The 54,131-nt window shown below is 69.5% G+C and carries 58 protein-coding genes and 1 tRNA gene (1 of these 59 running past the window's edge); 28 read left to right on the forward strand and 31 right to left on the reverse strand.

Annotation, left to right across the window (positions count from 1 at the left end; genetic code table 11):
• Window positions 1–44 precede the first annotated feature (44 nt).
• Entirely contained in the window at window positions 45–1,994 is a 1,950-nt protein-coding gene (locus E2493_RS15535; RefSeq protein ID WP_135088428.1) for a peptidyl-prolyl cis-trans isomerase, read from the reverse strand.
• 133 nt (window positions 1,995–2,127) lie between these two features.
• On the opposite strand from E2493_RS15535, the gene tpiA reads away from it, so the two are divergent.
• The 6 genes from tpiA (at window position 2,128) to E2493_RS15565 (ending at window position 8,662) form a co-directional block, all read left to right on the forward strand.
• Complete coding sequence (gene tpiA / locus E2493_RS15540; RefSeq protein ID WP_135088430.1) at window positions 2,128–2,877, forward strand: triose-phosphate isomerase; 750 nt, start codon at window positions 2,128–2,130, stop codon at window positions 2,875–2,877.
• 120 nt (window positions 2,878–2,997) lie between these two features.
• Complete coding sequence (secG, locus tag E2493_RS15545) at window positions 2,998–3,408, forward strand: preprotein translocase subunit SecG (RefSeq protein ID WP_135088432.1); 411 nt, start codon at window positions 2,998–3,000, stop codon at window positions 3,406–3,408.
• Window positions 3,409–3,514: 106 nt separating this feature from the next.
• A complete protein-coding gene (locus E2493_RS15550; protein WP_135088434.1) occupies window positions 3,515–5,146 on the forward strand; it encodes a CTP synthase in 1,632 nt (543 codons plus the stop codon).
• Window positions 5,147–5,243: 97 nt separating this feature from the next.
• Window positions 5,244–5,549 (forward strand): hypothetical protein, encoded by a 306-nt coding sequence (locus E2493_RS15555; RefSeq protein ID WP_135088436.1) that lies wholly within the window; start codon window positions 5,244–5,246, stop codon window positions 5,547–5,549.
• 213 nt (window positions 5,550–5,762) lie between these two features.
• A complete protein-coding gene (locus E2493_RS15560; RefSeq protein ID WP_135088438.1) occupies window positions 5,763–7,643 on the forward strand; it encodes a 2-oxoacid:acceptor oxidoreductase subunit alpha in 1,881 nt (626 codons plus the stop codon).
• Window positions 7,640–8,662, forward strand: a complete 1,023-nt coding sequence (locus E2493_RS15565) for a 2-oxoacid:ferredoxin oxidoreductase subunit beta (RefSeq protein ID WP_135088440.1) — start codon at window positions 7,640–7,642, stop codon at window positions 8,660–8,662. Before E2493_RS15560 ends, E2493_RS15565 begins: the two co-directional genes overlap by 4 nt.
• 53 nt (window positions 8,663–8,715) lie before the next feature.
• On the opposite strand, the gene E2493_RS15570 is transcribed toward E2493_RS15565, so the two are convergent.
• On the reverse strand, window positions 8,716–9,426 hold the full coding sequence (locus E2493_RS15570) for an SDR family NAD(P)-dependent oxidoreductase (protein ID WP_135088442.1): 711 nt from the start codon (window positions 9,424–9,426) through the stop codon (window positions 8,716–8,718).
• Window positions 9,427–9,633: 207 nt separating this feature from the next.
• Entirely contained in the window at window positions 9,634–11,091 is a 1,458-nt protein-coding gene (purF, locus tag E2493_RS15575; protein WP_135088444.1) for an amidophosphoribosyltransferase, read from the reverse strand.
• 241 nt (window positions 11,092–11,332) lie between these two features.
• Between purF and E2493_RS15580 the strand changes: the two genes are divergently transcribed.
• From E2493_RS15580 to E2493_RS15590, 3 genes are all read left to right on the forward strand, one after another.
• A complete protein-coding gene (locus tag E2493_RS15580; protein ID WP_135088446.1) occupies window positions 11,333–11,875 on the forward strand; it encodes a hypothetical protein in 543 nt (180 codons plus the stop codon).
• Between the two features lie 64 nt (window positions 11,876–11,939).
• On the forward strand, window positions 11,940–12,356 hold the full coding sequence (locus E2493_RS15585) for a MerR family transcriptional regulator (RefSeq protein WP_135088448.1): 417 nt from the start codon (window positions 11,940–11,942) through the stop codon (window positions 12,354–12,356).
• 19 nt (window positions 12,357–12,375) lie between these two features.
• Window positions 12,376–14,175 (forward strand): acyl-CoA dehydrogenase C-terminal domain-containing protein, encoded by a 1,800-nt coding sequence (locus E2493_RS15590; RefSeq protein ID WP_135088450.1) that lies wholly within the window; start codon window positions 12,376–12,378, stop codon window positions 14,173–14,175.
• A gap of 21 nt (window positions 14,176–14,196) precedes the next feature.
• On the opposite strand, the gene E2493_RS15595 is transcribed toward E2493_RS15590, so the two are convergent.
• From E2493_RS15595 to E2493_RS15610, 4 genes are all read right to left on the reverse strand, one after another.
• Window positions 14,197–15,480 carry a hypothetical protein gene (locus E2493_RS15595; protein ID WP_135088452.1) on the reverse strand — a complete coding sequence of 428 codons (1,284 nt, stop codon included), beginning with the start codon at window positions 15,478–15,480 and terminating at the stop codon, window positions 14,197–14,199.
• Window positions 15,481–15,592: 112 nt separating this feature from the next.
• A complete protein-coding gene (gene trxC, locus E2493_RS15600) occupies window positions 15,593–16,033 on the reverse strand; it encodes a thioredoxin TrxC (RefSeq protein WP_318531709.1) in 441 nt (146 codons plus the stop codon).
• 53 nt (window positions 16,034–16,086) lie between these two features.
• Window positions 16,087–16,875, reverse strand: a complete 789-nt coding sequence (locus E2493_RS15605; RefSeq protein WP_450097534.1) for an EAL domain-containing protein — start codon at window positions 16,873–16,875, stop codon at window positions 16,087–16,089.
• A gap of 58 nt (window positions 16,876–16,933) precedes the next feature.
• A complete protein-coding gene (locus E2493_RS15610) occupies window positions 16,934–18,538 on the reverse strand; it encodes a phytoene desaturase family protein (RefSeq protein WP_135088565.1) in 1,605 nt (534 codons plus the stop codon).
• Between the two features lie 107 nt (window positions 18,539–18,645).
• Here E2493_RS15610 and E2493_RS15615 point away from each other — a divergent pair, with 107 nt between their 5' ends.
• Window positions 18,646–18,984 (forward strand): hypothetical protein, encoded by a 339-nt coding sequence (locus E2493_RS15615; RefSeq protein WP_135088454.1) that lies wholly within the window; start codon window positions 18,646–18,648, stop codon window positions 18,982–18,984.
• A gap of 85 nt (window positions 18,985–19,069) precedes the next feature.
• Here the strand turns inward: E2493_RS15615 and hmgA are convergent, their stop codons facing one another.
• Window positions 19,070–20,356: a homogentisate 1,2-dioxygenase gene (gene hmgA / locus E2493_RS15620; RefSeq protein WP_135088456.1), complete on the reverse strand. Its 1,287-nt coding sequence runs from the start codon at window positions 20,354–20,356 to the stop codon at window positions 19,070–19,072.
• 152 nt (window positions 20,357–20,508) lie between these two features.
• Here hmgA and E2493_RS15625 point away from each other — a divergent pair, with 152 nt between their 5' ends.
• Window positions 20,509–21,765 (forward strand): hypothetical protein, encoded by a 1,257-nt coding sequence (locus E2493_RS15625; RefSeq protein WP_135088458.1) that lies wholly within the window; start codon window positions 20,509–20,511, stop codon window positions 21,763–21,765.
• A gap of 13 nt (window positions 21,766–21,778) precedes the next feature.
• Here the strand turns inward: E2493_RS15625 and gorA are convergent, their stop codons facing one another.
• A complete protein-coding gene (gene gorA / locus E2493_RS15630) occupies window positions 21,779–23,122 on the reverse strand; it encodes a glutathione-disulfide reductase (protein ID WP_135088460.1) in 1,344 nt (447 codons plus the stop codon).
• Window positions 23,123–23,171: 49 nt separating this feature from the next.
• The gene (gene pgi, locus E2493_RS15635) at window positions 23,172–24,668 is read right to left on the reverse strand and encodes a glucose-6-phosphate isomerase (RefSeq protein ID WP_135088462.1); all 1,497 of its coding nucleotides are present in this window, start codon (window positions 24,666–24,668) and stop codon (window positions 23,172–23,174) included.
• A gap of 117 nt (window positions 24,669–24,785) precedes the next feature.
• Here pgi and lepB point away from each other — a divergent pair, with 117 nt between their 5' ends.
• Genes lepB through E2493_RS15655 form a run of 4 tightly spaced genes read left to right on the forward strand, consistent with a single transcriptional unit; the run spans window position 24,786 to window position 27,722 of the window.
• The gene (gene lepB, locus E2493_RS15640; protein WP_135088464.1) at window positions 24,786–25,604 is read left to right on the forward strand and encodes a signal peptidase I; all 819 of its coding nucleotides are present in this window, start codon (window positions 24,786–24,788) and stop codon (window positions 25,602–25,604) included.
• A complete protein-coding gene (gene rnc, locus E2493_RS21915; RefSeq protein ID WP_135088466.1) occupies window positions 25,604–26,266 on the forward strand; it encodes a ribonuclease III in 663 nt (220 codons plus the stop codon). The genes lepB and rnc overlap by 1 nt, the downstream gene beginning before the upstream one ends.
• Window positions 26,263–27,156 (forward strand): GTPase Era, encoded by an 894-nt coding sequence (era, locus tag E2493_RS15650; protein WP_225421524.1) that lies wholly within the window; start codon window positions 26,263–26,265, stop codon window positions 27,154–27,156. The genes rnc and era overlap by 4 nt, the downstream gene beginning before the upstream one ends.
• A 53-nt stretch (window positions 27,157–27,209) precedes the next feature.
• On the forward strand, window positions 27,210–27,722 hold the full coding sequence (locus E2493_RS15655; RefSeq protein ID WP_135088469.1) for a hypothetical protein: 513 nt from the start codon (window positions 27,210–27,212) through the stop codon (window positions 27,720–27,722).
• Here the strand turns inward: E2493_RS15655 and E2493_RS15660 are convergent.
• On the reverse strand, window positions 27,629–28,357 hold the full coding sequence (locus E2493_RS15660; protein ID WP_135088471.1) for an NAD-dependent deacylase: 729 nt from the start codon (window positions 28,355–28,357) through the stop codon (window positions 27,629–27,631). The genes E2493_RS15655 and E2493_RS15660 overlap by 94 nt on opposite strands.
• A gap of 114 nt (window positions 28,358–28,471) precedes the next feature.
• On the opposite strand from E2493_RS15660, the gene E2493_RS15665 reads away from it, so the two are divergent.
• Window positions 28,472–28,999: a TonB family protein gene (locus E2493_RS15665; RefSeq protein WP_135088473.1), complete on the forward strand. Its 528-nt coding sequence runs from the start codon at window positions 28,472–28,474 to the stop codon at window positions 28,997–28,999.
• A gap of 87 nt (window positions 29,000–29,086) precedes the next feature.
• Complete coding sequence (gene msrA / locus E2493_RS15670) at window positions 29,087–29,713, forward strand: peptide-methionine (S)-S-oxide reductase MsrA (RefSeq protein WP_225421525.1); 627 nt, start codon at window positions 29,087–29,089, stop codon at window positions 29,711–29,713.
• 15 nt (window positions 29,714–29,728) lie between these two features.
• Here msrA and E2493_RS15675 read toward each other — a convergent pair whose 3' ends face one another.
• Both E2493_RS15675 and E2493_RS15680 read right to left on the reverse strand, forming a co-directional pair.
• Window positions 29,729–30,385 (reverse strand): hypothetical protein, encoded by a 657-nt coding sequence (locus E2493_RS15675; RefSeq protein WP_225421526.1) that lies wholly within the window; start codon window positions 30,383–30,385, stop codon window positions 29,729–29,731.
• 75 nt (window positions 30,386–30,460) lie between these two features.
• Window positions 30,461–31,399: an iron-containing redox enzyme family protein gene (locus E2493_RS15680; protein ID WP_135088477.1), complete on the reverse strand. Its 939-nt coding sequence runs from the start codon at window positions 31,397–31,399 to the stop codon at window positions 30,461–30,463.
• 139 nt (window positions 31,400–31,538) lie between these two features.
• Here E2493_RS15680 and dapB point away from each other — a divergent pair, with 139 nt between their 5' ends.
• Entirely contained in the window at window positions 31,539–32,234 is a 696-nt protein-coding gene (gene dapB / locus E2493_RS15685) for a 4-hydroxy-tetrahydrodipicolinate reductase (RefSeq protein WP_135088479.1), read from the forward strand.
• 2 nt (window positions 32,235–32,236) lie between these two features.
• Window positions 32,237–32,986, forward strand: a complete 750-nt coding sequence (gene nth / locus E2493_RS15690) for an endonuclease III (protein ID WP_404828330.1) — start codon at window positions 32,237–32,239, stop codon at window positions 32,984–32,986.
• Window positions 32,987–33,000: 14 nt separating this feature from the next.
• On the opposite strand, the gene E2493_RS15695 is transcribed toward nth, so the two are convergent.
• Window positions 33,001–34,104, reverse strand: coding sequence for a hypothetical protein (locus E2493_RS15695; RefSeq protein ID WP_135088481.1), 1,104 nt, complete (start codon window positions 34,102–34,104; stop codon window positions 33,001–33,003).
• Window positions 34,105–34,254: 150 nt separating this feature from the next.
• Here E2493_RS15695 and E2493_RS15700 point away from each other — a divergent pair.
• Window positions 34,255–34,331 (forward strand) — tRNA-Arg (locus E2493_RS15700).
• A 116-nt stretch (window positions 34,332–34,447) separates the two neighbouring features.
• A complete protein-coding gene (locus tag E2493_RS15705; RefSeq protein WP_135088483.1) occupies window positions 34,448–34,807 on the forward strand; it encodes a hypothetical protein in 360 nt (119 codons plus the stop codon).
• A gap of 18 nt (window positions 34,808–34,825) precedes the next feature.
• Here the strand turns inward: E2493_RS15705 and E2493_RS15710 are convergent, their stop codons facing one another.
• The gene (locus E2493_RS15710; protein ID WP_135088485.1) at window positions 34,826–35,176 is read right to left on the reverse strand and encodes a cupin domain-containing protein; all 351 of its coding nucleotides are present in this window, start codon (window positions 35,174–35,176) and stop codon (window positions 34,826–34,828) included.
• A 137-nt stretch (window positions 35,177–35,313) separates the two neighbouring features.
• Here E2493_RS15710 and E2493_RS15715 point away from each other — a divergent pair, with 137 nt between their 5' ends.
• Window positions 35,314–36,561 (forward strand): SGNH/GDSL hydrolase family protein, encoded by a 1,248-nt coding sequence (locus tag E2493_RS15715; protein WP_135088574.1) that lies wholly within the window; start codon window positions 35,314–35,316, stop codon window positions 36,559–36,561.
• A gap of 19 nt (window positions 36,562–36,580) precedes the next feature.
• Here the strand turns inward: E2493_RS15715 and E2493_RS15720 are convergent, their stop codons facing one another.
• Window positions 36,581–37,036, reverse strand: coding sequence for a pyridoxamine 5'-phosphate oxidase family protein (locus tag E2493_RS15720; protein WP_135088487.1), 456 nt, complete (start codon window positions 37,034–37,036; stop codon window positions 36,581–36,583).
• A 101-nt stretch (window positions 37,037–37,137) separates the two neighbouring features.
• On the reverse strand, window positions 37,138–37,698 hold the full coding sequence (locus tag E2493_RS15725) for a hypothetical protein (protein ID WP_135088489.1): 561 nt from the start codon (window positions 37,696–37,698) through the stop codon (window positions 37,138–37,140).
• 171 nt (window positions 37,699–37,869) lie between these two features.
• On the opposite strand from E2493_RS15725, the gene E2493_RS15730 reads away from it, so the two are divergent.
• Together E2493_RS15730 and E2493_RS15735 are read left to right on the forward strand one after the other, a co-directional pair.
• Window positions 37,870–38,634: a sulfite exporter TauE/SafE family protein gene (locus E2493_RS15730; protein WP_135088491.1), complete on the forward strand. Its 765-nt coding sequence runs from the start codon at window positions 37,870–37,872 to the stop codon at window positions 38,632–38,634.
• Window positions 38,635–38,896: 262 nt separating this feature from the next.
• Window positions 38,897–39,589, forward strand: a complete 693-nt coding sequence (locus tag E2493_RS15735) for a hypothetical protein (protein ID WP_225421528.1) — start codon at window positions 38,897–38,899, stop codon at window positions 39,587–39,589.
• Window positions 39,590–39,912: 323 nt separating this feature from the next.
• On the opposite strand, the gene E2493_RS15740 is transcribed toward E2493_RS15735, so the two are convergent.
• The 4 genes from E2493_RS15740 to E2493_RS15755 all read right to left on the reverse strand — a co-directional run bounded on the left by E2493_RS15740 (window position 39,913) and on the right by E2493_RS15755 (window position 43,764).
• Window positions 39,913–40,686 (reverse strand): 3-keto-disaccharide hydrolase, encoded by a 774-nt coding sequence (locus E2493_RS15740; RefSeq protein ID WP_135088495.1) that lies wholly within the window; start codon window positions 40,684–40,686, stop codon window positions 39,913–39,915.
• Window positions 40,687–40,848: 162 nt separating this feature from the next.
• On the reverse strand, window positions 40,849–41,289 hold the full coding sequence (locus tag E2493_RS15745) for a pseudoazurin (RefSeq protein WP_318531710.1): 441 nt from the start codon (window positions 41,287–41,289) through the stop codon (window positions 40,849–40,851).
• Window positions 41,290–41,514: 225 nt separating this feature from the next.
• Window positions 41,515–43,200, reverse strand: a complete 1,686-nt coding sequence (locus E2493_RS15750) for a GMC oxidoreductase (protein ID WP_135088499.1) — start codon at window positions 43,198–43,200, stop codon at window positions 41,515–41,517.
• A 21-nt stretch (window positions 43,201–43,221) separates the two neighbouring features.
• Entirely contained in the window at window positions 43,222–43,764 is a 543-nt protein-coding gene (locus E2493_RS15755) for a gluconate 2-dehydrogenase subunit 3 family protein (protein WP_167737563.1), read from the reverse strand.
• A 146-nt stretch (window positions 43,765–43,910) separates the two neighbouring features.
• Between E2493_RS15755 and E2493_RS15760 the strand changes: the two genes are divergently transcribed.
• The 3 genes from E2493_RS15760 (at window position 43,911) to E2493_RS21335 (ending at window position 45,768) form a co-directional block, all read left to right on the forward strand.
• Window positions 43,911–44,675 (forward strand): ThuA domain-containing protein, encoded by a 765-nt coding sequence (locus tag E2493_RS15760; RefSeq protein ID WP_167737564.1) that lies wholly within the window; start codon window positions 43,911–43,913, stop codon window positions 44,673–44,675.
• 176 nt (window positions 44,676–44,851) lie between these two features.
• The gene (locus tag E2493_RS21330; RefSeq protein ID WP_167737565.1) at window positions 44,852–45,199 is read left to right on the forward strand and encodes a hypothetical protein; all 348 of its coding nucleotides are present in this window, start codon (window positions 44,852–44,854) and stop codon (window positions 45,197–45,199) included.
• A gap of 35 nt (window positions 45,200–45,234) precedes the next feature.
• The gene (locus tag E2493_RS21335) at window positions 45,235–45,768 is read left to right on the forward strand and encodes an OmpA family protein (RefSeq protein ID WP_167737566.1); all 534 of its coding nucleotides are present in this window, start codon (window positions 45,235–45,237) and stop codon (window positions 45,766–45,768) included.
• Here the strand turns inward: E2493_RS21335 and E2493_RS15770 are convergent.
• The 3 genes from E2493_RS15770 to E2493_RS15780 form a co-directional block, all read right to left on the reverse strand.
• The gene (locus E2493_RS15770; protein ID WP_135088507.1) at window positions 45,765–46,379 is read right to left on the reverse strand and encodes an HD domain-containing protein; all 615 of its coding nucleotides are present in this window, start codon (window positions 46,377–46,379) and stop codon (window positions 45,765–45,767) included. The genes E2493_RS21335 and E2493_RS15770 overlap by 4 nt on opposite strands.
• Before the next feature lie 81 nt (window positions 46,380–46,460).
• Window positions 46,461–47,006, reverse strand: a complete 546-nt coding sequence (locus tag E2493_RS15775; RefSeq protein WP_135088509.1) for a helix-turn-helix domain-containing protein — start codon at window positions 47,004–47,006, stop codon at window positions 46,461–46,463.
• 299 nt (window positions 47,007–47,305) lie between these two features.
• Window positions 47,306–47,851, reverse strand: coding sequence for a M23 family metallopeptidase (locus E2493_RS15780; RefSeq protein ID WP_135088511.1), 546 nt, complete (start codon window positions 47,849–47,851; stop codon window positions 47,306–47,308).
• A 454-nt stretch (window positions 47,852–48,305) separates the two neighbouring features.
• Here E2493_RS15780 and E2493_RS15785 point away from each other — a divergent pair, with 454 nt between their 5' ends.
• Window positions 48,306–49,019, forward strand: coding sequence for a hypothetical protein (locus E2493_RS15785; RefSeq protein WP_135088513.1), 714 nt, complete (start codon window positions 48,306–48,308; stop codon window positions 49,017–49,019).
• Window positions 49,020–49,375: 356 nt separating this feature from the next.
• Here the strand turns inward: E2493_RS15785 and E2493_RS22125 are convergent, their stop codons facing one another.
• The 7 genes from E2493_RS22125 to E2493_RS15815 form a co-directional block, all read right to left on the reverse strand.
• The gene (locus tag E2493_RS22125; RefSeq protein WP_263854096.1) at window positions 49,376–49,501 is read right to left on the reverse strand and encodes a hypothetical protein; all 126 of its coding nucleotides are present in this window, start codon (window positions 49,499–49,501) and stop codon (window positions 49,376–49,378) included.
• The gene (locus E2493_RS15790; protein ID WP_225421529.1) at window positions 49,501–49,869 is read right to left on the reverse strand and encodes a GNAT family N-acetyltransferase; all 369 of its coding nucleotides are present in this window, start codon (window positions 49,867–49,869) and stop codon (window positions 49,501–49,503) included. The genes E2493_RS22125 and E2493_RS15790 overlap by 1 nt, the downstream gene beginning before the upstream one ends.
• Before the next feature lie 12 nt (window positions 49,870–49,881).
• The gene (locus E2493_RS15795) at window positions 49,882–50,217 is read right to left on the reverse strand and encodes a type II toxin-antitoxin system TacA family antitoxin (protein ID WP_135088515.1); all 336 of its coding nucleotides are present in this window, start codon (window positions 50,215–50,217) and stop codon (window positions 49,882–49,884) included.
• A 59-nt stretch (window positions 50,218–50,276) separates the two neighbouring features.
• Entirely contained in the window at window positions 50,277–52,889 is a 2,613-nt protein-coding gene (locus tag E2493_RS15800; RefSeq protein ID WP_135088517.1) for a TonB-dependent receptor, read from the reverse strand.
• An 80-nt stretch (window positions 52,890–52,969) separates the two neighbouring features.
• On the reverse strand, window positions 52,970–53,524 hold the full coding sequence (locus tag E2493_RS15805; protein ID WP_135088519.1) for a hypothetical protein: 555 nt from the start codon (window positions 53,522–53,524) through the stop codon (window positions 52,970–52,972).
• A gap of 77 nt (window positions 53,525–53,601) precedes the next feature.
• Window positions 53,602–53,943, reverse strand: coding sequence for a hypothetical protein (locus tag E2493_RS15810; RefSeq protein WP_135088522.1), 342 nt, complete (start codon window positions 53,941–53,943; stop codon window positions 53,602–53,604).
• A gap of 147 nt (window positions 53,944–54,090) precedes the next feature.
• Window positions 54,091–54,131: the end of a Gfo/Idh/MocA family protein gene (locus tag E2493_RS15815; protein WP_135088525.1), read on the reverse strand. The gene runs 1,210 nt beyond the window's last position; only the last 41 of its 1,251 coding nucleotides appear in the window; the start codon falls outside the window, past its right edge; the stop codon is at window positions 54,091–54,093.

A 54,131-nucleotide genomic window follows, 5' to 3' on the forward strand; every position in this document is an offset into this window, starting at 1 on the left:
CCGGCCGCGCTCCTCCACGCCGGCGGCGCGGAGGAGCGGGCGCGTCACTGGGCGGCGCCGCCGCTCAGCAGCTGCTGCTTGAGGGCCGTGAACGCACCCTCGTTGCGGCGGATGTCCGAACGGGCGCGAATGGCGCGGGTGAGCTGCTCGACATATTCGTTGCCGATCACCTCGTTGAACTGGCCGCGCACGGCGTCGATCAGCGCCGGCTCCTTCGACGCGTCGCCGGGCACGATCTTGTCGAGATAGACGACGAACCAGCCGCCGCCGTTCGGCACCGGCAGGAGCCGGGCCTTGCCGCGCGGCAGGCTGAACAGCATGGCGAGCGGCGGCGGCACCTGGCCGCCCTGGCGGGCGATGTCGCGGCGGACGGCGGTGACCGGCTGGACCGGCGGCAGCTTGACCTGCGCCTCGGCGAAGGCCTGGGCAGGCGGCGTGCCGGCGTTGATCTTCGACTGGATCGACGCGGCGACGGCGCGGGCGCGCTCGGTGGCGCGGCGGATCACCAGATCCGTCTTCACCCGGTCGCGGATCTGCGCGAGCGGCGGCGCCGCGGCGGGCGTGACGTTGGTGACGATCATCACCGCGTAGCGCTCGTTCGGGGCGACCACCTCGACGACCGGCTCGGCATTCGGCTCGAGCTCGAAGGCGGTCTTGAGCAGCGGCGCCAGCTCGGCCGGCGGCTGCCAATTGGGCGTGCCCGGAGCGGCGCCGGCGGCGGTCACCGGAACGGTGTCACGGGCGGCGAGCTTCTCCTTCTGGACGACCTCCTGGAAGGTCGCGCCTTCGCCGATCGCATTCTCGATGCGGGCGGCGACGTCGGCGAGCGCGTCGGCGGCCTTCTGCTGCTCGATGCGCGTGGCGATCTCGCCCCGCACCTCGGCGAGGGTGCGGCCCGGCGTGGTCTTGATGTCGTCGACACGGACCACGTGCCAGCCGAGCGGCGAGCGCTCCGGCCCCACCGTGGCGCCCTTGGCGGCCGCGAAGACGGCGTTGGCGAGCGCCGGCGTCGCGAGGCGGGCATAGGCTTCCTTGCTCTGCTCGCCGATCGCCGTGTCGGACGGGGTGAAGCCGGCCTGCTGGGCCGCCGCCGCGAAGCTGGCGCCGCCGGCGATCTTCTGCGCGAGCGCGCGCGCCGCGGCTTCGTCCGGGAGAACGACCTGGGAAAGGACCCGCGTCTGCTTCGGCGCATAGGTCGCGGCGTTGCGCTGATATTCGGCCTGGATCTCGGCGTCGGTCGCCTTGGCGGCGTCGCCCAGCGTGTCGCGGCCGAACACAGCGTAGCGAATCGTCCGCCGCTCGGGGATGGTGTAGCGGCCCTGGTTCTTGCCGTAGAAATCCTGGATCTCGGCGTCGCTCGGCTCGCGGCCTGGGCCCATCGCCGCGGCCGGAACCGCGCCGACGACGCCCGAGCGGGTCTCGAGCAGCAGCGAGGCATATTGGCTGGCGAGCCCGCGCGGCACATAGGCGGAGCCCGCGGCGGGGAGCATCAGCTGGCGCTGGATCATCCGCTGCGCGATCTCCTGGCGGAGCTGCTGCTCGCTGATCTTCTCCTGCTCCAGCGCGCGGCGGAAGGTCGCCTCGTCGAACTGGCCGGCCAGATTCTGGAAGGCGGGGATGCGGGCGATCTCCCGGTCGACCATCTCGCGGGTGGCGCCGAGGCCCATCTTGCGGCCGAAGGCGGCGGTCGCCTCCATGTCGATCATCTGATCGGCGATCGCCTCGAGCGAGCCCTGGCGGAGGAAGGTCGCCATGTCGAGCTCCGGCTGCTGCTGGCGCAGGCGCGAGAGCTGGCGGTTGACCTCGTCGGTCAGCTCCTTGGTGGTGATCTTCTCGCCCTCGACCACGGCGATCGTGTCGCCGCCGCCGCCGCCGAGGCCGCCGAGACCGCTCCCGCCGGTGCCGAAGCCGGTGATGACGATCGCGAAGAGACCGATGCCGAGCACGATCAGCATGAGCTTGGAGACAATGCCACGACGGAACAGGGAGAGCATCTGGATACCTTGGAAGCTGGTTTGCGGCGGTCATAGAAGCGGCCGCCGGAAGGGGCAAGCTTGGCTGCGCCGCCTGCACTTGGCACCTCGCGCGGCGGTTGCTAGCAGCGGGGAGCAACCAAGGGAGAGGCCGATGCACGTCCGCCGCAAGCTCGTCGTCGGCAATTGGAAGATGAACGGCAGCCTGGCCCAGCTCGCCGAGCTGGCGCCGATCGCCGCCGCAACCCGCGCCGCCTCCGGGGTCGACGTCGCGATCTGCCCGCCGTTCACCCTGATCGCGCCGGCCGTCGCCCGCTCCGGCGGCATCCCGATCGGCGGCCAGGATTGCCATCACGAGAGCGCGGGCGCGCATACCGGCAACGTCTCGGCGGGCATGCTGAAGGAGGTCGGCGCCCGGCTCGTCGTCGTCGGCCACAGCGAGCGCCGCGCCGAGCAGGGCGAGAGCGACGAAATCGTCCGGCGCAAGGCGGAGGCGGCGCTGGCGCTGGGCCTCCAGACCATCGTCTGCATCGGCGAGAGCGAGACCGAGCGCGCCGAGGGGAGGGCGCTCGACTGCTGCTCCGCGCAACTGGGCGCCTCGATTCCCGAGCTGAGCGGCGAGGCCGAGCTGGTCATCGCCTACGAGCCGATCTGGGCGATCGGCACCGGACGGGTGGCGAGCTGCGACGACGTGCGCGAGGTCCACGCGCTGATCCGCAGGCTCCTGGTCGAACGCTTCGGCGACGCCGGGCGGCGGGTCCGCATCCTCTACGGCGGCTCGGTGCGCGGCGACAATGCGGCCGAGCTGTTCGCGGTCGACGACGTCGATGGCGCTCTGGTCGGCGGCGCGAGCCTCACCGCGGAGGGCCTGGTGCCGATCATCGAGGCGGCCGCGCACAGCTGAGCGCGCGGCGATCCGCAGAGCGCGGCCGGTTGAACCGGCGGCCCGGTTCGACTAGATCGCCAGCCAATTCCTCACACCAGAAGGTCCGGCGCACGCGGCGGGCCGCTTGAAAGCCTTGCGATGTTCACCTTCTTCCTGATCGTCCAGACCCTCGTCGCCGCCGCGCTCGTCGCGGTGATCCTGATGCAGCGCTCGGAAGGCGGCGGACTCGGCATGGGCGGCAGCCCCTCGGGCCTGATGTCGGCGCGCGGCGCGGCCGATTTCCTCACCCGGGCGACCTCGATCCTCGGCGGACTGTTCGTGATCCTCTCGATCGTCCTCGCCGGCCTTGCCGCCCTCGAGCGCGCGCCGATGCGCATCGATCCGGCCGCGGTCGCCCCCGCCCAGACTCCGGCGGGCCGGACGACGCCGCTCGGCACCCCGGGCCAGGCGCCGGCCACCGATCCGCTGACCGGCGCCGCCCGCCAGGCGCCGCCGGCCGCGGCGCCGGCGCCCGCCCCGTCGAACGGCGCGGTTCCGATCGCCCAATAACCGTCCAGCTGCGCCCCGTGGAAAATACGGGGCGCAGAAAATAATCGATCTTTGGTGATTCGCGGCCTTGCCCTGCCGCGGGCCGCCCTTCTATCCGGTGGCTCCCATGGCGCGGTTCATTTTCATCACCGGCGGCGTGGTCTCCAGCCTCGGCAAAGGTCTCATGGCAGCCTCGCTCGCTGCCCTTCTCCAGGCGCGTGGCTACAAGGTCCGCATCCGCAAGTTCGACCCCTATCTGAACGTCGATCCGGGCACGATGTCGCCGTATCAGCACGGCGAAGTCTATGTGACCGACGACGGGGCGGAGACCGATCTCGATCTCGGCCATTACGAGCGCTTCACCGGCGTCGCCGCCCGCCAGTCGGACAACATCACCACCGGCCGGATCTACCGCGACATCATCACCAAGGAGCGGCGCGGCGACTATCTCGGCGCCACCGTCCAGGTGATCCCGCACGTCACCAACGAGATCAAGGATTTCGCCCGCTCGGAGGTCGACGATCTCGATTTCCTGATCTGCGAGATCGGCGGCACGGTCGGCGACATCGAGTCGCTGCCGTTCATCGAGGCGATCCGCCAGCTCAGGAACGACATCGGCCGCAACAACACGGTCTCGATCCACACCACGCTGATCCCGTACATCGCCGCGGCCGGCGAGCTGAAGACCAAGCCGACCCAGCATTCGGTCCGCGACCTGACCTCGCTCGGCATCCAGCCCGATGTCCTGCTCTGCCGCGTCGACCGGCCGCTGCCCGAGGGCGAGCGCGCCAAGATCGCCCAATTCTGCAACGTCAGGAAGGAAGCGGTGATCCCGGCGCTCGATGCCAAGAGCATCTATTCGGTGCCGCTCCAATATCATCGCGAGGGCCTCGACGCCGAGGTGCTGCGCGCCTTCGGGATCGAGGACGCGCCGGCGCCCGATCTCTCCCGCTGGGACGACATCCTCGACCGCCTGTTCAATCCGGAAGGCGAGGTGACGATCGGCGTCGTCGGCAAGTACGTCGGCCTGCCCGACGCCTACAAGTCGCTGACCGAGGCCCTGGTCCATGGCGGCCTCGCCAATCGGGTCAAGGTCAACATCAAGTGGATCGACGCCGAATTGTTCGAGAAGGGCGACGACGTGCCCTCGCATCTCGAGCCGATGCACGCGATTCTCGTGCCCGGCGGCTTCGGCGAGCGCGGCTCGGAGGGCAAGATCGCCAGCGTCCAGTTCGCCCGCGAGCGCAAGGTGCCGTTCTTCGGCATCTGCCTCGGCATGCAGATGGCCTGCATCGAGGGCGCGCGGAACACCGCCGGCCTCGACAAGGCGAGCACCACCGAATTCGGCGAGACCGAGGAGCCGGTGGTCGGCCTGATCACCGAGTGGATGGGCAAGGAAGGCCTGGAGAAGCGCGCCGCCAACGGCGATCTCGGCGGCACGATGCGGCTCGGCGCCTATGAGGCGCGCCTCGACGGCAACAGCCACGTCGCCGCCATCTATGGCACCACCACGATCTCGGAGCGCCATCGCCACCGCTACGAGGTCAACGCCCATTACAAGGGCGCGCTCGAGGCCGGGGGCCTGATCTTCAGCGGCATGAGCCCCGACGGTGCGCTGCCCGAGATCGTCGAGCGGCCGGACCATCCCTGGTTCGTCGGCGTCCAGTTCCACCCGGAGCTGAAATCGAAGCCCTTCGATCCGCACCCGCTCTTCGCCAGCTTCATCGAGGCCGCGGTCAAGCAGAGCCGGCTGGTCTGACGCGCGTCCCGCGCCGACGGGCGGAAGCGGATTGCGCCGGGTGTGCAACGCTCTAGACTTGGCCGGGATTCGATCGGCGGGTTGAGGAGCGGGCGACATGGCGACGGGGCTGCTGACAGGATCGATGCGGGGCCTTTCCGCGCTCGCTGTGCCGTTGACGCTTGCCGCCTGCGGATCGCCTCAGGCCGCCGACAGCAACAACACCATCTCCGCGGCCGAGGCCAACGCCCTGCTCCAGGCGGCGGAGGAGAATGCGGCGGCGCTCGCCCAGGACGAGGATCTCGCCAACCGAGCCGCCGCGGACGAGGCGGCCGACATGGACGTGTTCGGCGGCAATGCCGCGGCCGGGGAGGGCGCCAACAGCGCGCCCGATCTCGCCGCCGACAACGACACCGGCACCTGAGGCCGCGCGTCTTCGCGCCGCTCTCGCCAAGACGCGACTTTGCCTCTATGGCACCGGCCGGGACGGCGGCTTCGCTTCCGTCGCTAAGCCTCGCGCGCGCCCCGGTTTTTGCCGCGGCTCACGTTGAGAAACGTGCCTCCAACGACTACCTTGGGCGAACCCGCCCCAGGGGATAGAAGGGGCCGCAACACAAGAGTTCAGGATTACTGCCCGATGGCGACGGCCACGCACCTCCTCACCCCTGAAGAAGCCAATGCCAACCCGGTGGCGGAGGCGGTCGTCGTCCGCTTCGCCGGCGACAGCGGCGACGGCATGCAGCTGACCGGCGGCCAGTTCACCCTCTCCACCGCGCTGGCCGGCAACGATCTCGCGACCTTCCCCGATTTCCCGGCCGAAATCCGCGCGCCGCAGGGCACCACCTTCGGCGTCTCGGCCTTCCAGATCAACTTCGGCTCGACCGCGATCGAGACCGCCGGCGACGCGCCCGACGTGCTGGTGGCGATGAACCCCGCGGCGCTGAAGGTGAACGTCGCCGATCTGAAGCCGGGCGGGCTGATCATCGCCGACGAAGGCGAGTTCGGCGTCCGCAACCTCGCCAAGGCCGGCTACGAGGCCAATCCGCTCGAGGACGGCAGCCTCGCCAAATGGCAGCTGATCAAGTTCAACATCTCGCAGCTCACCCTCGACGCCGTGAAGCCGTTCGGCCTCGGCAACAAGGAGGCGCTGCGCTGCAAGAACATGTGGACGCTCGGCCTCGCGCTCTGGATGTTCGACCGCGAGCGCGCGCCGATCGAGCAATGGCTCAGGACCAAGTTCGCCAAGGCGCCCGAGCTCGCCGAAGCGAACATCGCGGCGCTCAACGCCGGCCATGCCTATGGCGAGACCGCCGAGCTCGGCGCGCAGATCCCGCAGCAGCATATCGATCCGGCGCCGGCCGAGCCGGGCCTCTACCGCACGGTGAACGGCGCCGAGGCGATCTCGATGGGACTCGTCGCCGGCGCCCAGCTCGCCGGCCTGAAGATGTTCTTCGGCGGCTATCCGATCACGCCGGCCTCGGCGATCCTCCACCATCTCTCGCGCCTCAAGGAGTTCGGAGTCACCACCTTCCAGGCGGAGGACGAGATCGCGGCGATCGGCTCGGCGATCGGCGCCTCCTATGCCGGATCGCTCGGCGTCACTTCGTCCTCGGGCCCCGGCATCGCGCTCAAGGCCGAGGCGATGGGCCTGGCGATCATGACCGAGCTTCCGCTCGTCATCGTCAACTCGCAGCGCGGCGGGCCCTCGACCGGCCTCCCGACCAAGACCGAGCAGTCCGATCTCTACCAGGCGGTCTACGGCCGCAACGGCGACGCGCCGATGCCGGTGATCGCCGCGCGCTCGCCGGCCGACGCGTTCGACTGCGCGATCGAGGCGTGCCGCATCGCGGTGCAGTACATGACGCCGGTGATGCTGCTCACCGACGGCTATATCGCCAATGCCGCCGAGCCCTGGAAAGTGCCGGACATGGCCGGTTACGCGCCGTTCGAGGTCGCGTTCTTCGAGGACGCGCCGACCGAGGGCGAGGGCTTCAATCCCTATTCGCGCGACGACAGGCTGGCGCGGCCTTGGATCCGTCCCGGCACCTGGGGGCTCACCCACCGCATCGGCGGCATCGAGAAGAACAAGGACACCGGCCATATCGAATATGCGCCGGCGAACCACCAGGCGATGACCGACATCCGCCACCAGAAGGTGCTCGGCGTCGCCGACTCGATCCCGGAGCAGGACGTGACCCTCGGCGAGGCGGGCGGCAAACTCGTCGTCGTCGGCTGGGGCTCGACCTTCGGCCCGATCCACCAGGCGGTCCGCCGCGCCCGCGCCCGCGGCCTCGACGTCAGCCACGTCCACCTTCGCCACATCTGGCCACTGCCCAGGAATCTGGGCGCTCTTCTCAGGGGTTACGAGCGGATCATCGTACCCGAAATGAACAACGGCCAGCTCAAGACGGTGCTGCGCGACCAGTATCTCGTCGACGCCCGCCCGGTGAACAAGGTCTCCGGCCAGCCCTTCAAGATCGCGGAGATCGAGGCGGCCATTCAGGAAGCGCTGCAATGAACGAGATGACCAAGCTGACCGCGAAGGATTTCGCCACCGACCAGGAGGTGCGCTGGTGCCCCGGCTGCGGCGACTATGCCGTGCTGAAGGCGGTGCAGCGCACCCTGCCGGAAATCGGCGTCCGGCCGGAGAACACCGTGTTCGTCTCCGGCATCGGCTGCTCGAGCCGCTTTCCTTATTACATGGAGACCTACGGCTTCCACACGATCCACGGCCGCGCGCCGACCTTCGCGACCGGGATCAAGCTCGCCAATCCGGATCTCTCGGTGTGGATCATCACCGGCGACGGGGATGCGCTGTCGATCGGCGGCAACCACACGATGCACGTGCTGAGGCGCAACCTCGACACCCAGATCCTGCTGTTCAACAACGAGATCTACGGCCTCACCAAGGGCCAATATTCGCCGACCAGCCGGGTCGGGACCCGCTCGCCCTCGACTCCGTTCGGCTCGGTCGACCGGCCGGCGAGCCCCTGCGCCTTCGCGCTCGGCTCGGGCGCGCGCTTCATCGCGCGCGGCATCGACGTGCACAAGAATCTGCCGGACGTGCTGAAGGCGGCGCACGCCCACAAGGGCGCGGCGTTCGTCGAGATCTACCAGAATTGCATCGTCTACAATGACGACGTCTTCGCGCCGTTCACCGCCAAGGAAAATGCCGGCAACCAGCTCTGGCTGAAGGCCGGCGAGCCGATGCTGTTCCAGGGCGGCACCCGCGGCATCGCCCTCGATCGCGCCGCTCTGGCGCTGAAGGTGGTCGATGTGGTCGACGGCGACTGGCAGTCCGCCGGCGTGCTCGTCCACGATCCGCGCAACCGCTCGGTCGCCCACATGCTGGTCGAGATGCCGTTCGGCGCCTTCCCGACCGCACTCGGCGTGATATACGAGGATCCGGCGCCGACCTTCGAGAGCGCCGTCGTCGAGCAGAACGCGGCCGCCGCCAAGGGCAAGACGCCCGATCTCCAGGCCCTGGTCTCGAAGGGCCAGAGCTGGGAAGTGACGAAAGAGCCGCACGTCATCTAATCCTCCCCGGAAAGAGCCGCACGTCATCTAATCCTCCCCGCAAGCGGGGAGGATCAGCGCACCTCGAGCCGGTATCCGGTCTCGAAATCGTTCCTCAGCAGGTCGGCGATGCCGGCGGCGACCGCCTCGGGCTGCTTGATCGTGCCCGGATCCTCGCCGGGGAAGGCGCGGGCGCGCATGTCGGTAGCGGTGGCGCCCGGATCGACGATCGCGACGCGCACCGGCGAGACGTTGCGGACCTCCTCGCCATAGCTCAGCGCCAGCGTCTCGAGCGCCGCCTTGGAGGCGCCATAGGCGCCCCAATAAGCGCGCGGGGCGCGGCCGACGCTGGAGGTGACGGCGAGCAGGCGGCCGGCCGCGCCGGCGCGCAGCAGCGGATCGAAGCCGGCGATCATCGCCTGGTTGGCCAGCACGTTCAGGGTCAGGACCTTGTTGAACTCCTTGCCGTCGATCGCCGCGACCGGGGAGAGCGAGCCGAGCATCGCCGCGTTCAGCACCATCACGTCGAGGGCCTGCCAGCGCCCGGACACGGCGGCGGCGAGGCGGGCGATGCTGTCGCTCTCGGTGAGATCGAGCGGCGCGATCGTCGCGCTGCCGCCGGCGGCGTGGATCCTCTCCTCCACCTCCTCGAGCGCGCCGGCGGTGCGGGCGGTGAGGATGACATGGGCGCCGGCCGCGGCGAGCGTCTCCGCGGTCGCCGCGCCGATGCCGCGGCTCGCGCCGGTGACGAGGGCGAGACGCCCGTCGAGGAACCTGTCGGACAAGGGGAAAACTCCAGTTCGTAAGCTGCCGCAGCCCCTACGAACTGGAGCAGGATTTGGCTAGAGCGGGCTGCGGGAAGTCGCCCGCCACGCGCATGAGACCCCCCCCCACCGTTCGGCCCGAGCCTGTCGAAGGCCGCTCCTTCGGTTCTTCCAAGAAGGGGGCTTCGACGGCCTCAGCCCGAACGGAGCTTCATATCGGGCAGGAACTTACGCGTAGCGCTCCTGGAGCATGGCGAGCTGGTCGGCCGGCTCCGCTTCCTCGTGGTCGGTGAGGCGGGTCGGGTAGGCGCCGGTGAAGCAGGCGTCGCAATATTGCGGCTGCGTCTCCTCGCGCGACTCCTCGCCGACGGCGCGGTAGAGGCCCTCGATCGAGATGAAGGCGAGGCTGTCCGCCTTGATATAGTCGTTCATCTGCGCGACGTTCATCTGCGCGGCGAGCAATTTGGCGCGCTCGGGCGTATCGACGCCGTAGAAGCAGCTGTGCCGGGTCGGCGGCGAGGCGATCCGCATATGGACCTCGCGGGCGCCGGCCTCGCGGAGCATCTGGACGATCTTGAGCGAGGTGGTGCCGCGCACGATCGAATCGTCGATCAGCACGATGCTCTTGCCCTGGATCAACGCCGAATTCGCATTGTGCTTCAGCTTGACGCCGAGGTGACGGACCTGGTCGCTCGGCTGGATGAAGGTGCGGCCGACGTAATGCGAGCGGATGATGCCGAGCTCGAACGGAATGCCGCTTTCCTGGGCGTAGCCGATCGCCGCGGGAACGCCGGAATCGGGCACCGGCACGACGTAATCGGCCTGCACCGGATTCTCGCGGGCGAGCTCGGCGCCGATCTGCTTGCGCACGCTGTAGACCGAGGCGCCGTCGACGATGCTGTCGGGGCGCGAGAAGTAGACGTGCTCGAAGATGCAGGGACGGGGGCGGACGTCGCCGAACGGCCGGTGCGAGCGGATGCCGCGATCGGAGACGATGATCAGCTCGCCCGGCTCGACCGAGCGGATGTAGGTCGCGCCGACCACGTCGAGCGCCACCGTCTCGGAGGCGAAGATATAGGCGTCGCCGAGGCGGCCCATGACCAGCGGCCGGATGCCGAGCGGATCGCGGCAGGCGAGCATGCCCTCGCTGGTCAGGCAGACGAGCGAATAGGCGCCTTCGACCTGCTTCAGCGCGTCGATGAAGCGATCGAGCAGGGTGCGATAGGTCGAAGTCGCGACCAGGTGGATGATCGTCTCGGTGTCCGAGGTCGACTGGAAGATCGAGCCGCGACGGTTGAGCTCGCGGCGCAGTTTCATCGCGTTGGAGAGATTGCCGTTGTGGGCGATCGCGAAGCCGCCGGACGAGAGGTCGGCGAACAGCGGCTGGACGTTGCGGATCGCGGTCTCGCCGGTGGTCGAATAGCGGACGTGGCCGATGCCGGCCCTCCCGGCGAGCCGCCGGATGATGTCGTCGCGGTCGAAATTGCCGGCGACATGGCCCATCGCGCGGTGCGAGTGGAACTGGTGGCCGTCGAAGCTGGTGATGCCGGCCGCTTCCTGGCCGCGATGCTGCAGGGCGTGTAGGCCGAGCGCGACCAGAGCGGAGGCGCTGTCGGCGCCCCAGACGCCGAAAACGCCGCATTCCTCGCGCAATTTGTCGTCGTCGAATGGATTGGTGGTCAGCATGTCCAACTCGCCCCGCTCAGCTAAAGCTTTTGCCATCGGGACCCGCCCCCAACTCGGGTACCGCCGGGACGCCTCCCGACGGCCGCTCATATAGGGTTGCCGGCCCGCTTTGTCGCCCCATGGCGTAAACATTTGATCGAATTGAGGGGGAACGCCGCGGCGTCTGGCGATTCTTGCCTGAACCGTGGCTGGCTGGCAGGAACGGGCCGGCCCGGGCGGCCGAGGCTGGAGGAGCTGACCTATGAAGAAATCGCTGATCGCGCTCGTCCTCCTCGCCGGCTGCGGCGGCTCCGGGCCCGAGCGCGGCAACGACGCCGCACCGCTCGCCAACGGCGCCGCGCCGCACGGGCAGGCCGAGGGGCGGGCGCAGGCCACGGCCGGCGACGCCGCCGGGCCGGGCCGGCTCACCGGCCTCTACGAGAGCGGCGCCGGCGAGCAGAAGAACCAGCTCTGCATCGTCGACAAGGGAAGCGGCAGCGCCCAGTTCGGCCTGATCGTCCGCGGCGCGAACAACCACAATTGCGCCGGCGCGGGCACCGCCGTGCGCAGCGGCGCGCGGCTGACCCTGACCATGACCGGCGATTCGACGTGCAGCATCGAGGCGCGCATGGACGGCGGCACGATCAAGCTTCCTGCCGGCCTGCCGGCCGGCTGCTCTTATTATTGCGGTGCCCAGGCGCGGATGGCGAACGCCAGCTTCGAGCGATCGGGAAGCGGGACGGAGGCGGCGATGAAGGCGAAGGATCTCGCCGGTGACGCGCTCTGCGAGGGCGCCGGCGGCTGACCTTCGCGTCCGGCCAGGGGGCGGCTGCTTGACGTTGACGTAACCGTAAAGTACCCCGGCCGCCATGCCGGACACCGCTCTTCACTCCGATTTTCAGGCGCCGAGCGAGAAGACCTACACGATCACCGATCTGTGCGGGGAGTTCGACGTCACGCCGCGGGCGCTGCGCTTCTACGAGGACGAAGGCCTGATCGCGCCGAAGCGGCAGGGCCTGTCGCGCATCTACGGCTGGCGCGATCGCGCACGCCTCGCCTGGATCCTGCGCGGCAAGAGGGTGGGCTTCAGCCTGGCCGAGATCCGCGAGATGATCGATCTCTACGACCTCGGCGACAATCGCGCCGCCCAGCGCCGGGTGACGCTGGCCAAGTGCCGCGGCCGGGTCGAGGCGCTGAGGAAGCAGAGGCTCGACATCGATTCGACCATCGCCGAGCTCGAGAGCTTCATCGCGATGGTCGAGGCGGCCGACGCGCCGTCCGAATAGATTTGCCGGAGAGGATCCCATGCCGACCTACACCGCCCCCGTCCGCGACACGCGCTACGTCTTCGATCACGTGCTCGGGCTCGAGCGCTATTCGAACCTTCCCGGCTTCGAGAACGCCACGCCGGACATGATCGATGCGATCCTCAGCGAGGGCGGCCGGTTCGCCGCGGAGGTGCTGGCGCCGCTCAACCGCTCGGGCGACGAGGAAGGCTGCACGCGGCACGAGGACGGGTCGGTGACGACGCCGAAGGGCTTCAAAGAGGCCTATGACCAGTTCGTCGAGGGCGGCTGGACGACGCTCTCCGCCCCCGAGGAGTTCGGCGGGCAGGGGCTGCCTCAGGTCCTCGCCACCGCGATCAGCGAATATCTCCTCTCCGCCAACCAGGCGTTCGAGATGTACCACGGCCTCACCCAGGGCGCCATCGCCTCGATCCTGGTGAAAGGCTCCGACGAGCAGAAGGCGACCTACCTTCCCAACATGATCTCGGGCCGCTGGACCGGCACGATGAACCTCACCGAGCCGCATTGCGGCACCGATCTCGGCCTGCTGCGCACCAAGGCGGAGCCGCAGGCGGACGGCAGCTACAGGATCACCGGCACCAAGATCTTCATCTCCTCGGGCGAGCACGACCTTTCGGAGAACATCATCCATCTCGTCCTCGCCAAGATCGCCGGCGCCCCGGACAATGTGAAGGGCATCTCGCTTTTCATCGTGCCCAAGTTCCTGGTCGATGCGGACGGATCGGTCGGCGCGCGCAACGGCGTCGTCTGCGGCTCGATCGAGGAGAAGATGGGCATCCACGGCAATTCGACCTGCGTCATGAATTATGACGGGGCGACCGGCTATCTGGTCGGCGAGCCGGAGAAGGGGCTCGCCGCGATGTTCATCATGATGAACGCCGCGCGGCTCGGCGTCGGCCTCCAGGGGCTCGCCCAGGGCGAGGTCGCCTACCAGAATGCGGTGACCTATGCGAAGGAGCGGCGGCAGGGCCGCGCCCTCGTCCCCGATCTTCGCGAGGAAGGGGCCAAGGCCGATCCGATCATCGTTCATCCCGACGTCCGCCGCATGCTGATGGAGGCGCGCGCCTTCAACGAGGGCAGCCGCGCCCTCGTGCTCTGGGGCGCGCTGCAGGTGGACGTCAGCCGGAAGGCGCAGACCGAGGAGGAGCGCGAGGCCGCGTCCGACCTGCTCGGCCTGCTCACCCCGGTGATCAAGGGCTATCTGACCGACAAGGGGTTCGAGACCGCGGTCAATTCGCAGCAGATCTACGGCGGCCACGGCTACATCCGCGAATGGGGGATGGAGCAGTTCGTCCGCGATGCGCGGATCGCCCAGATTTACGAGGGCACCAACGGCATCCAGGCGCTCGACCTGGTCGGCCGCAAGCTCGGCGCCAACGGCGGCCGCGCGATCCAGGCCTTCCTCAAGCTGCTCGCCGAGGAGATCGGCGACGCAAAGGCGGCCGGCGGCGACGCGGCGACGCTGGGCGCGGCGCTCGAGAAAGCGGTCGGCGATCTCCAGACCGCGACGATGTGGCTGATGCAGAACGGCATGGCCAATCCGCTCAATGCCGGCGCCGCGGCCTATCCGTACATGACGCTGATGGGCCATGTCTGCCTCGGCCTGATGTGGCTGCGCATGGTCCGCGCCAGCGGCGCCCTGCTCGCCAATGGCGGCGAGGACGGCGATTTCCACCGCGCCAAGCTGGTCACCGCCCGCTTCTTCGCCGAGCGCATCCTGCCCGAGACGGGGTCGCTGCGCCGCAAGCTCGAAGCCGGCGCCGACACGCTGATGGCCCTGCCGGTCGAGGCTTTCTGAGGCGCCTCGCCGGCTGGCGGCTCAGTGCGACGTCGCGCCGTCGCGCGGCGGCAGCGGGTCGGTCGCCTGCGCCTGCAGCCTGGCCTTGAGCGGGGAATTCTGAGGTGCGGTGGCCAGCGCCTTCGCCTGCTTGAAGTTCTCGACTCCGATCGCGAGCTGCAGCGAGTAATCGAGCGACGTCGCGGGCGGCTGGAAGACGCCGCCGGCGGGAAGGTTGGTGAACTTGGCGGGGAACATCGGTGCGACCGGCGCCTGCGCCGTCATGTGGCATGACATGCAGGACGATGCCGGATTGTCGACCGGCCCGTTGAGCCGGCCCTGGTAACCGACGTGCGGCATGCGCACCGCCGGATTCAGCCAGGTCTCCTTCAGCGGCCCCGTGCCCGAATAGCCCGGATCGTTGCCCCACATCACGCCGACCGGCGCCACGTTGGTCCAGCCCTGGCCGGGCTTCCCGCCCGGCCCGCCGCCGTAGACGAAGGTGCCGAACACCCATCCGAGCGGCGCCCTCTTGTCCTTCACCGCGATGTCGATCTGGAGCAGGCGGACCGGGAGGATGGCGCGCGTGTTGGGCGGCTTGGCGGCGTTCACGTCCTTGTAGACGAAGGCGTTCCAGGTCGGAGCGCCGGCCAGATAGGGCACCTGGTCCGGCCCCGCCGTAGTGAAGAGCAGCTTCGCCGCCACGCTCCCTTCCGGGAGGATGCCCTGCGCCGGGTCCGGCGCGCCGTGATTGGCCCAGACGCGGCCGATCGCGGTGCCACCAGGCGCATTGTAGAAGCCGACCGCGTAATTGTTCCACATCTGGCTCTGCTGGGGCGCGAGCTCTCCAGGGTTCGATACGCGCTCGCGCGTGAGGCCGTGGACGGGCTCGCGGCCGTTGAAGCCATAATCCTGCCAGGGCGCGTTGTACCAGCGCCGGCGACTGTTCAGGGCAGGGTTGAAGCTGTCCTCGACATTGGGACGAATGTTGCCCTCGTAGAAATAGGCGAGAACCGAGGCGATATATTGCTGCGGCTGCGTCAGCGGATCGAAGGCGAGCCAGGGCTGTGCGTCCTGCGGCGCCTGCTGAGGATAGTCCTGGGCGAGCTTGAAGACATTCCCCGTCCATCCGGCGGGCAGCGCGACCGTGGAATCGCAGAAAGGCGTGGTCGGCGTGTCGCATTGGCCGCTTCCCGCGGCGAGAGACTGTGGCTTCGTCGTATCCGCTTTGGCCTCGGACTTGTTGCCGGTGTCCTCGGACTGTCTGCAGCCGCTCACCGTGACTATCGAGCCGAGCAGGCCGATCATCAGCATTTTCCGGATCATTGCTTGTCCCCCTCGCAGCAACTTGGGCGAGACTACGCGGCTTCACGGGACTCCGCAATTCGCCTCTCCCGCCGAAGTGGAGGGAAGCGTGTGCGCGGCCGGGGCGAGAGCGTCAGGCTGTCTTGCGGACCCAGTCGACCAGGGCCTGGAGGGGCATCGCGCCGGCGGTGCGGGCGGCCTCCGCGCCCTTGCGGAAGAGGATCAGGCTCGGGATCGAGCGCACGGCGTAGCGGGCGGCGATCGCGCTCTCGGCTTCGGTGTCGAGCTTGCCGAGCCGTACCTGCGGCTCGAGCACTCTCGCCGCCGCCTCGAACACCGGCGCGAACTGCCGACAGGGGCCGCACCAGGAGGCCCAGAAATCGACGAGGAGCGGCAGGTCGCTGGTCGCGGCGTGGCGGTCGAAGCTGGCGCCGGTGAGCGCGATCGGCCTGGCCTGGAACAGGGCGGCGCCGCATCTGCCGCATTTTCCCTGGCCGAGGCGCGCCTGCGGCACCCGGTTCGGCGCGGCGCAGGCGGGGCAGGTGACGATCAGAGGATCGGGCAGGCTGGGCATGTTCGCTCTCCGCCTGCGCCAAAGCGCCGGCGGCCCGGCGGTTCCGCGCGCGGTCAGGCGGTGGCGACGAGCCTGGCGGCGGGAACGGGGAAGACGATCGGCGCGAGCGTCTCGAAAGCCGGGCGGCCGATCAGGAAGCCTTGGATGTAGCGGATGCCGAGCGCGCGCAGCGCGTCGAACTCGGCCTCGGTCTCGATGCCTTCGGCAACGAGGGTGATGCCGAGGTCCCGGCACATCCGGACGATGCCCTGGACGATGATCCGGCGCGGCAGGCTGGCGTCGATGCCGCGGATCAGCTCCATGTCGAGCTTGATGATGTCGGGCTGGAAACGGGCGAGGAGGGCGAGGCCGGCATGGCCGGCGCCGAAATCGTCGAGCGCGGTGCCGAAGCCCATCGCCTGGTAGGTGCGGACGATGTTGGCGACGTGCTCCGGCTCCGCCATCCGCTCGTTCTCGGTAAACTCGAAGAGCAGGCGATCGGTCGGGAAGCTGGTCGCTGCGGCGGTCTTCAGGGTCAGCTGGATGCAGGCCTTGGGCGAATAGACCGCGTTCGGCAGGAAGTTGATCGACAGCTTCGCTCCCGTCTCCAATATGCCCGCGGCGGCGGCGACCTCGATCGCCTTGACCCGGCAGCGCTGGTCGAAGGCATAGCGAGTCTGCTCCGTCACCCTTCCCAAGATCTCACCGGCGCCTTGGCCCTCGAGGCCGCGGACCAGCGCTTCGTAGGCGAAGGGCAGGCCGGTCTCGGCGTCGACGATCGGCTGCAGCGCCATCGAGAAATCGAAATCGAGGGCGGCGCCGTCGCGGCAGCCGGCGCAGAGGGACGGGCGGGAGTCTGACATGCGGGTGTTGTGGAGGCGCAGGGTTAAGAACGCGTTCACCGCGCCCGCCGGGAGTCACTCAGGCGGCGCGGTTCAGTTTCCTGCGGTCGGCGAGGATCGCCTGGGCGGCATTGTGGCCCGGCGCGCCGGTGACGCCGCCGCCGGGATGGGCGCCCGAGCCGCAGAGATAGAGGCCGGGAAGCGGCATGCGGTAATCGGCATGCCCGAGCATCGGCCGCGCCGAGAAGAGCTGGTCCAGCCCCATCTTGCCGTGGAAGATGTCGCCGCCGACCAGGTTGAACCTCTGCTCCAGATGCCAGGGCGAGAGCGCGAGGCGGCCGACCACGGACGCCTTGAAGCCCGGCGCGTAACGATCGACATGGTCGATGATGTGATCGGCGGCCTCCTCGACCCGCGTTTCCCAGCCGCCTTCCACCCGATAGGGAAAGTGCTGGCAGAACAGGCTGGCGACGTGCGCCCCCGGCGGCGCCAGCGTGTCGTCCAGCGTCGAGGGAATCAGCATCTCGACGATCGGCTCGCGGGCCCAGCCCTCGCTGCGCGCGCTGGTATAGGCCCGGTCCATGTAGCCGAGCGACGGAGCGATGATGATTCCGGCGGTGAGGTGATCGCCGGGCTCCGGCAGGCTGGTGAAGCGGGGCAGGTTGGAGAGGGCGACGTTCATCCGGAAGGTCGCGCTCTCCGCGGCCCAGCCGGCCATCCTGCGCGCGATCTCCGGCGCCACCGCGCCGTCCGGCAGCAGTTCGCCGAACAGAAGCTTCGGATTGACGTTGGCGGCGACCGCCTTCGCCCGGTACGTCCGCCCGCCCGCCGTTGCGCCGGCGGCGCGTCCGCGCTCGACGATGATCTCGTCGACCGGCGCGTCGAGCACGATCTCGACACCTTTCTCGCGGCACGCCTTCGCCATCGCCTGGGTGATCGCGCCCATGCCGCCGATCGCGTGCCCCCAGGCGCCGGGAACGCCCGCCGCCTCGCCGAACAGGTGATGGAGGAGCACATAGGCCGAGCCCGGCGCGTACGGGCTCGCATAATGGCCGACCACGGCGTCGAAGCCGAACAGTGCCTTGACGATGTCGGAGGTGAAATAGCGGTCGAGGATGTCGGCGGCCGATTTGGTGAAGAAGTCGAGCAGCGTGCGCTGTTCCTCGAGGCTCATGTGGCGGACGCCGTTGCCGAGCTTCAGCAGCGAAAGAATGTCGGCGAGACCGCCGCCGGCGTTGGGCGGCGCGCGCAGCAGCCAGGCCCGGAGCAGGGCGACGACCGAGTCGAGCGCCGCGACATAAGCGTCATAGCCCTCGGCGTCCGCCGCCGAATGGCGGGCGATCCCGGCGCGGGTGAGGCCGTTGCGGCCGGCAAGGAGATAGTCGGGGCCGAGCGTCGGCAGGAAATTGTCGATCTTCCTGAGCACCACCTTCAGGCCGTGGTCGTAGAGCCGCATGTCCTCGATCACGCGCGGGTTGAGCAGGCTGACCGTGTAGCTCGCCGTCGAATTCCTGAAGCCGGGCGCGAATTCCTCGGTCACCGCGGCGCCGCCGACCATCTTGCGTCGCTCGACGACGGTGACCTTCATGCCCCTGGCGGCGAGGTAATAAGCGCAGACCAGGCCGTTGTGGCCGGCGCCGATGATCAGCACGTCGCTCGACGCGTGCGGGGAAGGATGGTTCATGAAGCGGCTATAGCGCTGCGCGCGCGGGGTGACGAGCGCGTCCGCCGGCTTGGCGGTCATCGGGCGAAAATGGTATAAGCGCGGCCGTTCAGCAGGGAGTGTATGCGATGCGTCTCCTGATCCTGACTGCCCTCGCCGCCGCCGTGCCGGGCAGCGCGGCCCCGCCGTCCACGCCGGAGGGCGCGCGTGCGCCTTCGAGCCGGCAGATCCCGATCGTCCGCGGCACCCTGTGCGATCGCGCCGACGTTCATTGGGCCGACAATGTCGGGTCGCCCGAGGCGCGGCCGCTCACCGAGCTGCCGCCGGGCGACACCATTCTCGCCGTCTACCGCGAGCGGGAGGACGGCTGCATCGACCCGGTGATCGTCCGCTACGGCGACCCGGGCCGCGCTCCGAGGGCGCCTGCCCCGGAGCCGGTGCGGCCCAGGGCCCGGACATGGCGCTGAAGCGGTCGGCCTAGGGCGCGATCGGCTGAGGTGGAAATGCTTCGCGCTTCCGCCGATGGCGGGAATCGCGCTCTCTTCAGATGGTCTAGGGTAGCACCGCCTTGGGGAAGCCGCCCCAGGCCTCGTCATAGTCCGCCTGCAGGGCCTCGCCGGCCATGGCGAAGGCCGTGGGTCGGAACGGCCAGCAGCTCTCGACCATGAAGGCCATCGTGCCTTCGATCTTGTGCGGCTTGAGCGCCGCTTCGGACGCGCCGCGCCAGCTGGCGACGTCGGGGCCGTGGCCGGCCATCAGATTGTGCAACGAGAGCGCGCCGGGGGCGAAGCCTTCGGCCTTGGCGTCATAGGCGCCGTGGATCAGGCCCATGCACTCGCTCATCACGTTGCGGTGGAACCAGGGCGGCCGGAACGTGTCCTCCGCCACCATCCAGCGCGGCGGGAAGATCACGAAATCGGCATTGGCCCGCCCCGGCGTGTCGGAGGGGCTGGTGAGCACGGTGAAGATCGACGGATCGGGATGGTCGAAGCTCACCGTGCCGATCGTGTTGAAGCGGGCGAGATCGTATTTCCACGGCGCGAGGTTGCCGTGCCAGGCGACGACGTCGAGCGGGCTGTGGTCGATCCTCGTGGTCCACAGGCGGCCGAGATATTTCTGGACCAGCTCGGTCTCGCCGTCCCGATCCTCGTAGGCGGCGACGGGGGTGAGGAAGTCGCGCGGGTTGGCGAGGCCGTTCGAGCCGATCGGGCCGAGCTCGGGCAGGCGGAAGAGGGCACCGTGATTCTCGGCGACATAGCCGCGGGCGCGGCCGTCCGGCAGCGCCGCGCGGAAGCGGACGCCGCGCGGAACCAGGGCGATCTCGCCCGGCGCAACGTCGATCCGGCCCATTTCGGTGAACAGGGTGAGGCGCCCGTCCTGCGGCACGAACAGCATCTCCCCGTCCGCGTTGAAGAAGAACCGGCGCATGTCGTCGGTGGCGCGATAGACATGGACGGCGCAGCCGGACAGCGCCTCCGGCCCCCCGTTGGCGACCATCGTGGCCATCCCGTCGATCAGGTCGGTCGCGGCGTCGGGATAGTCGAGCGGGCTCCAGCGCAGCCGGTTCGGCGGCAGCGGGTCGTGGAGCGCGGCGCCGCCGAACGCGGGCGCGCCGTCATAGGGCGCGAACGGGGGGTGCTCGGCCGAGGGGCGTATCCGATAGAGCCAGGCGCGGCGGTTCTCGGCGCGCGGCGCGGTGAAGGCGGTCGCCGAAAGCTGCTCGGCATAGAGGCCGAAGGCGGGGCGCTGCGGCGAGTTGCGTCCCTCGGGCAGCGCGCCCGGCACCGCCTCCGTGGCGAAGTGACTGCCGAAGCCGGTCATGTAGCCGTCCGTTGCCATGCATCCTCTCTCGTTGGTTCGACCTGCGGATCTTCCGCCCGCGCCTGGCCCGTTCATACCGTTCGCCGCGCGCTTGTCGAAGCCCCTCCGCCGCCGCTTGCGCGGCTTCGCCGATCGGTTCAGGATCGGCGCCATCGAACACGGAGGGGGCTATGTTCGGTTCTGAAATCCTCGAGGTCGGCGTCGGGCTCATCCTGATCTTCCTGCTCGTCAGCCTGATCCTGACCGCGGTGCGCGAGACGATCGAAAGCTGGACCAAGACGCGGGCGCGCGACCTCGAGCGGGCGATCGCCGAGCTTCTCGACGATCGCGACGGCACCGGCCTTCGCGCCCAGCTCTACGAGCATCCGCTGATCGGCGGCCTCTTCCCGGGCGAGGCCGCGCCGAGCATCTTCGCGCAGCAGAGCGGCAAGGTGGCGAGGAAGGGTCACCGTAACCTGCCGTCCTACATCCCCCGCGAGACCTTCTCGCTGGCGCTGCTCGACTTGCTCAAGCCGCACGCCGAGCGCCTGAAGGCGGGGCTTGGCGGGGCCGGCGAAGGGGCGCCGTCCGACAAGCTGGCCCGCGCCTATCAGGCGCTCGATCGCGCCGCCGGAGGCCAGCCCGAGCAGATCCGCAAGAATATCGAGCAATGGTATGACGCGGCGATGGATCGCGCCTCCGGCTGGTACCGCCGGCGCACCCAGCGGCTGCTCTTCTGGCTGGGCCTCGCCATCGCCTTCTTCCTCAACATCAACGCCTTCGTCATCGCCCAATATCTCTCGACGCAGGACGCGGCGCGGGCGCAGGCGGTCAAGATCAGCGACAGCCTGCTCGCCGATCCGCAGGTGGCCGGCGCGCTCAGCCGCGAGATCGTCTCCCGGGGCGCCGCGCCGCCGGCCGGCGCGCAGGCCGGGGAGGGGAATGCCGCGGCGGCGCCGGAGGCCAATTCGGCCGAGGAAAGCGCCGACGTCGGTGACCTGATGCGCGAGGCCGAAGCGGCCGCCGAAACATCGCCGCCTGCCGCGCCCGTGCTCGTGGGCGGCACGAGCGCCGGCCCGGTGCCGGACCCGAACGCGATCCGCAGCAGATTGCAGGACGAGCTCGAGAAAGCAGGGCTTCCGATCGGCTGGAACCGCACGCAATGGACGCACGTGAAGCGGCAGCTGACCGATCAGCCGTTCTTCTTCGAAGGACTGTTCTTCCTGCTCTCCTGGCTCGCCGGCTTCGCCGCCGTCGGGCTCGCCGGCACGCTCGGCGCACCCTTCTGGTTCGACGTGCTTGGCAAGGTGATGGTCATCCGCTCGACCGTGAAGCCGACCGAGAAGAGCCCGGACGAGGCGTCGAAGGACGGAGGCACCGGCGGCGCGCCCAAGGCGCCTGCGGAGGAGGAAGGGCAAGGCGACACGGGGCCGCTGCGCGCCGGCTGAGGCGGTAGCCGCCTCACTTCATCAGGACGAGCTCTTCCGCCATCGTCGGGTGGAGGGCGACGACCTCGTCGAACTGCTCCTTCCTGAGCCGGGCCTTCACCGCGATCGCCGCCGCCTGGAGGATCTCCGGCGCGTCGGGGCCGATCATGTGGATGCCGACGACCTCGTCGGTCTGGCCGTCGACGATCATCTTGTACAGCGCCCGCTCGTTGCGGCCGGCGAGCACGTTCTTCATCGGCCGGAAGTCGGCGGTGTAGATCTTGACGGTGCCGAGCCGGTTGCGCGCCTGGCCCTCGGTCATGCCGACGCCGGCGAGCGGCGGGTGGCTGAACACCGCCGACGGGATGTTCTCGTAATCGACCTTCGTCGGCTTGTCGCCGAACACGCTGTCGGCGAACGCCTGGCCCTCGCGGATCGCGACCGGCGTGAGCTGGACTCGGTTGGTGACGTCGCCGACCGCGTAGATGCTCGGGCAGGTGGAGCGATTGTCGGAATCGACCACGATCGCGCCCTTGTCGTCGAGCTCGACCCCGGCCGTTTCCAGGCCGAGGCCTTCGGTGTTCGGCTTGCGCCCGATGGCGAACATCAGGAGGTCCGCGTCGACCGGATCGCAATTGCTCATCTCGATGTGCAGCGAGCCGTCGTCGTTCCTGGTGACCCGCTCGAACGATGCGTGGAAGCGGAATTCGATGCCCTTCATCATCGAGATGGTGAGCAGCCGGTCGCGGATCGTCTCGTCATAGCCGCGCAGGATCACGTCGCTGCGGTTCACCAGGGTCACCTTGGCGCCGAATTCGTGGAAGATGCCGGCGAATTCGTTGGCGATGTAGCCGGCGCCCGCGATCACGACGCGCTTGGGCAAGGCCTCGAGGTGGAACGCCTCGTTGGAGGTGATGCCGTGCTCGGCGCCGGGGAAATCCGGCACGACCGGGGTCGCGCCGCTGGCGATCAGGATGGTCTTGGCGGTCACCGTGCGCCCATCCGCAAGGGCGATGCTGTTGGCGCCCTTCACCGTCGCCCGCTGCCGGATGATCTCGACCGCGTGCCGCTCGAGATTCTCGGAATAGAGGCCTTCGAGCCGGTCGACCTCGTTCAGCACGTTGTCGCGCAGCGTCGGCCAGTGGAAATCGCATTTCGGCACGTCCCAGCCGAACCGCCGGGCGTCGGCGAGATCCTCGGCGAAATGCGCGCCGTAGACGAGCAGCTTCTTGGGGACGCAGCCGCGGATCACGCAGGTGCCGCCGACCTTGTGCTCCTCGGCGATCGCGACCCGGGCGCCGTGCGCTGCGGAGACGCGGGCGGCGCGGACGCCGCCGGAGCCGGCGCCGATGACGAAGAGGTCGTAATCGAAGGTCATGAAGGGGCTCCAGCCGCCGGGGAAAGAACAGGTTTGGTGAGGGACGCGCTCATTCGCCGAGGGCGCGGGCGATCAGCGCCTCGGTCGAGGGATCGAAGCCGAGATCCTCGCCATTGTCGATCGCCTTGGCCATCGACTTGCCGAGCTCGACGCCGAACTGGTCGAACGGATTGATGCCGAGCAGCACGGCGTTCACGAAGGTGCGGTGCTCGTAGAAGGCGAGCAGCGCGCCGATCGTGAACGGGTCGACCCGGTCGAGCAGGATCGTCGTCGACGGCCGGTCGCCGGGATAATTGCGGTGGGGATCCTCGCTGCCCTTGCCGGCCATCAGCGCGGCGCCCTGGGCGAAGCAGTTGATCAGCAGCTGGCGGTGATGCTCCTCGTCATAGCTGTGCCCGGGCTCGACCGCGGCGACGAACTCGACGGGGACGAGGTGCGTGCCCTGGTGGAGGAGCTGGAAGACGGCGTGCTGGGCATCGGTGCCGACCCCGCCCCAGGTGATCTGCGACGAGGCGCGGCCGACCGGCGTGCCGTCCAGCTTCACCGATTTGCCGTTCGATTCCATCTCCAGCTGCTGGAGGTAGGAGGGGAGCAGCCGCAGCCGCTCGTCATAGGCGAAAACGGCGCGGGTCTCGCAGCCGCGGACATTGGCGTAATAGCGGTCGACGAAGGCCGCGAGCACCGGCGCGTTGCGCGAGAGCGGGGCGAGGCGGAAGTGGCGGTCCATCGCCGCGGCGCCTTCCAGCATCTGCTCGAACGCCTCCCAGCCGAGCGCGAGCGCGGCAGGAAAGCCGATCGACGACCAGAGCGAATAACGTCCGCCGACCGTCTCCGAGAAGGGGAGGATGCGGGTCTCGTCGACTCCGAACTCGATCGCCTTGTCCGGCGCGGCGGTGAGGGCGACCATCTGGCCGTACGGATCGGCAACCCCGCCCTGCTCGAGCCAGGCGAGCGCCGAGCGCGTGTTGAGCAGCGTCTCCATCGTCGTGAAGGTCTTGGAGGCGACCGCCAGCAGGGTGCTGTGGGGATCGAAATCGGCGACGGCTTCCTCCAGCGCCGCGGCATCGACGTTGGAAACGATCGCGGCGTCGTAGCGGCCCGCGTCCCGGCCGAGCGCGTCGATCAGGAAGTCGGGACCCAGCGCCGAGCCGCCGATGCCGATGTGGAGGATGTGGCGGATCGGCCCGAAGGCCTCGGCCTCGATCGCATCGATCAGAGCCCGCATCCGCGCGTGCAGGGTGGAGGCGCGGGCGACGCTCTCCGGCGCGCCCTGGCCGCGCTCGGCGCTGTGCTCGGCCGCGCGGCCCTCGGTCGGGTTGACCTCCGCGCCGGCGAACAGCGCGTCGCGCGCCGCGGCGAGATCCTGCTGCTCGGCGAGCGCCTCGAAGGCGGCGAGCGCGTCCTCGCCGAGGTGGGTCTTGGCGAAGTCGAAGCGGATGCCCGCTTCCTCGAGGGTCAGACGCTGGACCCGATCCGCTTCGGCGGCGAACAGCTCCTGCAGCGTCCGCGTCCCGAGCTGTCCCACGGCCTGCCACGCATCGCTCATCCGTCCGTCTCCCTCTGCTGACGCGGCGCTTATCTAGGAGCGGCCGGGGGGAAAGGATAGGGGCCGCTCGCGTCCCGCGCCTTGACCCGGTTCGGCGGCCAAGCGAAAGCGGCGGCAATGGCGACGACCAAGGCTCCCCCCAAAAAGGCGAAAGGCGGACTGGCGGAAACGACCCGTTTCCTGCTGCTCCTCTTCCTGTTCGCATTGATCCTGCGCAGCTTCGTCGTCGCGCCGTTCGTCATCCCGTCGGGATCGATGCTGCCGCGGCTGATGATCGGCGATTATCTGTTCGTCGCCAAATGGCCCTACGGCTTCTCCCGCTACTCGATGCCGTTCGGCCTCGGCGGCTTCGACGGACGCGTCCTGGGGCAGGAGCCGGAGCGCGGCGACGTCGTCGTCTTCCGCTATCCGAGCAGCGACGAGGATTATGTGAAGCGCCTGATCGGCCTTCCCGGCGACCGCGTGCAGATGCGCGGCGGCCAGCTGGTCCTCAACGGCCGCGCGGTGCCGAAGGTGCGGATCGCCGACTATCTGATGCCGCGTACGCCGAACAGCCCGTGCCGCTACGTCGCGCCGGAGGCGGCGCTGCCGCCGGTGGTGGAGAATGGCGAAACCTTCTGCCGTTATGCGCGCTATCGCGAGACCCTGCCGGGCGGGCGCTCCTACGAAGTGCTCGATCAATGGACCGGCGAGGGCGACGACACGCCGGTCATCACCATCCCCGAGGACCATTATTTCATGATGGGCGACAATCGCGACGACAGCGCCGACAGCCGCTATCCGCTCGATCGTGACGGCGTCGGCTTCCTGCACCGTGACCGGCTGATCGGGCGCGCGCTGATCGTCTTCTTCTCGACCGACGGCAGCGCGTCCTGGACCAGGCCCTGGACCTGGTTCTCGGCGGCGCGCCTGGAGCGCGTGGGGCGGACCTTCTGATGAGCTCGCTTCCCGACTGGCTGGAGCGCACGCTCGGCCGCCGCCCCAAAGACGTCGCTCTGTTCGAGCGCGCGCTCACCCATTCGAGCAGTGGCGAGGAGCATTACGAGCGGCTCGAGTTCCTCGGGGACCGGGTGCTCGGCCTCGTCGTCGCGACATGGCTGTACGAGCTCTTCCCGGCGGAGCCGGAGGGCAAGCTCTCCCGCCGCCTCAATGCCCTGGTCGCCGGCGAGACCTGCGCCGAAATCGCGCGCGAGCTCGGCCTCGCCGGCCATCTGCGGCTCGGCAAGCAGGCCCGCGAGGACGGCGCCTCGGACAGCGACAACGTGCTTGGCGACGTCGTCGAATCGCTGATCGGCGCCCTTTATCTCGACTCCGGCCTCGAGGCGGCGACCGCGTTCGTGCGGCGCGCCTGGGACGACAAGGTCAGCACGCGCGACAAGGCGCCCAAGCATCCCAAATCGGCGCTGCAGGAATGGGCGGCGGCGAACAACCGCAAGCCGCCCGCCTACCGGCTCGCCGACCGCAGCGGTCCGCATCACGCGCCGCGCTTCGTGGTCGAGGTCGAGATCAGGGGCGTCGGAACCGCGAGCGCCGAAGGAACGTCGAAGCAGGAGGCGGAGACCGCCGCCGCGACCAAGTTGATGGAGCAGTTGAAGTGACCGAGAGATGCGGCGTCGTCGCCGTCGTGGGGGCGCCGAACGCCGGCAAATCGACCTTGGTGAACGCCATCGTCGGCCAGAAGGTGGCGATCGTCAGCCCCAAGGCGCAGACCACGCGCACCCGGCTGATGGGCATCGCTCTCGCCGGCGAGACCGAGGTGCTGCTGCTCGACACGCCGGGGATCTTCGAGCCGAAGCGGCGGCTCGATCGGGCAATGGTCGCCGCCGCCTGGGCGGGCGCGCAGGATGCGGACCTCATCGCCCTGGTGGTCGATGCCGAGCGCGGCTTCTCGCAGCGAATCGAGGAGATGCTCGACCGGCTGAAGGATCGGCGCGAGCCGAAGATCCTCGTGCTCAACAAGGTCGACGTGACGAAGAAGGAGGCGCTGCTGACGCTCGCCGCGCAGCTCAACGAGCGGCTCGCCTTCGAGGAGATCTTCATGGTCTCGGCGGCGACCGGTGACGGCGTCGCCGATCTCAAGGCCGCGCTCGCCGCCCGCATGCCCGAAGGGCCGTGGCTGTTCCCCGAGGACCAGGTCTCCGACGCGACCGACCGGATGCTGGCGGCCGAGGTGACCCGGGAACAGCTCTATCACCAGCTCCACGCCGAGCTGCCTTACGAGAGCGCGATCGAGACCGAGAAGTTCGAGGAGCGCAAGGACGGCTCGTGCGCGATCCACCAGCAGATCCTGGTCGCGCGCGACAGCCAGAAGGCGATCGTGCTCGGCAAGGGCGGCAGCCGCATCCGGGCAATCGGCGAGGCGGCGCGCAAGGAGCTTTCGGAGCTGCTCGGGCGCAAGGTCCACCTCTTCCTCCACGTCAAGGTCAACCCGAAATGGGAGGAGGACCGGGGCCTCTATCGCGAGATCGGGCTCGACTGGGTCGAGTGACTTTGCCGGGAGCGGCGCTTGTGCGATGATCCGTCCGAGGAGGACCGTCGCCGATGTTCACGAGCCTCGCCATTGCCCTCGCCCTCGGCCAGGCCGCGCCGCAACCCTTGAAGGTGCTCGAGGCGGAATTCTACGCCTTTGACGCTGATGATCCGGATCGGGCCGAGGCGACGCGCATCGTCCCCTATGTGCCGGAGACGAGCTGCTTCGGGTGGGAGATCCGGGTTCCGCCGGCCGACCGCACGATCCGCGTTCGTGAGGTGCTGATCCTGCCGGCGCCGCCGCGAACCTGGAACACGGACGAGTCGATCACGACCATCTCAACCGACCGGAGGCGCGCCGAGACCGAGCTCGAGCAGGATCTCTCGGAAGGAATGCTCTCCAACGATTGGTGCATCGCCGACGGTGACCCCCTGGGGCGACACCGGATCGAGGTCTATGAGGGGAGGCGCCTGCTCCGTCGCTTCGATTTTCAGGTGGTTCTCACCGTACGGTTGCCGAGCATCTCGTCGACGAATTCGGGGACGAGCACGCTGGCCGCGCCGATCCGGGTTTCGTGGAAATAGGTGCTGCCGAGGCTCGGCTCGAGGTTCATCTCCAGCGTCCGCGCGCCGCAATAGCGTGCGGTCTGGACGAAGCCTGCGGCGGGATAGACCGCGCCGGACGTGCCGATCGAGACGAACAGGTCGGCGTCGCGCAAAGCATCGTCGATCCGCTCCATCTCGTACGGCATCTCCCCGAACCAGACGATGTCTGGACGGAGCATCCCCTCGGCGCCGCAGGCGGGGCAGGGCGGCTGGCTCGAAAGCTCGTCGGTCCATCGGGCGCGGGCGTCGCAGCCGAGGCACCAGGCGGAATTGAGCTCGCCGTGCATGTGGAGGATGCGCCGCGCGCCGGCGCGCTCGTGGAGATCGTCGACATTCTGGGTGACGATGAGCAGCGCGCCGGGCCATTCGGCGTCGAGCCGGGCGAGGGCGCGATGGGCGGCGTTCGGCTCCACCTCCTTCAGCCGGGCGCGGCGCGCATCGTAGAAGCGCTGGACCAGCGTCGGATCGCGCCGGAAGGCCTCGGGCGTGGCGACGTCCTCGACGCGATGGCCCTCCCATAGCCCGTCGGGTCCACGAAAGGTGGCGAGGCCGCTTTCGGCCGAGATCCCCGCGCCGGTGAGGACGACGATGTTGCGGATGTCGCGTTGGTGCATGCCGGACGTGTAGCCGAGCCGGGGGCGAGCGGGAACCGGCGGTCGTCGCGCGGCTCTTGCGTCCCGGCGCGCATCTGGCATTCTCCGCGCCGGGGAAAAGCAGGGGACCAGCCTGTGCGACGCATCCTTGTCATGCTCGCTTCGGCCGCGTGCGCGGTCGCGGCGATCGTTCTCGTGGTCAATTCCGGGCGGCCGCTGGCGACCGGCCTGGCGCTCGCCCTCGGCGCCGCGCTGGCGCTGCTCGCGCGCGCCGCCGCGGCGGCAACGCCTCCGCAGCCGGCGGACGGCGCCGCCGTGCAGCCGCCGGCGCTTCTCGACGGGCGGGTCGTGCCGGAGGATTGGCCGGCGGGGCCCTGGTTCGACCGGCGGGAGGGCGCCGTCACGCTCGGCTTCACCGTCGATCCCGACGGCCGCCCGCGCGACGTGCGGGTCACCGCATCGAGCGGCGTCGCCGAGCTGGACGAGAGGAGCCGCGAGATCGTCGTGGAACGCTTCCGCTTCGCGCCGGCGCGGGATCGCCGCGGCCGCGCAGTGGACGCCCGGGTCGAGCACAGGATCGACTGGAGCGTCGCGAGCCTCGACGGCTCGGTGGAGATCGAGGCCCCGCCGTTGATCGAGGTGGCGCCCCGGCCGGCGTGCTGAGGCCGCGACGCGCGAGGCCGATGCCCTCGTCCGGCCGACGTGCTAAGGCCGGGGCAGGCGCCGCGTCGCGCCGCGGAAAGGATCGGCATGACCGGAATGTTCGCCCGATGGGGCTTCGTGCTCGCGCTCGCCCTCGCGAGCTGCGGCCAGTCGGGCGGCGACGAAGCTGCGGCGCAGCAGCCGCGCGCCGCGCCGGGGCAGGCGAAGGCGGTGTTCGCCGGCGGCTGCTTCTGGTGCACCGAAGCGGATTTCGAGAAGGTCCCCGGCGTCGTCTCGGCGGTGTCCGGCTACACCGGCGGCACCCTGGCCAATCCCAGCTACAAAAAGGTCTCCGCCGGCGGCACTGGCCATTATGAGGCGGTGCTCGTCACCTACGATCCGCGGCGGGTGAGCTATGCCGCGCTCGTCCGCCATTTCTTCCGCACGGTCGATCCGACCGACGCCGGCGGGCAGTTCTGCGATCGCGGCGACAGCTACCGGACCGCCGTTTTCGTCGGCACGCCCGCGGAGCGGAAGCTCGCCGAGGCCGAGAAGGCGGCCGCCGATCGCCAGCTCGGCGGCAGGGTGGTGACGCCGATCGTCGCCGCAGGCCGCTTCTACCCCGCCGAGGATTATCACCAGGATTATTACAAGAAGAACCCGGTCCGATATCGTTACTATCGCTGGCGCTGCGGCCGCGACGCACGGCTCGAGCAGGTCTGGGGCAAGAAATAGGCCGCGCGGGCGGCGCTACTCGACCCGGAACTCGGTGACGATGATGCGCGCCGGCCCCGTCGCATAGACGCCGTGGCCGTAGCCATCGCCGCCGCCTAGCACGAAGCCGACCTGGTCCGCTTCGGCCAGGGCGGCGCGGAAGGCCGCCGGGTTGCTGCGCGCGCTGGAGGTCAGGATCGCGGTCCAGTTTCCGTTGAGCGGCGCGGTCATCACATGGTCGCCGGGCGTGATCGGCATCTGCGAGGCGAAGGTCGCGAACCAGCGATAGGTCTCGTACGGGCCACGCGCGGTCCAGCTGTCGCCGCGCCGCTGGAAATAGAGAGTGAGGATCGAGGGCAGGTCGGGCGCGGACGGCGGGACGATGCGCACGCCGGGAGCGGCCTCGACGCGATAGCGCATGACGATGCGGCTCTTTCCCGTCAGCGGGCCGTGCGGGAAGGTGACGTAATGGACGCTTCCCGGCGCTCGCGGCAGATCGATCTGCCAGCCGCCCCCGCGCCGCGGCGTCGGATGGAGCGGCATGCCCACCGAATGATTGCGCCCGCGGACGATCGGCCCGATCGTCCACTCGCCGGCAACGACGTGGTTGGCGGCCGCCGGCGCGGACGCGGCGGTGCCGGGCAGAGCGGCGATCAGGCCGAGCGCGGGCAGGAAGGAGAGGCGAAACGGCATCGATCGGTCCGGCATGATGGTCGGGACGATCCTTCTAGTCCTTCCGCCCTTCTCCAGCCTGAACCGTCGCGGCGGTCAGGCGTGGACCATGGCCTCGGTCGGCCGGCTCTCGCGCACGCTCCAGAGCTCGCTGCGGTAGCGCGCGAAGCAGCGGGCGCCGGCCTTCAGGCGGATCAGCGCGCCTTCGGCCATGGCGGTCGCCCGGGCCGGATCCTCGGCGACCAGCGGCCGCAGCGCCTCGCGGTTCCACGCCTCGCTGTGCTTGACGTCCAGCGTCGCATGAAGATCGAAATAGCGGCGCACCTCGGGCGGCTGGCCGAGCCGGCGCAGCCCCATCGCGGTCGCGGCGGAGCGGCCGGGCGCGGTCAGCTCGATCGCGCCGAGCGCCCCGACCGAATGCCAGGCATAGGCCCGGTTGGTGGCCATCGCCGTCATCGCGTTGGCCAAGGCGAGGCTCTCGGCGACGGTGTCCTCGATCGTCGGCGCGAGATCGAGCGCCTCGATCAGATGGCCGAGCATCGGGCCGTGCATGCCCTTGGGATTTCCGCGCCCCATCTCGTCCCAATAGTTGCGGGCGAGCTCGAGCTTCGCCTGCTGCGGCATCTTCACCTGGGTGTAGGCGACGAGATCGTCGAAGCCGGCCTCGCCCGCCGCTTCCTGCTCGAGGAACCAGTGCATCTGGTCGAGGCTCGCCTCGGCGGCGATCCAGGGGAAGAGCGGGTCGCCCTGGCCCGGACCGGTCTCGATCAGGCCCTCGAACCAGGCGATGAAGCCTTCGACATCGGTCGGCGCCGCGGCCGCCTCGGCGGAAATTTCGGCGCGAAGCGCCTCGAGAAAGGCGATCTCGACGGCGCGCATCTCGGATTCGCGGACCAGCGCCGCATCCGGGTCGGCCGGCGGGAATTGCGGCGCCAGCCGCTCGCGATTCCAGGTCGCGAGGCGGCGCTGCTGCTCGGCGGTGAAGGGGAGGGCGGGGCGATCCGCCGCTCGGGACCATTTGAAAAGGGAGGCCATTAGGTCCTTGAGAAAATAATGAAAGGTTGCAGCCTGAATGTACAGGCGAGGACAAAGGTTCCGGACGCGGAACACCGCAAAAGGGCCGGGGCGGGTGCGCCCGGTTGCGCGTCCTGCCGCGCTCGCCCATGAAGCCGGGATGATCAGCATCACTCTTTTCGGCGCGAGCGGACGGATGGGCCGGGCGATCGCGGAGGCCGCGACCGGCCGGTCGGACGTCGGCATCGTCGCCGAGGGCGGCGACGTCTTCGTCGATTTCTCGGCGCCGGACGCGCTGCAGGGCCATCTCGACGCCGCGCTCGCCGCGGGCAAGCCGATCCTGATCGGCACCACCGGCCTCGGCGCCGCGCATCGGCGCGCGATCGATGCCGCGGCCGAGCGGATCGCGGTGATCCAGGCGGCGAATACCTCGCTCGGTGTCAACCTGCTCTCGCATCTGGTGCGCGAGGCGGCGGCGCGGCTGAGCGAGGACTGGGACATCGAGATCGTCGAGATGCACCACCGGATGAAGGTCGACGCGCCCTCGGGCACCGCGCTGATGCTCGGCCGCGCCGCCGCCGAAGGGCGCGGAGTCGATCTCGACGCCGCCGCCGATCGCGGCCGGGACGGCATCACCGGCGCGCGGGAAGCGGGCAGGATCGGCTTCGCCGCGCTGCGCGGCGGCAGCGTCGCCGGAGACCATCAGGTGATCTTCGCCGCCGAGGGCGAGCGGCTCGAGCTCGGCCACCGCGCCGAGAGCCGCGCGATCTTCGCCCGCGGCGCGATCGCCGGGGCTTTGTGGCTCCACGGCAAGCCGGCGGGGCGCTATGCCATGGCCGACGTGCTCGGGCTCTGACCATGGCGATCAAGCCGCCCCGCAAGCCTGCTGCCAAGCCGCGCGCGGCTGCGGCGCCGCCGAAGCTGTCGCCCGAGGAGGTGCAGCTCTTCTACCAGCGCCTCGCCGAACGGACTCCGAACCCCGAGACCGAGCTCGAATATGTCAACGACTTCACCCTGCTGGTCGCGGTCGTGCTCTCCGCCCAGGCGACCGACGCGAGCGTCAACCTCGCCACGCGCGAGCTGTTCAGGACGGTGGACACGCCGGAGGCGATGGTGGCGCTCGGCGAGGAGGGGCTGAAGCAGCACATCAAGACGATCGGCCTGTTCAACACCAAGGCGAAGAACGTCATCGCGCTGTCGCAGGCGCTGATCGCCGATCACGCCGGCCGGGTGCCCGCCGATCGCGACGCGCTGCAGCGGCTCCCCGGCGTCGGGCGCAAGACGGCGAACGTGGTGATGAACTGCGCCTTCGGCGCGGAGACCTTCGCGGTCGACACCCACGTCTTTCGCGTCTCGAACCGCACCGGCCTTGCGCCCGGCAAGGACGTCGACGCGGTCGAGCGGATCCTCGATGCGGAGACGCCGCAGCCGTGGCGGCGGGACGCGCACCATTATCTGATCCTTCACGGCCGCTACGTCTGCAAGGCGCGCACGCCCGAATGCTGGCGCTGCGTCGTCGCCGACATCTGCCGCTACGAGCCCAAGACTCCGCCGCCCGGAAGCACCAAGGAAGCGAGAGTCATCGCCGCGAAACGGGGCAGGGCCTAGACTGCAACGGGCGCTTATTTGTTGCCGGCGCTGAGACCGTCCAGCGCCTTGCGCACCTTCTGGTTGTTGGCCTCGACATCGGCCATCAGCGCCGCGCGCAGGGCGGCGATCTGCTCCTTGGCCCCGGTCATGCCCATCGGGGAGAGATCGCCGGGGGTCTCGCCGCGGGCGATGGCAAGGTTGGTGCGGACCCGGGTGCAGAGCTTGGCGTCGTCCTCGAGCGGATCGACGATGCCGCAGACACGGCCCTCGGCGGCGGCGAGGCTCCTGGCCGCCCCGGCACGGTCGCCGTCCGCGAACTGCACCCGCGCGATGCCGTGCAGCGCCTGGGCGCCGACCGAGCGGGCGCGGCGTTCCTCGCCGGCGCTCTTGCTGCCGCTGATGTTGAGATCGGAGATGCGCAGCCACTGGCCGAACGCCTCGGCGGCCATCGCCCGCGCCGCTTTCGCCTCGGCGGTCTTGCCCTCGGCGGCGAGATCGGCGCTGCGCTCGGACCAGAAATAGCCGAGGTTCCGCTCCAGCTGGTAGCCGAGGCTGAGCGCGTCACGGACTCGCCCCTTGTCCGGCACGTCCTTGCCGAACGTCTGATAGGCGCCCTCGATCACCTCGCGCGCGGTGCCCAGCGCCGCCTTCGAATCCTCGCTGCGCCCGACCAGCGCCAGCGCCCGGTGGGTCTCGAACATCAAAGGCAGATTCTCGATCAGCGTGTGGAAATGCTTCCCGCCGTCGTAATGGCCCATCATCGTCGCGAACCCGTCGTCGAGGTAGCGAAGCGCGCTGGCCGGCTTCAGCCGCTCGATGTCGTTGCGACCGAGATCGGTGATCGTGCTCAGATAGGCCTTGAGCGCCCGGTGACGCGAGGTCTCCGTCGCGGCGGCAGCGTCGTGCGCCGCCTTGATCGCGGCCAGCCGCGCGAGGCACGCTTTCTCGACGCGCGCGCCCTCGCTCTCGACCTTTTCGGGAGACGAGGTCAGGAGCAGGTCGGAATCGAAGACGGGGCACTCGATGTCATAGGCCTTGTCGAGCAGGCGATCGGCCTCGGTCGCCGTCTCCGGCGCCGCGGCCCCGACCGGCGCGGCGACCAGCGCCGCCGCCAGCAATGCATTGAACCGGATCATCGCGTTCCCCCACGCTACAAGCGGCCGAGCCGCCGCAGCCGAGGTCTAGCATTTCGAAACGGAAGCGCAATGGAGGGGAGGGCGCCGTCCAGGACCTGCGCAAAACCTCTGGCGGTGCCGGAGAGCCTTTGCTAAGCGCCTCCCCACCACGCACTCGTAGCTCAGCTGGATAGAGCGCTGCCCTCCGAAGGCAGAGGTCACAGGTTCGAATCCTGTCGAGTGCGCCACGTCTCCTCATGTCCTCATTCGGGTCGCGGGCCAGGCGGCGCGGTGCTTCTGCGTCTTCCCCCGGCGGCCGCGGCGGCGTAGGCTCGCGCCACAGCCTCACTCGACCGGAGGTCCGATGCGCCGCGCCCTTGCCCAGCTGATCGCCGCGAGCGCGATCCTTGCGCTGTCCAGCCCCTCCGCCGCCGCCCCCGACGGCAAGAACCGCAAGATCACCGTCGAGAACCTCTCGGGCCAGGTCGTCCGCGAGCTCTATGCCTCGCCGGTCACCGCCAAGACCTGGGAGGAGGATCTCCTCGGCCAGAAGACGCTCGCGTCGGGGACGAGCATCAACGCCAACATCGACAACGGCACCAGCGAGTGCCGCTACGACCTGAAGGCGGTCCGCGCCGACGGCCGTGAATATACCCACCGCGACGTCAACGTCTGCGCGGCGAGCAAATGGATGCTCCGGGAGGAGAGCGAGACGATCCAGTAAGCGGCGGCGGGCAGCCGGTCAGATCGCCGTCTTCACCGCGGCGGTAGCCGCGTCGCCCGTGTTGGGCGTGCCCTTCGGCTCGATGAGGAGAAGGTGCGTCTCCTCCGCGGCCACCGGCCGGTGCTCCACGCCCTTCGGCACGACGTAGAGCTCGCCCGGGCCGAGATGGACGTCGCCGTCGCGCATCTCGATCGTCAGCCGCCCCTTGAGGACGAGGAAGAAGTCGTCCGTGTCCGGATGGCTGTGCCAGACGAATTCGCCTTTGACCTTGACGACCATCAGATCGAGGTCGTTCAACCGGCCGACGATCTTCGGCGACCAGAGGTCGGAGAAGGTGGCGAGCTTTTCCTCGAGGCACACGACGGACATGCTGGGCTCCGCGACCGATCGGGGGGCGGTGCCATAGAGCCACGGACCAGGCCGATCGGCAAGCGTCCCCGCGCGCCGATCCGGTGAGGCTTGGCATCGGCAGATCGATCCGCCAGCCTGCCCGCCTGGTTCGGGAGATGCGCATGACGCTGGTCAGGATCCTGCTTTCCGCTCTCGCCCTCCTGTCGCTGGCGATCGGCGGGCCGGCCGCCGCACGCCAGGAGGAGCCGAAATGGGTCGCGACCTGGGGCAGCGCCCAGCAGGAGCCCGAGCCGCACAACGCGCTGCCGCCCGGGACGCTCGACGACGCCACTCTGCGCCAGCTGGTCCGCACCACGCTCGCCGGCGACCGGATCCGGATCCGCGTCTCGAACGCCTTCGGCAAGGGCCCGCTGGCGATCCGCGGCGTCCACGTCGCGCGGGCGGCGGATCCGGCGAGCCCGCGCATCGATCCCGCCACCGATCGCACGGTGACCTTCGCCGGCGCGTCGCAGCTGGTGGTGCCGGCCGGCGCCGATTATGTCTCCGATCCTGTCGATCTCGCGGTGCCGGCGCTGGCCACGCTCGCCGTGTCGATCCATGTCGCGCGGCAGCCCGCGGTGCAGACCGGCCATCCCGGCTCGCGCGCGACCTCCTGGGTCGGGCGCGGCGACCAGCTCGCCGCCGCCGAGATCTCAGCGCCGACGCGAGTCGATCATTGGTACCTTCTCAGCGGCATCGACGTCCTCGCCGGGACGCGCGAGAGCGCGATCGCGATCCTCGGCGATTCGATCACCGACGGCTTCGGGGTGAAGCCGAACACGAATTCGCGCTGGACCGACTTCCTCGCCGAGCGTCTGCAGGCGTCCCCGCGGACCCGCCGTCTGTCGGTGGTCAACCTCGGCCTCGGCGGCAACCGGCTGCTGAACGACGGGCTCGGGCCTAATGCGGCCGCCCGGTTCGAGCGGGACGTTCTGGCGCGCAGCGGCGTCGGGACCCTGATCGTCTTCGAGGGCGTGAACGATCTCGGCACGCTGACCCGCGACGCAGCGGCGACGCCCGAGCAGCACGGGGCTCTGGTCGCCGAGATGATCGCGGCTTATGCCCAGATCGTCGCCAAGGCGCGCGAGCGCGGCATCCGCGTGATCGGCGCGACGATCCTGCCCTATGGCGGCTCCTCTTATTACCATCCGGACGCCGCCAACGAGGCCGATCGCCAGGCGATCAACGCCTGGATCCGCGCTCCCGGCCATTTCGACGCGGTGATCGATTTCGACGCGGAGATGCGCGATCCGGCCCGGCCCGATCGGCTGCGCCCCGACCTCGACTCGGGCGACGGGCTCCATCCGTCGATCGAAGGCTATCGGGCGATGGCAGCGGCGGTGCCGCTGGCGCTGCTGCGCTGAGGGAGCGGGGGGCGGGGCCTCAGGCGTTGGCGTGCGCCTCGGCGAGGGCGATCTCGCCTTCGTCATAGCCGTCCCAATAATGCAGCCGCTCGGCCGAGACCTTGATCAGCACCAGCCCCGGCGTGTCCACGCCCTGCTCGAACCAGCGGTCGAGATCCTTGGTCCAATGCGCCGCGAATTGCGCCTTGTCGCGGATCAGCGAGGCGCGCCCTTCGACGGTGAGGAAGAAGGGGCGCATCCCCAGCATCCCCGCCTTTGCCTGGTAGCCGAGGCCGACCTGCGGATCGCGCGCGATGTCGGCGACGGTGCGGCTGTCGTCGCACGCAAAGAAATAGGAGTCGCCATCGAAATCGACCTCGCGATTGTTGCTCATCGGCCGGCCGGCGAGGGCGCCGCCCTCCGTCCGCGTGGAGAGGATCGCGAAGTCGATGTCGCGCATCTTCTCCGAAACCTGGTCGAGGGTCATCTTCGCCATGGCGCGCTCCTGATCTGTTTCAGGCGCAACGCGCATGTCCGGTGCGATGTCCGCGACATGGTCCAAAGCCCGTAGCCCCCCGCGGTGGCCGCGAAGGGGCGCTATTTGATCCCGGGCGCGGAGACGCTGGTGTCGCGCCGGTAATAGCCGCCGCCGGGGGCGGGCACCATGTACGGGCCGTAGGGCGAGTAGGACGGGGCCGGCCGGCTGGTGTCGAACGGCGCGCCGGGGCCGGTGAAGGTGTCGAGGATGTTGACCGCGGTATTGGCCCAGTTCTGCCGCGAGGCGAGCTTCGACTGGAGCGTCTCGAGCTCGGCCCATTTCGCGTCGAGCGCGTCCGAGACGCTCACCCAATCGCCGTCGGGATCCGCCGATTGCATCGCCTGGACCTCGGCGGAGAGCTGCTGGAGGCGGACTCCTTCCCGCTCCATCGCGGCGTTCAGGCATTCCTCGAACGCCTCTCGGCGGCGCCAGGCCGCCTGCTGCTCATAAGGCGGGGCATTCCACAGCGCCGGCACCGGGATCGGGCAACCGACCCGCGTGCTGACCTGGTGCCGGGCGATCGTCTCGAGCGCGGCGGCGACCGGATCGGCGGGCGCCTGGGCGAAAGCGGCGGCGGGGGCGATGGCGAGGAGGAGAGGGACGGCGAGGCGTATCGGCATGAAACCCTCCAGAACGAACCGGAACCGGAACAGACTTGGCGCTCGCGGCTGAACGGCGATTGAACGCCGCCGCCTTGTCCGGCCTCGCCGCGGTCCGTAGGAGCGGCGCGTGTTCACCCGGTCTCCCCGTCGTCGCCGCGCCCTGCGCCTCGTGCTCGCCACGGGGCGCCGGTGAGCGCCGCGCTCGATCTCCACTTCCTGCTGTTCGCGAGTCCGGCGGTGATCCTGGTCGGGCTCGCCAAGGGCGGCTTCTCGGGCCTCGGCGCGCTCGGCACGCCGCTGATGGCGCTGGCGACCGATGAGCCGGTCAAGGCCGCCGCGATCCTGCTGCCGATCCTGCTCGTCCAGGACGTGGTCGGCGTCGCCGCCTTCCGCAGGAGCTGGGACGGATCGATCCTGGCCGCGATGCTGCCCGGCGCCGTCGCAGGGGTCGGCCTCGGCTACGTCCTCGCCGCCGCCGTCTCGGCCGACGCGGTGATGGCGGCGCTCGGCGCCGTCTCGATCCTGTTCGGCGCCTACCGCCTGTGGGCGGAGCGCGGCGGTCGGATCGCCGCCTCGTCCAGTTCCCCGCGCTGGGTCGGCAGCCTGTTCGGCGTGATCACCGGCTTCACCAGCCAGATCGCCCATGCCGGCGGCCCGCCGTTCCAGATGTGGGTCATGCCGCGCAAGCTCGACCGCGACGTGTTCGTCGGCACCTCGGCGATCTTCTTTGCCGTCCTCAACTGGGTGAAGGTGCCGGCCTATGTCGCGCTCGGCGAGTTCACCCGCGACAATGCGATCGCCACCGCGGTGCTGCTGCCGGTCGCCGTCCTCGCCAGCCTCGCCGGGGTGAAACTGGTCCGCCGGGTGGCGATGGAGCGCTTCTACACCATCGTCTACGTCCTGATGATCGTCGCCGGCGTGAAGCTGCTCCTCGACGGGACAGGAATAGGCTGAGAGCAAAAGCGCGTCCCCCGCAGCCAACTTCCTCCCCCTTGATGGGGGAGGGCAGGGTGGGGGTGGAGCGAGTGCAGCGCAATCCGATCGAGCCGTGCGCAAGCGCCTGAGCAGATCATCCCGGGAAGGGACCTGCCTTTGCGCCACCCCCACCCCAACCCTCCCCCCTCGAGGGGGAGGGGGAAGGGGATTGCCGTCGAGGCCGCGCCTGCGCCATGATCGGGGCGCGGAAGGGGAAGGCAAGGGCATGAGGCAATTGGTGATGGCGGCGCTGCTTGCGGCGGCGCTTTCGGCGCCGGCAGCGGCGGCCGAGTTCAAGATCGCGCTGCAGCAGGCGCCTCTGCTCCACGGCCGCGGCGGCCTCCACGCCGCCGACAGCCGCACCGCCGGCTCGCTGGTGCGGGTGATCGCGCCCGGCAGCCCGATCTCGAAGCGCGGCACGGTGCGCGTGCTGGTCATGAACCTTGGCCAGCCGGCCTTCGTCTTCGGGCCCGCGAGCGTCAGCCTGACCCTGGCCGACGGCACCGCCCTTCCCAAGGTGCCGGTCGCGGTGTTCAACCGCGGCGAGGCGCTGGTCGCGCGCGAGGTGCGGCGCGCCGGCGCCGTCGACCGGCGGGTGAAAGGCGATCTCGCCGGCCTCGCCCAGCAGGGCGCGTCGGGGCGGACGATCCAGAGCATCAGCGGCGCCGCCGGCCCCAATGCGAGCGCGGCCGGCGCCGCCGAGGCCGGCCGGCAGGACCGCGGCGCCGAGGAACTGCCCGGCGCCAGGCTGCTCGGCGCGCTCGACGGCGTGCTCCGCCCCGAGCAGGTCGGGCCGCAGGAGGCGGCCGGCGGCTATCTCGTCTTCGAATTGCCCAAGGCGCTGCGCGCGCAAAAGACCGATCTGCCGCTCACCATCCTGGTCAAGGCCGGCGGCGAGGAGCATCGCTTCGCCGCCCTGCTGAAGCGGGACTAGCGGTCTCCCTCCTCCCCTTTAAGGGGAGGTGTCAGGCGAAGTCTGACGGAGGGGTGTCAGCGTTCACGTTCGGCGGGCGTTCGTCTGCGAGGCGTGCCATCGCGAGGCGCAGTGGGCGCTCGACCAGCCAAGCCAACCCGCAAGCGCCGACACCCCTCCGTCGCGCTGCGCGATGATCAGGTCGCCGCGTCCCCGGCGCGGCTGCGGAACGCGGGGCGTTCCGCACCTGATCCTCCTCCCCTCCAGGGGAGAATGATAAAGTTCGAACTGCCCCCAGCAATTCGAGGCTATCCTGGCGGCAAGGCGACCTGAGCATGGTCCCCTCAGTCGAGCTCCATCAGCGCGATGTTGCGGAACTCGACCGGATGGCCCTCGCTCTGGAGGTAGAGCCAGCCGCGCGCGATCCGGAGCGTGCCGCCGGCGGCGGCGATCAGCGGCCTGGCGTCGGGATCGGCCGGATCGAGCTGCGCCTCCGAATAGGACAGCACCTTTTTGCCGCCGATCCAGTGGGTGATGCGGCCGTCGCGGGTCACCTCGATCTCGGCGCGCATCCAGCGCCCATAGGGGGTCGCCGATCCGGCGGCGCGGATGCAATGCTCGGTCTCGAGTCTGCCCGCCATGACCACGTTGGTGCCGGGCGTGCAGAGATTGCCCGAGGCGGGCAGGGGCCCGTCGGGGCCGAGCAGCTGCACCTCGATGCTGACCGGAAACTTCTGGTCGCGCGCCATCGTCGCCGGATCCTGGCCGAGCACCATGATGCCGCTGTTGCTGTGCTGCCAGCCCTCGACGTCGGGCAGCCACGTGCCCGTGAAGCGATAGTCGAGCCGCAGCCGGAACGCGCCGACCGGCCGCTTGAAGGCGAGATGGCCGAACCGCCCCGCGAACCGGCCGCCGTAATCCTCGTAGGACACCGCGATCGCGCCGTCCTTCACCCGGAAGGTTCGCGCCGGATCCACGCCGACCGCCTGGCCGGTGATCTTCGGGGTCCAGCCGGCGAGGCTGCGGCCGTCGAAGATCCGCTGCCACCCCGGCTTCGCCGCAGCGGGCGTGGCCGCAGCGACGAGGAGCAGGAGGGCGGCTGTGGTGAGGTGGCGCATCGGGACACTCCACTCCTCGCCGAGCTTTGCTCGGGGAGGGGGAGCGCCGCCGAAGGCGGTGGTGGAGGGGTGTCGACGCAGCGCTACGAGGGCCCCTCCACCAGCCTTCGCCTTCGGCTACGGCTGGTCCCCCTCCCCGAGGCAAGCTCGGGGAGAATTGACTTACTTCGCCTGGGCGAGGAGCTCGGTCATCTTCTTCTTGCCCATGCCGGGCAGCTTCGCCGCGGCGGCGCTCGCCTCGGCCTTGTTGGCGGCATTGCCGACCTGGACCAGGCCGACCATGCCCATGCCGACGTGCGGCAGGCATTTGTAGCCGTAGAGGCCCGGCCTGGCGAAGCGGACCACGATCTCCTCGTTGATCTTGCCCTTGAAGGTGCTGCCGCCGGCCGGGACCATGCCCGCGACGCTCTCGGCATTATGGCCCTTCTGGGTGGCGACGAACTTCACCGTGTCGCCCGGCGCCACCTTGATGAAGGCGGGCTCGAACACCATCAGCTTCCCATCGCTGCCCTTGTTCAACATCTTCACCTGCCACTCTTTGGCGGCGGCGGGCGAGGCGGCGAGGGCGAGAACGGCCAGAGCGGCCCCGAATGCGAACTTCATCATGCTTCTCCTTCTAACCCGTTCGGGCTGAGCCCTGGACGAGAGTGACTGACACGATCCTGAACTTGGCCCCTTGAAGGGGCATAGGCCGCGACCTTCATCGGCGTGCCCCTCCACCGCCTTCGCGATGTTCAGGTCGGGACTGCCCCCCGGCAGTCCCTCGCCATGCTGGGGGCATGGCGCCCTGAACATCCCCCTCCCCGAGCAAGCTCGGGGAGGAATGGATTAGATCTTCCCTTCCTTGAGGAACGAGGCGGCGTAATGGGCGCCGCGGGCGGACATGGCCATGTAGGTGAGCGACGGGTTCTGGCAGCCGCCCGAGGCCATGCAGGCGCCGTCGGTGACGAACAGGTTCGGCACGTCATGGGCCTGGTTGTACTTGTTGAGCACCGACTTGGCCGGGTCCTTGCCCATGTGCGCGGTGCCCATTTCGTGGATGCCGAGGCCGACGCCGCCATAATGCTTGTTGACGTAGATGTCGGTGCAGCCGGCCATCTCGAGCATCTCGCGCTGGTCCTTGGCGACCTGCTCGATCATCTTCTTCTCGTTGTCGCCGAGCCCGCAGTCGATGTGGACGATCGGCACGCCCCATTTGTCCTTGCGGGTCCTGTGCAGGGTCACCCGGTTCTCGGGGCGCGGCAGCATCTCGCCGAAGCCGCTGAGCCCGATCCGCCACGGGCCGGGGCGGCGCAGCTCGTTCTTGAGCTCGGCGCCGACGCTGGGCCGGCTGACGCCGCGGCGCCAATTGTCGCGCAGCACGCCGCCCTGGAAGCCGTAGCCGCGGGTGAAGCCCTCGGCCGGCTCGGTGACGTTGCGGTAGCGCGGGATGTAGAAGCCGTTCGGGCGGCGGCCGTGATGGTAGCGCGCCTCGAAGCCGCGGTAGATTCCGCCGGCGCCCATGCCGCTCAGATGGTCCATCAGATAGCGGCCGACCGCGTCGGAGCGGTTGGCGAGGCCGTTGGGGAAGGCCTCGGAGGTCGAGTTCAAGAGGATCTGCGCGGTCGGGATCGCCGAGGCGCAGAGGAAGACGACCTTGGCCTCGTAGGTGCGGCCCTGCTTGGTGTTGGCGTCGATCACCCGCACCCCGGTCGCCTTGCCGGTCTTCGGATCGTAGACGACGCTGTGCACGATCGAATCGGTGACGATCGTCAAATTGCCGGTGTTGCGTGCCGCCGGCAAAGTGGCGCTGAGGCTCGAGAAATAGGAGCCGTAGGAGCAGCCGCGCTCGCACAGCGAGCGGTATTGGCACGAGATGCGGCCGAGCTCCTCGTGCTGCGGCTGGGCCTCGGTGAGATGGGCGCAGCGGCCGATGATCAGCTTGCGGCCCGGATATTTCGCCTCGAGCTTCGCCTTGAAGTCGAGCTCGGCGTCGGTCATCGCCATCGGCGGCAGGAACTGGCCGTCGGGAAGCTGCGGCAGATTTTCTTTCGATCCGGAGATGCCGGCGAATTTTTCGACGTGATCGTACCAGGGCGCCATGTCGGCGTAGCGGATCGGCCAGTCGGAGCCGTGGCCGTCCTTGGCATTCGATTCGAAATCGATCTCGCTCATCCTATAGGATTGCCGCGCCCACATGATCGAGCGGCCGCCGAGATGGTAGCCGCGGATCCACATGAACGGCTTGCCCTCGGCCTGGGTGTAGGGATGCTCGCTGTCCTTCACCCAGAAATGCTTGGTCGCGGTCGAGAAGGCGTAGCACTGGCTCTGGATGCCGTAATGCTCGGCCGCTTCCTCTTCCGGCACCATGCCGAAATTCTGCAGCTCCCAGGGCGAGAGCGAGTCGGTGTAGTCGGCGCCGTGCTCGACGTGGCGGCCGCGCTCGATCACCAGCACCTTGAGGCCCTTCTCGGTCAGCTCCTTGGCGGCCCAGCCGCCGCTCATCCCGGATCCGACGACGATCGCATCAAACATCTAAGCTACCCCCGAAAAAGACTAGACCGCCCAGGCGCGGGTGTCGGTGCCGACGGTCACCGCCGGCTCCCACTTGCCGGGGATGAGCTCGTAGCGGAGCTCCTTCGTCGCCCCCGCCTCGGAGAGGTAGTAGACGGTGAGGAGGAGATCCTTGAACCGGCCGTAGACCGGATCGTGCGCGCCGAGCCGCTCGGCGTCGAATTTCTTGACCAGGGCGAGGCGGGCGTCGCCGCGCGCGGCGAGCAGGCCGGTGGCGCCGATCTGGTCGACCAGGGCGCGGAACTGCTCCTGCCGCTCGCCGGACGCCCAATTGGTCATCAGCGCGTCCAGCGCCTCCGGCACGCCGGCGTCCTTCGCGCCCGGCGTATCGGTGCGCGGGATCATCGTGTCGGCGAATTCGCCGAGGATCGCGAACTGGCCCGGGGAAAAGAAGCGCTCGGCCGGCGCCGCGGCTTGCGCCAAAGCGGAGGCCGGCAGGCCGGCGACGCTTCCGCCGACGAGCAGGATGGCGGCCTGGAGCAGGCTGCGGCGATCGAGCGTGGTGGCCGATTCGGCGGACGACATGACCCTCTCCCCGGGTTCTATTGTTAGCGCTCTCATATTAAGGCTGTTGCGGCTTGTCCAGCGGCGCGGGCGACGTGGCTGCGGGATTTGCCGGGATTTCAGGCATTTATACGCCGCGACAAGCGGCGATCGAAGGGAGAGCAATGATGACCAAGCTGCGCGGCCTGATGCTGCTGATGGCCGGGATTTCGGGAGTCGCCGCACTGGCGCCCGCCGCCGCGAAGGACGCCGACGGCAAGCCGCGCGTGCTCGTCTTCTCGCACACCACCGGCTATCGCCATGCCTCGATCGAGCCGGGCATCGCCGCGCTCCAGGGCCTCGGCGCCCGCGAGAAGATGACGATCGTCGCCACCGAGGACCCGAACGTGTTCAGCGAGGCCGGCCTGAGGGACGTCGACGCGATCGTCTTCCTGAGCAGCACGACCGATCCGAAGAAGCCGGAGAGCGAGTGGTTCCAGGGCGCCCGGCGCGAGGCGCTGCAGGCGTTCGTCCACCGCGGCGGCGGCGTGGTCGGCATCCACGGCGCGTCCGATTCGCACTACCACTGGCCGTGGTACGGCCGGATGATCGGCGGCCATTTCGCCCGCCACCCGCAGGGCACGCCGGAAGGGGAGATCCATGTCGAGGACCGCAGGCATCCCTCGACCAGAAGCATGCCGGAGCGCCTGCGCCGCGTCGACGAATGGTATTATATCGACGATTACGATCCGCGCTCGAAGCTGCTGGTGACGCTCGATCCCGCCTCGATCGGCGAGAAGGACGCCAATCCCAATCCGATGAGCTGGACTCGCGAGTTCGAGGGCGGGCGCGTCTTCTACACGGCGATGGGCCATACCGACGCGAGCTATCGCGAGAAGGCGTTCCTCGACCATCTCGCCGGCGGCCTGAAGTGGGTGCTGAAGAAGAAGTGAGGCCATGCCCCGGCCGGTCTCGACGGGCCGGCCGGGCAGGCGCGTGCCGGGGCGGAACGCGGCGCGGCGGTTCACCGTAGCAGCGTCGCCGGGCCGGGGCCCGTCCCGCGCCCAATGCGCCCGGCCGGAGCGCCGGTCGTCCTGCCCCCGATCCCATTCTGGAAGGCGACAATTCGATGATCCTGCTTTTCCTCCTGGCGCTGCAGTCCGCGCCTGCCGCCGCCGCGCCGGACGATCAGGAGATCGTCGTCCTCGCGCAGAAATTGCGCCGCATCGACGTCGCCATGAAGCTGCGCAAGAAGGACGGCAAAGCCGTTCTGCAGCGCTGCGCGCTGACCCGCGCGTCCGGCGAGGCGGAGCTCGACGCCATCCCCTGCGACGTCGCGCGCCTGTGCATGGCCGACGGCGTGACCTCGCGAAGGCAGCTCGAGGCCTGTGTCGAGCAAAGGTCGGAGAAGAGGATCGACGCGATCATCGCCGCCCGGCGCCTCCAGGCCGGGCGAGGTGCTGCCGGCCGGCATTAGTGCTATCGCAACCCCGGCAGGCGCATAGAGCGCTCATGGAGACGATCACCCTGCATCCGCCGGGCGCCGGGCCGCGCGCCGACACCCACCGGTCGCGGCGCACCTGCGGCGCCGCCCTGCGCCGGACCCTCGCCGCGACTCTGCTGGCAGCGGCCTGGACCACGGCGGCCGGGAGCGCGCCGCCCCCGATCGTCCGGACGGCGCCGGGTGCGGTATCGACCCTGCCGCCGCAGCGGGAGGGCCAGGTCAATGTCTATTTCCTGCCCGAGTCGAGCGCGATGCCGCCGCACGGCGCGGAGCTGCTGGGCGTCGTCGCCGAGCTGGCCGAGGCACGACCGGGCCGCATAGCGATCACCGGCCATGCCGATCCCGCCGAGAGGACGGACGCCAGGAGACTCTCCGTGGCCCGCGCCGAGCTCGTCGCCGCCGCGCTCGTCGGCCGCGGCATCGACCGGCGGCGCATCGAGGTCCGCGCCGCAGGCGCCGGCAATCCCGCCGTGCCGAGCGGCCGGAAGGGCAACGCCCGCAACCGGCGGGTCGAGATCAACCTGGGATTACCGGAGGGCTAGCGTCGGCTTTCCGAGGATCCCTCGCTCTCCGCGTCGATCCGCCGCTGCATCTGCGCATCGAGGCGCGAGCGCATCTGGCGCAGCAGCGGGTGGCGGTCGGTGATCGCGCGCCCGTAGGCGAGGTTGAACCGGTAATCGAAGCCGGGCGGGTTGGCGCCGATCAGATGCTGCAGCATCGTCTCGATCTTGTCCAAGCCCTTGGCGATCACGCTCTCCGGCGAGACGCCGGCGTCATAGTCCGCGCACAAGTCCTCGAGGCGCTGCCGAAGGTGGTCGGGGAGCGGCGCGCACAGGGTGCGAAGCGCTTCCCGCTCGCGGGCCTTGCGGCCGTCGTCGGCGGCCTGGCAGGGCGCCGGCACGTCGCCGGTCACCGCTTCGGCGAGATCGTGGACCAGGCAGATTTGCAGCAGGCGGAGGAGATCGACGCCGCCCAAATCGTCGCCGAGCAGCAGGGCGAGGAGGCAGAGGCGCCAGCTGTGATCGGCGGTGCTCTCGCGGCGGCCGCTGGCCGTCCGGCCGGTCCGCAGAGTGTCCTTCAGCGCCGCGGCCGCCTGGACGAAGCCGAGGATGGATTCCAGTCGGCCGGGATCGATCGCTTGCTCGCTGTCCATGCGCCCGGCCTAGCGCGGCGCCCGGGGGCAGGGAGAGGAATAAATTATGCGGGCCGGTCCGGGGGCGGGAAGGGGGGGCGCTCAGCCGATCGTGGTGGTCAGGCGGCCGACGCGGCCGTCGGCGAGCGGCAGGGTTTCCCAGAGTATCCGGCCGGGCGGCACCGGCACGTCCGACCGGCCGTTGCCTCCGGTGCTGAGCGCGAGCGTCTGCCAGGGGCGCTCGAACCAGCCGCGCTCGGCCAGCCCGGCCTCCGCGGCGGCGATCTCGGGCGTGGCGAACGGCCAGAGCGAGCGGCCGATCAGCTCGGAGACGTCGGTCCGCCAGCTCGCCGCCCGGCTGGGCGAGGCGGCGAGCAGCCGATGGGTCGCGTCGCAGACCAGATGGACGGGGTGCTGCGACGTCTCGACCAGCCGCCGCAGCGCCGCATCGTGGTCGCTGCCGACCGCGGCCGAGATCAGCCGGACGATGCGCGCCCGCTGCGCCGCTTCGGGCCGGTGCGCGCCGCTCTCCCAGCGCGACACGCAGCCCTGCGAGACCCCGAGCAATCCGGCGACCGCGCTCTGCTTCACCCGGTTCAGCCGCCGGAACCGGCGGAGCGCGAGACCGATCGGGAGCTCTGACAACATGAGGCCTCCTGGGGCAGGGCGGTGGGCATGGGGGCGGGGGGTCGCGAACGAATGTGCCACGCCGCGCCGGCGCCGAACAGAGGAAGGGAAATCTCGATGATACTCTACTCAGTTGCCTGCGCGTCGTCTGACGGATGTGGCTGAGAGCGCAAAGGTCGCGCAACCCAAAACCGGAAAGCCACTCACGCGAAAAGTCGATGTCGAAGAAAGTCACCATCCCATATTCGGTGTACCTTCTCCATGCTTGGCATCCAGACTGTCTACGTTGGCGCTAATCCAAGTAAAGCGCCGCAGCCCTTCTATCGTGAGATCTCGCTCGGACCTAAACGCGCCGGGCAAACAAGCTGAACTGTCTCTACGCCAGCGATTTCTTTCGCCGTGCATGAGAGGTGCTGGTAACCAAGAAGCTCTCCAGGATTAACGCGTCCATTCAGGCCTGCAAGCCACTTGTCCGCTGAGGTTCGTACTTCGAAGTGGAGATGGGGATAAGCCGCACTTGCGTTGCCGGATGTGCCAGTTTTTCCGATCTCGGATCCGCCGCGCACGAAGCTCCCAGCCACTGAAATTTCAGAAAGGTGCGCGTAGAAAGCATAGCGCGTATTAGAATCCGAGACGTTCTCGGCTCCTGCTATATTGAAGGACAACAGGATCTGTTTCCCATAGTCACCTTCGTCGCGCGTCCAGACGATGAAACCATCGCTGATTGCGTACACCGGAGTCCCTACTGGCGCATAGAGATCCCACCCTTGGTGCTTTTTCGGAGAGCCGTCGGCGTTTTGACGCACATCAGGGCCGAAAGTAGCGCCCACAACGCTCTTTAAACCGGCATCGTTGCGGATCCGCATCTCCGCGAGTGGATTGAAGAGCTTAGCTATATGCCTGGTCCCCTCGATGCTGCCCCTCGCCGGATCTGCGCACTTAGATTAGCGACTTGGACTCAGCTGTGGCTCGGTCACGTCCATACCATCTCGCGCACGACTGTGGAACTCGCGTGTCGCGCCTCGGACAGCGCCGGCATGCTTTCAACGAGGCATTCGGTAAGGAAATTCGGTGACACTCCATCCCACCGCCCGCGATTAGCCGACGGACGGGGACTGAAAGAGCTGAATCGATTGTAGTGTCACCGGAACCTGGTCATGGGCGAAGAGTGGAGTGCACCCCCTGAACGACAGATTGAAACAGGGAACAGCTCTCGATGGAGAGCGCTGATGGCGGATCTTCGCGACGACGCTTCGCTTGCGCGCGCATTCCGGCTGATGCAGATCAGGAACTTCATCGCTTCGCCGCGGAGGGCGCCGCGTGGTCCTGAAGACATTGTTTCTCGGCGTCCTCGCGGCTTTCCTCGTCGCGGCGCAGGCGCAAGGGATCGGTGACACGGTTCCAGCGTACCGGACGCAGCGCCAGGCCGGCCAGGTGCGTCTCTACTCGGACATCGTCTGTCCGCGCGGCCCCGACGGCGAGCCGGTGGTCTGCGGCCGCCCGCTCACCGATCAGGGTCGCCGCGCCCTCCACGAATTTGGCCGGTGCCTGGTTCGGCGAGATGCGGCTGGTTCCCGTGCCAGCCTCGCCGTCGCCATCGAGGGCGGAGATTACCGCGCCTCGCTGGAGGGCCTCGTGAGCAGGCAGCGAGGCTGTGCAGCCAGCGGCGCTTTGAGCTTCTCCGCAGGCCTGATCTACGGCGTGATCGCCGAGGCGCTTCTCGAAACAGGCGGATCGGGAGACGCGCTCGTCGCACGGTTGAAATCCGATCCGGGCCGCTCACCTGTCAGGGCTGCGAACGAGATCGAGTATCTTGCTTTTTGCACTGCCCTGACGTCGCCGGCGGAGGCGGTTCGGCTGTTGTCGGCTCCTCCGGCGACGGACGAGGAGCTGCAGGCTTTCCGGGCCCTGGTCCAGAGAATGTCGGCGTGCGTGGCAGCGGGAGAGGAATTGCGGCCGCGACGTCCCCTATTGCGCAGCGCCCTCGCGATCGCGGCGTACCGCCTCACCGCCCACCCCCTTGCCGCACGCTAGGTGCGAACGGACGCGTCGGGACTTCTCACTTGCGAGAATCGCTAGTGTATGATAGAACGAAGCATGAACGATGAGACGGCCGGGCGAAAGCCGAGCGCGCGTGCCGTGAAATCCCGGCCACCGGGGAGCAACCCCTCTTTGAAGGCCGGGAGCTGGAGAATGACGAGGCCGCCGCGCCGCGCGTCGCGGGGCGGCGGACCGCATCTGCCGCGTTCACATTGCAGTGCAGCGAAGACAAGGCTGATCGACCGTAAACAACGGTGAATCTACGGTCGCTGCGGTGCAGCGATGCGCGGGTGCCGGGCGCAACGCCTCGCCCGGCGCCCCTTGTATCCGGCATCGTCGGAACCGGCGCCTCAGCTGAAGGCCGCGACGACCGTCTCGATCGGTAGGAAGAGCGTTCGGCTCTCTTCCGGAAATTCCTGGAACTCGGCGCAGGCCCGATAGAAGAGCTTCGCTCGCTCGTCCTTGGCCTGGACCATCACGGCAGCGATGCCGATGCCCTGCGAAGCGACCGCGATCCGGCGAAGGGCGTCCGAGAGGATATCGCGCCGAGCCCGCGCCCGGCATGTCTCCGGTCCACCGCCAGCCGTCCGATGATCGAGACGGGGATGGCCTCGGGCGCATTGCGCCGGATCCTGCCGGGCGCCGCGGCGCGCTCGACCGCTCCGGCCGAGACGCAAAAATAGGCAACGACCCGATTGCCGTCGCACACCACGTAGGTGCGCGAGAACCGGCTCTCGTTCTTCAGCGCGCGCTGCTTCAGCCAAAGGTTGAGGGCGGGCTCGCCGCAATCGAAGGCGCCGAGATCATGCGTGGGATCAAGCGGTGCCGGCGGCGACAAGGCCATCTTCGGACGCGCTCAGGCCTCCCAGGCGGGCTTGCGGCGCAGCAGCGCCCGCAACTTCGGGCCTGGCGCCGGGGGATTGTCCAGCGCGTGGACGAAAGCGTCGTAGCGCGTCGCATCGAGCACGAAGAGCCGCTGGTCGAGCAGCACGTCGATCGCCAGCGCGCGGGCGCTGTCGACCATGAACTCGGTCCGCGTCTTGCCGAGTAGAGCGGCGGCTTCGTCGATCATCTGCCGCGTCTGCGTCTCGACGCGCAGGTTGATGCTGTTCCTGGTGTCGGCCGCGCCGCGGCGCCCGGTGACGGCGACCGAAGCCTTGGCAGCGTCGGGTGCAGGACGGGGCTTGGCCATCCTCTGCATGTGCGTGTTTGTACCTACAATGTCAATACAAGAGGGCTGCCGCTCCCCCCTCAGAACAGCTTCCTCACCGACACCGTCACCGTCCGCCCGACCGGATCGAGATAATCCTCCTGCATGCGGTTGGGGATCGTGCCGTTGCGGTCGCGGACGCGCTGGTGGGCGTCGGTGAGGTTGTTGACCTCGAGCCGGAGCTGGAGGTGGCGGGTCCAGTCCTCCCTGGGCAGGAAATGATGGACGCTGACGAAGGCGGTGACGTTCAGCTTGAAGATCGGCGAGAAACGCAGATCGGCCTCGGGATCGTCGCTGCGCACCCGGCTGCCGCCGCCGAACCAGCCGTCGAAATTCATGCCGTTGCCGAGATAGTTGATGCCGCCGTAGAAATAGCTGGTCACCGCCGGCGGCGCCCAGCCGAGCACGGTGTCGCCGCCGAGCAGATCGAGCTCGGGCGTGCCGGGGCGCAGCTGCAGGCGATCGACCAGCCGCACGCTCGGCCCCGCGCCGAGATAATAGAATGGCCGCGGCTTCGGCTTGGGCGGGGGTGGGGACGCGGCGCCACCCGCTGCGCCCGCCGGCGGCGGGGCAGGGGGCGGCGGCGACGCCTTGCCGAGCTGGCCGCTGGCGTTGAGCGTGAACCTGAGCGCGCGCTGGCGCTCGCGGAAGAAGTTGATCGGCTGGAAGCGGACCGAGACCAGACGGCCGGCCGCGTCGCGCGAGACGAGCTCGGGCAGGATCGCCTCGGTCTGCGGGGTGAGCGCATAGACGTTGCCGGTCTGGTCCGCGATCTCGGTCGCCTCCCAGGACGCGGCGAGGCGCAGCTCCCGCTTCGCGAACGGCTTCACGTTCAGGGTCAGCGAGCGGACGCGGCGGCGCTCGGCGGCGAGATCGGGATTGCCGCCCTGGACCAGGGTGACGATCTCGGTCCGGCCGGTGCCGAAATCGAAGATCGGCACGTCGGGAACGATCAGCACCGGCGAGGAGAGCGGCGCCAGGCCCGGGGCCGCCTCGCTGCGGCGAACCTGGCCGAGCAATTGCACCCGATCGACCGGCGCCCAGCTCAGCCCGACGCTGCGATCGGCGAGGGACCCGAAGCCGCCGACCCGGCGCAGCGCGACCGCGGCATTGGCGGAGAGCTCGCCGGCGAAGGACAGGAACGCGCGGCGGCGCGAGGCGAGCGGCAGGTCGAGCGTCAGGCCGGCCTCGACGCGGCCGCGGCCCAGCGCCAGGTCGAAATCATTGGTGCCGCGCGTCGCCGACCGGGCGTCGGCGCGCTCGGCCTCGGCGGTGGCGACCAGGTTGGCGTCGCCGGCGGGCAGGGCGATCGGGATGCTGGTCAATGTCGCCTTGGCGCCGGCGTTGCGGGTGCGCTGGCGTGTGCGGTCGAGCCGCCGCGCCTCCAGGAGAATCGGGGCGAGCGCCGCGAACGGATCGGCGGCGAGGGCGGCACCCGCCGCGGCCAGATCGATGCCGCGTTCGCTGCGGCCGTCGGTCTGCTGCTGGTCGAGCGCGGCGGTGACGTCCCAGCGCCAGCCGGAGACCGCTCCGCGCAGCGTCGCGCCGGCGTGCAAGGTCGTCTTCGTCTCCGCCTGGCGGAGCGGATCGGCCTCGACGAGGTAGCGCTTGAGCAGGACGTCCTGCGAGAAGGCGGCGCTGCCCGCGGGAACGAGGAAGGTCGCGGCGGCCGGGCCGGAGAGGCTGCGGTCGCGGCTGCGCTCGGCGGTGAGGTTGAGCGAGCCGGCCACGCCGCCGCCGAGCGGCGCGGCGAGCACGGTCTCCGCCTTCAGCGCCCGGTTGCGCGCGATCAGCGTCCGGTAGGGGCCGACGTCGGTCAGGCGCGGGCTGTTCGCGCCGGACGCGAAGCCGGCGAGCGTGCGGTCGGCGGGGAAAGCGGGCACCGGCGCGATCGTCACGATCCCGCCGGCGGCCGCCGACAGCGCGGGATCGATCTCGCCGCCGCCGCCGAGCCCGACGATATTGCCGATCGCGTCGAACGGCACGTCGGGATCGGGCGCGATGTCGCGCCGCGCCTGCAGCAGCGCGCCGGTGCGGCGATGCTCGAGCGCGAGGGTGAGGCGGGAATCGTCGCGGAGCCGGGTCAGATCGAGATTGGCACTGCCGCGCGCGCTGCCGCCGCGGGTCGTGGTGCCGGCCGATCCGCGCGCCTGGACCTGGCGGAAGCGACGCTTGGTGATGAAGTTCACCACCCGCCGGGTCGGCGGATAGCCGAACTTGAGGGCGACCGGCTCGGGCAGCACCTCGACCCGCTCGATCGCCTCGGGCGGCAGGCTGCCGATCTCCTGATAGCCGGAGACGCGCTGCGCATTGAGCAGGAAGATCGGCTCGGCGCCGTCGGCCGACTGGGTGACCCCCTTGATCGCGCGCAGCAGCTCGCCCGTCGTCGTCGCGCCGGTCGCGGCGACGGCGTCGCTGTCGAGCACGGCGACCGGCGCGACATCGCTCCGCACCGCACCGCGCATGCCGGTGACGACGATCTCCTCGCCGCCGGCGTCGTCGGCGGGCGTGGCGACCTCGGCGGCGTCCTCCACGGGCGCGGCGGCGTCCTCGGCCGGCTGCGCGGAGGCGCCCGTGCCGGCGAGCGCCGCGAGGATCGCCGGCCCGCCGGACACGATCCAGGACCTCGCGGTCCGCTGCCCTCCTCTACGCATCAACGCCCCCACCCGGCAGACACCCCGCGCGGATAGAGCGGAGGGTGCGGGAGGCGTCAATGGGCGACGTGCGGAGCCCCTTAGTCTTCGGCGACGTCGCACTCGATCCAGAGGGCGTCGCCCAGATGGCGCCACGCGCGCCAGTCCGTCCGGCGCCAGGTCTTGACGATGGCCCGGCCGCGCTCCCCGAGCGACGCCGGCACCGGCTCCAGCGCGGCCGGCAGCGCACCGCTCTCGATGATCTTGCTCCCGCGCCAGCCGGTCTCGTCGCTGTAGCTGGCAAGCTTCACCTCGCCGCGAAGCCAGCTCTCGATCAGCTCGCGGGCGACGGCGGTGCTGTGCACGGCCGCCGAACGCAGCGATCCGGCGGACGCGGATATCGGTGTGCACCAGCTGCCGAAATCGAGATTGATCTGATGGTCCGCCGTATCGAGCTCGATCGCGAAGAGCGGCTCGAGCGGTTCGCCCCGCACCGCGTCGATGCGCAGCCTGATCCACCCCTCATCCGAGCGAAACCAGCGACCTTCGCCGGCGATCGCCCAGTCGAGACAGGCGTCGAACACCGCTCGCGACCAATCGTCGATCGGGTCGGTCGAATGCGCCGAAAAAGGCGTTCCGGAATCGCCGTCTGACATTCAGCCGCGGTAGTCGGCCGCGCACCCGCCCGTCCAGCGCGCGGCGCCGAGCACGATCCCAGCCGCTGCCGCAACCCTCACGAGGCGGTCTGGATCGCCAGGCGGTTGCCGTCGTGCCAGACGAGGTTGCAGGCGCTGGGGCAGGCGGCGAGATCGCGTTGCCGCGCCCAGTCGCGAACCACGAAGGCCCTGGCGCCGCTGCCGAACTCGAGCCGGTCGATCTGCGCCAGGCGGACGTGCGACGGCAGCGTCCTCGCCTCGCCCCCCTCGACCGTGACCCGGTGCAGGGCCGCGCTCCCCGGTTCGGAATAGCTGACCGTCAATGGCGCGGACGAGCGGTTGCGGATCTCGATCGTCGGCGCCTGGGCCGAACAACCGGCGAGTGCGAGCAGACAAAGGCCTGAAATCCACCGAGTCATGCGGAGAAGTTCTCATGAAAACCGAAGACGTGCAAGGCCGCGCCCGGCGAGGGTCGCTCGACGGTTTCTTGCCGGGGACGCTCGTTTCTTCGATTCGGACGTCGAGACGGCCGACGCCTGCACGCCGCCGGGGAGCTGCCGCCCGGCTCAGCCCATCGCCGCCCGCGCCGCCTCCGGCACATAATCGT

The organism is Sphingomonas parva (ex Maeng et al. 2020), from assembly GCF_004564275.1.
GTDB lineage: Bacteria > Pseudomonadota > Alphaproteobacteria > Sphingomonadales > Sphingomonadaceae > Allosphingosinicella > Allosphingosinicella parva.

Bases quoted from the DNA above. Each gene is read 5' to 3' on its own strand.
- E2493_RS15535 (WP_135088428.1), bottom strand. From the start codon at position 1,994: ATGCTCTCCCTGTTCCGTCGTGGCATTGTCTCCAAGCTCATGCTGATC.
- tpiA (WP_135088430.1), top strand. From the start codon at position 2,128: ATGCACGTCCGCCGCAAGCTCGTCGTCGGCAATTGGAAGATGAACGGC.
- secG (WP_135088432.1), top strand. From the start codon at position 2,998: ATGTTCACCTTCTTCCTGATCGTCCAGACCCTCGTCGCCGCCGCGCTC.
- E2493_RS15550 (WP_135088434.1), top strand. From the start codon at position 3,515: ATGGCGCGGTTCATTTTCATCACCGGCGGCGTGGTCTCCAGCCTCGGC.
- E2493_RS15555 (WP_135088436.1), top strand. From the start codon at position 5,244: ATGGCGACGGGGCTGCTGACAGGATCGATGCGGGGCCTTTCCGCGCTC.
- E2493_RS15560 (WP_135088438.1), top strand. From the start codon at position 5,763: ATGGCGACGGCCACGCACCTCCTCACCCCTGAAGAAGCCAATGCCAAC.
- E2493_RS15565 (WP_135088440.1), top strand. From the start codon at position 7,640: ATGAACGAGATGACCAAGCTGACCGCGAAGGATTTCGCCACCGACCAG.
- purF (WP_135088444.1), bottom strand. From the start codon at position 11,091: ATGCTGACCACCAATCCATTCGACGACGACAAATTGCGCGAGGAATGC.
- E2493_RS15580 (WP_135088446.1), top strand. From the start codon at position 11,333: ATGAAGAAATCGCTGATCGCGCTCGTCCTCCTCGCCGGCTGCGGCGGC.
- E2493_RS15585 (WP_135088448.1), top strand. From the start codon at position 11,940: ATGCCGGACACCGCTCTTCACTCCGATTTTCAGGCGCCGAGCGAGAAG.
- E2493_RS15590 (WP_135088450.1), top strand. From the start codon at position 12,376: ATGCCGACCTACACCGCCCCCGTCCGCGACACGCGCTACGTCTTCGAT.
- E2493_RS15595 (WP_135088452.1), bottom strand. From the start codon at position 15,480: ATGATCCGGAAAATGCTGATGATCGGCCTGCTCGGCTCGATAGTCACG.
- trxC (WP_318531709.1), bottom strand. From the start codon at position 16,033: ATGCCCAGCCTGCCCGATCCTCTGATCGTCACCTGCCCCGCCTGCGCC.
- E2493_RS15605 (WP_450097534.1), bottom strand. From the start codon at position 16,875: ATGTCAGACTCCCGCCCGTCCCTCTGCGCCGGCTGCCGCGACGGCGCC.
- E2493_RS15610 (WP_135088565.1), bottom strand. From the start codon at position 18,538: ATGAACCATCCTTCCCCGCACGCGTCGAGCGACGTGCTGATCATCGGC.
- E2493_RS15615 (WP_135088454.1), top strand. From the start codon at position 18,646: ATGCGTCTCCTGATCCTGACTGCCCTCGCCGCCGCCGTGCCGGGCAGC.
- hmgA (WP_135088456.1), bottom strand. From the start codon at position 20,356: ATGGCAACGGACGGCTACATGACCGGCTTCGGCAGTCACTTCGCCACG.
- E2493_RS15625 (WP_135088458.1), top strand. From the start codon at position 20,509: ATGTTCGGTTCTGAAATCCTCGAGGTCGGCGTCGGGCTCATCCTGATC.
- gorA (WP_135088460.1), bottom strand. From the start codon at position 23,122: ATGACCTTCGATTACGACCTCTTCGTCATCGGCGCCGGCTCCGGCGGC.
- pgi (WP_135088462.1), bottom strand. From the start codon at position 24,668: ATGAGCGATGCGTGGCAGGCCGTGGGACAGCTCGGGACGCGGACGCTG.
- lepB (WP_135088464.1), top strand. From the start codon at position 24,786: ATGGCGACGACCAAGGCTCCCCCCAAAAAGGCGAAAGGCGGACTGGCG.
- rnc (WP_135088466.1), top strand. From the start codon at position 25,604: ATGAGCTCGCTTCCCGACTGGCTGGAGCGCACGCTCGGCCGCCGCCCC.
- E2493_RS15655 (WP_135088469.1), top strand. From the start codon at position 27,210: ATGTTCACGAGCCTCGCCATTGCCCTCGCCCTCGGCCAGGCCGCGCCG.
- E2493_RS15660 (WP_135088471.1), bottom strand. From the start codon at position 28,357: ATGCACCAACGCGACATCCGCAACATCGTCGTCCTCACCGGCGCGGGG.
- msrA (WP_225421525.1), top strand. From the start codon at position 29,087: ATGACCGGAATGTTCGCCCGATGGGGCTTCGTGCTCGCGCTCGCCCTC.
- E2493_RS15675 (WP_225421526.1), bottom strand. From the start codon at position 30,385: ATGCCGTTTCGCCTCTCCTTCCTGCCCGCGCTCGGCCTGATCGCCGCT.
- E2493_RS15680 (WP_135088477.1), bottom strand. From the start codon at position 31,399: ATGGCCTCCCTTTTCAAATGGTCCCGAGCGGCGGATCGCCCCGCCCTC.
- dapB (WP_135088479.1), top strand. From the start codon at position 31,539: ATGATCAGCATCACTCTTTTCGGCGCGAGCGGACGGATGGGCCGGGCG.
- nth (WP_404828330.1), top strand. From the start codon at position 32,237: ATGGCGATCAAGCCGCCCCGCAAGCCTGCTGCCAAGCCGCGCGCGGCT.
- E2493_RS15695 (WP_135088481.1), bottom strand. From the start codon at position 34,104: ATGATCCGGTTCAATGCATTGCTGGCGGCGGCGCTGGTCGCCGCGCCG.
- E2493_RS15705 (WP_135088483.1), top strand. From the start codon at position 34,448: ATGCGCCGCGCCCTTGCCCAGCTGATCGCCGCGAGCGCGATCCTTGCG.
- E2493_RS15710 (WP_135088485.1), bottom strand. From the start codon at position 35,176: ATGTCCGTCGTGTGCCTCGAGGAAAAGCTCGCCACCTTCTCCGACCTC.
- E2493_RS15715 (WP_135088574.1), top strand. From the start codon at position 35,314: ATGCGCATGACGCTGGTCAGGATCCTGCTTTCCGCTCTCGCCCTCCTG.
- E2493_RS15720 (WP_135088487.1), bottom strand. From the start codon at position 37,036: ATGGCGAAGATGACCCTCGACCAGGTTTCGGAGAAGATGCGCGACATC.
- E2493_RS15725 (WP_135088489.1), bottom strand. From the start codon at position 37,698: ATGCCGATACGCCTCGCCGTCCCTCTCCTCCTCGCCATCGCCCCCGCC.
- E2493_RS15735 (WP_225421528.1), top strand. From the start codon at position 38,897: ATGGCGGCGCTGCTTGCGGCGGCGCTTTCGGCGCCGGCAGCGGCGGCC.
- E2493_RS15740 (WP_135088495.1), bottom strand. From the start codon at position 40,686: ATGCGCCACCTCACCACAGCCGCCCTCCTGCTCCTCGTCGCTGCGGCC.
- E2493_RS15745 (WP_318531710.1), bottom strand. From the start codon at position 41,289: ATGAAGTTCGCATTCGGGGCCGCTCTGGCCGTTCTCGCCCTCGCCGCC.
- E2493_RS15750 (WP_135088499.1), bottom strand. From the start codon at position 43,200: ATGTTTGATGCGATCGTCGTCGGATCCGGGATGAGCGGCGGCTGGGCC.
- E2493_RS15755 (WP_167737563.1), bottom strand. From the start codon at position 43,764: ATGTCGTCCGCCGAATCGGCCACCACGCTCGATCGCCGCAGCCTGCTC.
- E2493_RS15760 (WP_167737564.1), top strand. From the start codon at position 43,911: ATGACCAAGCTGCGCGGCCTGATGCTGCTGATGGCCGGGATTTCGGGA.
- E2493_RS21330 (WP_167737565.1), top strand. From the start codon at position 44,852: ATGATCCTGCTTTTCCTCCTGGCGCTGCAGTCCGCGCCTGCCGCCGCC.
- E2493_RS21335 (WP_167737566.1), top strand. From the start codon at position 45,235: ATGGAGACGATCACCCTGCATCCGCCGGGCGCCGGGCCGCGCGCCGAC.
- E2493_RS15770 (WP_135088507.1), bottom strand. From the start codon at position 46,379: ATGGACAGCGAGCAAGCGATCGATCCCGGCCGACTGGAATCCATCCTC.
- E2493_RS15775 (WP_135088509.1), bottom strand. From the start codon at position 47,006: ATGTTGTCAGAGCTCCCGATCGGTCTCGCGCTCCGCCGGTTCCGGCGG.
- E2493_RS15780 (WP_135088511.1), bottom strand. From the start codon at position 47,851: ATGCGGATCCGCAACGATGCCGGTTTAAAGAGCGTTGTGGGCGCTACT.
- E2493_RS22125 (WP_263854096.1), bottom strand. From the start codon at position 49,501: ATGGTCCAGGCCAAGGACGAGCGAGCGAAGCTCTTCTATCGGGCCTGC.
- E2493_RS15790 (WP_225421529.1), bottom strand. From the start codon at position 49,869: ATGGCCTTGTCGCCGCCGGCACCGCTTGATCCCACGCATGATCTCGGC.
- E2493_RS15795 (WP_135088515.1), bottom strand. From the start codon at position 50,217: ATGGCCAAGCCCCGTCCTGCACCCGACGCTGCCAAGGCTTCGGTCGCC.
- E2493_RS15800 (WP_135088517.1), bottom strand. From the start codon at position 52,889: ATGCGTAGAGGAGGGCAGCGGACCGCGAGGTCCTGGATCGTGTCCGGC.
- E2493_RS15805 (WP_135088519.1), bottom strand. From the start codon at position 53,524: ATGTCAGACGGCGATTCCGGAACGCCTTTTTCGGCGCATTCGACCGAC.
- E2493_RS15810 (WP_135088522.1), bottom strand. From the start codon at position 53,943: ATGACTCGGTGGATTTCAGGCCTTTGTCTGCTCGCACTCGCCGGTTGT.